Genomic DNA, 47,206 nt, shown 5'->3' with positions numbered 1-47,206 from the left:
ACGCTCGGCGGCAAGTACGACATTGAGCTTCATCGGATCGACACGCCGACCAAGGTCCTTCTGTGGATCCACCACCTTTCCGGCAAGGTCTGGCCTACGACCGCGCACTTTCGGCGGATGATTACCCTGCTCGGGCATGGTCCCGACAGCAAGGGCGGTCTGTAGCGGTTGATGCGCCACGCATGGCGAACGAACAACCACGAAGGCATGAAGGAGCGCCGTCGATGACGGACAGCACCCGGCCCGTCTCGCTCACCGGCGGCCAGCAACCCCCAGGGCGTCGTTCTGCCGCAGCCGGTGTCGTGCGGTGGTCCGAAAGTAGGCAGCACGTGACTATCAATGACGTGCTCCGGTGCCACAAATGCTTGCTTTTGCGCCGTTCTTGTGGCATTGTTCCCGGCATGTTCGGCACTCGGGTAACACAGGGGTAGCAATTGGCCGCTGAAACCGCAATTCCCGCTCCGCGACCTCGCCCAACCGGCGGCAAGGGGCTGACGCGGTGGTCGAAAAAGAAGGAAGCCTTCGTCGGCGCCATCATGGAGGGGCTGAACGGCGCCGAGGCTGCGGTGCGCGCCGGCTATGCGCCGAAGTGCGCCAAAAACACGGCATATGCGTTACTGCACCGCGATCGTTGGGTAGTCGCCGAGATCGACAGGCGCAAGGAGGCGATGCGCCGGATGAACGCCGTGACGGTGGACAGCCTGATCGGCGACTTCGAGCGCCTTGAGGGCGAGGCGATCAGGCAAAATCAGATGATCGCGGCTGTCAAAGCGCGCGAGGCCATCGGCCGCATGTGCGGACTGCTCGACCAGCGAGGCGGCGTCAACATCAACGTCAGCGGCGACGTGGTCATGTCGCACGACGAGGCGCTGGCGCAGGCGCTCAACAAGTCCCGCGAGCAGATCGCGCGCATCAGGGAAATGACGCCGGCATGACCGCCGCTCTGCAGCAGCCTGATCCGCTCGTCGCTGCGATCGCGAAGTTCTACTTCGACCCGCTCGGCTTCGTCTACTTCGCCTTCCCGTGGGGCCAGGAAGGCACGCCGTTGGCCGAGGACGTCGCGCCCGACGATTGGCAAGCGGCGATCCTGACGACGCTGGGCGAGGCTCTGAGGGCCGCTGACGGCGCTTCAGAAGCCGAAGCCGTGCAGGTGGCGGTGTCGAGCGGCCATGGTGTCGGCAAGACCGCGCTCGTCGCCTGGATCATCCTCTGGTTCATGAGCACCCGCCCGCACCCGCAAGTTGTGGCGACCGCCAACACCGCCGTTCAGCTTACATCGAAGACATGGCGCGAGCTCGCCAAGTGGCATCGGCTGTCGCGGAACCGCGAGTGGTTCGAGTGGACGGCGACGCGCTTCTACCTCAAGAGCGCGCCCGAGACTTGGGTGGCGCACGCCATCCCCTGGAACAAAGATAACGCCGAAGCCTTCGCAGGCACCCACGACGCCCACGTGCTGATGGTCTTCGACGAAGCCTCCAACGTCGCAGACGAGATCTGGGAGGTGGCATCGGGCGCGATGACCACGGCCGGCGCCGTGTGGCTGGCGCTCGGCAACCCGACCCGCACCACCGGCCGGTTCCGCGAGTGCTTCCGGGCGTTCAAGCATCGGTGGATCACCCGCACCGTCGACAGCCGCACCGCCAGAAAAGCCAATCAGCGCCAGATCGAGCAATGGATCGAGGATTACGGCGAGGATTCTGACTTTGTGCGTGTGCGCGTCCGCGGCGTCTTCCCCCGCGCCGGATCGAGCCAGTTCATCCCGGAGGATCTTGTCTACGAGGCCCGCCGCCGCGAGCCGGTGCAGCAGGACTGCGAACCTAAATTCATCGGCGTGGACGTGGCGCGCTACGGCAACGCCCAGTCCGTCATCCTGGTTCGGCAGGGCCGCAACATCGTCAAGATCCAGCGCTTCCGCGGGCTGGATACGCAGCAGCTTGCCGCGCACGTTGGCGAGGCGATCCGCGAACATTCGCCGCAGACTGTCTTCGTCGATGGCGTTGGCGTTGGCGGCGGCGTGGTCGACCGCCTGCGCGCCCTTGGTTTTCGCGTGGTGGACGTGAACGCCGGTGGTCAGGCCCGCCGGCAGGATCGCTTCCGCAACAAGCGCAGCGAAATGTGGTCGGATATGCGCGACTGGATCCGCACCGGCGGCTGCTTGCCGGCCGATGATCGCGAGCTTGCCGAGGATCTGGGCGCCCCGGCATACGGTTTCGACGCGCAAAACCGCGTGTTCCTCGAAAAGAAGCCGGACCTTGCCGCCCGCGGCGTGCCGTCGCCCGACACCGCCGATGCGCTGGCGCTTACGTTCGCCGAACCGGTAGCCCGTGATTACTCCGCCATCGAGATCCCGACGTGGGACGACGTGCTCTTTGATGCCCACAACTTCTGAGAGAGGGACCCCCATGCTTACTGACCTTACCGCCGCCGAACCGGCACCACCACCGCCGCCGATCACCGGCGACGCGGCGCTGGCTGCGATCCACGAACGCCTGCCGCAGCGGGCCAGGTTCGCGTATGCCGCGCTCCACCGCACCGTGGCCGACCGGCTCGTGTCAGATAACTCGACCGTGCCGGAATGGGCCGCAACCTACCTCGAAGCTGTCCGCGAGGTAGGGACCGAGATCAACGCTCACGCGGTGCCGTTCTTCCTGCCGCACGTCATGGCGCAGGTGGCCGGCAACATCCGCGGCGCGCATCAAGGCTTTGCCTTCCGCGCTCCGTCCGCGCTGTCGCGCATCGCCTGGTGCGACGAGTTGGCGCGCAGCATCGCCGAGCTTGAGGCGCTCGACCCCGCGGCGGCGCTGGTCGTCAACCTGTGGCGCGCCGACCATGTCCTCGCCGCCAGCGTTCATGCCGCGTTGTGGAGCCGGTTCGACCCTGCCGGCAACGAGATCCCGCGCCCTCCTGCGGCCGTGAGCGCCGAGGCCGTGGCCGCCATCGTGGCCGAAGCGGCGCCGACCCTCGACCCCGAGCGGCGCGCCGCCGTGGCAAAGGTCGTGGCCTATGAACTCGATCGCCGCGCTGTCTACGGCAAGACCCCGATCAAGGGCGTTGCCCGCGAGATTGCCGAGGCCGTGCTTGCCGGCTGGTCGATATCGGACGAACCGGCAGACGACGAACCGACGACCGAACCTGAACCCGCGCCTCAACCGCGCAAGACCCGGAGCACGAAACGATGAACACCACCGAACTGACCATCGGCGAGCGGATTGCCGACCTGAGCCGGCAGCTTGCCGAGATTGAGGCCGAGCGCAAGGAAGCCGAGGCGCTCCGCGACGCCACCGCCGCCGATATGGGGCTCGACGTGGACGGTGCCGCTGAGCACTACGAAGAACTCCGCAAGCGGCTGGATCAGCTTTCGGGCCGCACCTACGGCTTGCGCCTGGCGTTGAAGCGCCTGGAAGCCGAGCGTCGCGTGCAGGAACTGGCCGAGCGTCAGGCGCGGATCGAGGGCAAGAACACGGCGATCGCCGGGCTCGTCGCCGAGTATAACGACAAGATCGGCGATGTGTGGGCGACGGTCGCGGAACTGGCCGACGACGTGCAGGCCATCCGCGGCATCTGGCAACAGGTGCAGGGGCTGCGGCGCTCCGAGGGCGAGAACGCAACGCCGCGGGATCTGCTCGGCGGGTATGACCGCTATTACCGCCATCCCGTGTTGCAGGCGCTCCGGGTTCATCTCTGGGGCTTGGCCGTCACCGACGAGGTGCTTGGCCGTCCAGGCTCCGACAGGACGAAGGAGGCGCACGAACTGCGGCCTGCCGAAGCCAGCAAGCTGCGCATCCCGATGCCGACCGGCGACAATGAACCGCTGGAGGCCGCGTGATGCTCAGGTACAAGGATAGCGCGAGGACCGCGGCGGATGCCGATGCCGAGTTGCGGCGGGCATGGGGTGCCGACTACGAGGCCAAGATGAAGGTGGCCTCCAGCGCGATCAAGCGGCGCCCACGTGCGGCCGAGCGCTTCCTTGAGGACGGCTCGCTGGTCGCGGTCCCTGATCGACCGGGCGTTTATGAAGTGCGCAGCGTCCGGGCGGCGGAGGCTCTTTACAGGGCGGGCTCGAACCTGCCCGAGCGCGACTGATGGCGCTTCTGAGCGGGTTCAACGCCGTGCTTCCGTCGAAGGCGCCGCGCGGCGTGTCCGATATGCCTTCGACGTTGCCGGCGGTTCTCACCGGCGCACAGCGTCCGCCTGCGATCAACAAGCCGCTGATGCCGTCTCCGGTTGTCCCGCCCGCGGTTGCGGTACGGGTAACGTCTGTTGCGCCACGGGCTCCGATGCCGATGCCGTCGCCGGTCATGGACCTGATCCGCCCGAAGGTGGAGGAGGCGAAGCCTGCCGAGCAAGGCCGCCCCGGCGTCATGTCCGGCCTTGGCCAGTATGGCGCGATTTACAGCCGACGGTATGGAGGCTGATGTGTACGACCTGGTGATTACCACCGCGCCGCTGGTCGATGCGCCGGGGATCGAGCTAGTCCGCCCGCGCGATCTGCCGGCTTCGTCGTCCCGCGGACGAGGTGACTGGCCGTGTCGCCTCGGTCTTGCGGCCATGGAGGCACAGGCACCCGACGCGACGTTCGCGGTGCTGCACGATGGCGAGGTTCGCGGCTATACGGGTCTGCTGCCGGGTGCTGCAGGCTTCGCCTACGGCTCGTTGTACGTGCCCGATGGCCTGCGCCGGCAGGGTGTCGGAGCGGCGGTGACGGCCGCGTTGTTCGGCATCGCCGACGAACTCGGGCTGGAAGCCCTGGGCGGCAATCCGACGACCGAGGAGCAGTACCTGTTCACCAAGGCCATGGGCATGACCGAGAGCGGCGTCGAGTTGCCGGATCGCGGGCCGATCATGCTTCGCCGCCGTCGTTCATCGCTGAGCGATGCGCAGGTTGCCGAGGGCTGCTTCTACCGGATCGTCCAGCAAGTGCGGTATCTGGAGCGGCTGAAGAGCCTTATTCCTGCCGGAGGGATGGCGTGTCTCGAACGTGCATGACCTGCCGACAGCCGATGGCGGGCAGGAACGGCCGCTACTGCTCCGACGGCTGCGAGACGCGCTTTCATGACGCGGTGCTGCGGTGGATAAACCGCGAGAACCTGCGACCGATGGCCGGCATGAGCATCGACGACGCGGCGCTTGCCGTCGAGGATGTATGGTCGAACGTGCACGATGCGGTGACGGGGACGGGAGCATGAGCGCCCGCGAGCGCAACAAGGGCGCGGCGTTCGAGCGCGAGGTATGCCGGCTGTTGTCGGAGCACTTCGGCGAGCCGGTGTGCAGGTGTCTCGATCAATCCCGCGACGGCGGCGCCGATATCCATGTCCGCGGATGGTCTATCGAGGCGAAGCGCCGAGCGCGGGTTGCCGGCCTCTATGACTGGCTGGCTCAGGCCGGGGATGGTGCGGCTGACTTCGAGACGCCGGTCGTGGTTCTCCGCGCGGACCGGAAGCCGGCGCTGGTGGTGATGGCGCTGGACGACTGGCTTGATGCGATGGGTGGCACGCACCGATGAGCGTCGATGCGGTTCGCGCCGTCGCGGGTCGCGGAACGATGACGCCAGACGGCTACCGGCCCGAGAATGCCGACTGGGTTGACGAACTCACCATCACCGAGAATGGCGTCCGTCGCGGGAAAAACCCTCTGTCTGAGCTATCCGCGGCGCTGTTATCAATGTCGGGGCATCCGCGTGCGTCCGCCGCCGCCGTTGTGTCCAGAATGAACTCCTGCTGCGACCGTTCCGACGATCCGCGTGGGGTGTCGCTGAAGATGCTTCGAGATCGGTATTGCGTGCCGTGCGCCGATGGCCCGCGGGCTATCCGGCGATGTCCGGTCATCGACTGCCCATGCTGGGCGTACCGTATGGGTCGCAACCCGCACAACCCGAGACGCGGCGTGAACCCGTTCGATGATCCTTGAAGCTCTGCGTCCTCACGCTCTGCGCCTTGTTACCCCGATTGCTACCCTGAAGCGCTTTCGCTTCGCCGCCGCCGCCTTTGTCTGCCTCTAAGTTCCTGATTTTATTGGCGCGCCCGGCAGGACTCGAACCTGCAACCCCGAGATTAGAAGTCTCGTGCTCTGTCCGGTTGAGCTACGGGCGCACCTGATGCGGCGGTCGTGTGCAGCGGTGGGACGGCTGGTCACTCAACGCGGTCATAGGCGAAGTTGTCGGCGTAGCTCTTGGGGCGAATGCGCCGACGGTGCGGCTCGCGGATTTCGTAAGCAAGGCCGCGTCGTTCCGCAAAGGCGATGGCGGCGTCGCGGCTGCCGAACTCGAGCCGAACCTGGTTTCGCGTGTCCGCCGAGCCGATCCAGCCCATCAGGGGCTCCACGAAAATCGATCCGTCCCGCTCGAATTCCAGCACCCAGTGGTCCGTTTTGGCGCGGCCCGACTGCATCGCCGTCTTGCTTGGCCGATAGATGTACGCGCGTCTCATTCCTGGCCTCATTGGTGCCTGACCTCGAGAGTACGCCGGCGCATGACCTCATCGGCGACCGGCAGCGTCCACATTAATGGAATGTGCGGTGGATGGAAATCAATTGCTCGGACAGGTTTTCATCTAAATCAATACAGTAGAGGACGGCTCTCAACAGCGCCGAACGAGCGCCGGCGGACATCGGGGGAACCTTGCCACGCATCCCGAAAACGCGCTTCTATCGTCGGACGTGCACGATGCAAGCGGGCCTGCCGTGGATCCAGCCACCAAGCTGTTAAGCACCTTGTCGCTGTTGGGCTTGGCGGTCCTCGTCATCAGCACCAGCGGAATCGCCGCAGCTCACGCCATCCTGCACAAGACGGACGTTCGGGCCGCCATCGGCTGGGTCGGGCTGGCGTGTCTGGTCCCCCTCGTGGGGCCGCTCCTCTACGGCATCCTCGGCATCAATCGCATCCGCAGACGCGCCATCGAACTGCGGCCGCAGCGCGCCCACCCGTTGCCGCGCGGCGGCGGGCCGCCGCGGAGCGAAGGCCAACCCATCGTGCGTCCGGTTGCGGACGTTGTCGCCGGAGCCGGACAGCATCTTGCTCCGGTGATCTCCCTGGTCGACGCCGTTTCGCCGTCATCGTTGACCGAGGGCAACGCGATCACTCCATTGTGGGACGGAGAGACGGCCTATGCCGAGATGGTGGCCGCCATCAACGGCGCCCGGCGCAGCCTCGCGCTCGCGTCCTACATATTCGACAACGACCGCGGCGGGCGAATGTTCTGTGACGCTCTTGCCGCGGCGGTCGGCCGCGGCGTCCAGGTGCGGGTGCTCATCGACGGCGTCGGCGCGCGCTATTCCTATCCGCCGATCACGCCGACTCTGCGGCGGCTCGGCATCCCGGTGCGGGAGTTCCTGCCGTCGTTCCTTCCACTGCAGCTCCCCTATGCCAACCTCCGCAACCACCGCAAGATCCTCGTCGTCGACGGGCGCATCGGGTTTACCGGCGGAATGAACATTCGGTCGCTCTACCTGAGAAGCCAGGGAGGCGGTCACCAGATAAACGACGTCCACTTTCGGCTCGAAGGCCCGGTTGTCCGACAACTCGCCGAAGTCTTCGCAGACGACTGGGCTTTCACCACCAACGAAGTCCTCGCCGGCACCGACTGGTTTCCAATCCTGTCGCCCGCCGGCAATGGGGCGGCGCGGGCGATTGCGTCCGGACCCGACGAGGATGTCGAACGCATCCGCTGGACCATCATGGCGGCGCTGTCCCACGCCCGCCGGCAGGTGAGCATCGTCACCCCATATTTCCTGCCGGACAGCATGCTGATGACATCGCTGGTAATGGCGGCCATGCGCGGCGTCGCGGTAGAGATATTTCTTCCGCAGAAGAACAACCTGCGGCTCGTTCAGTGGGCGTCCAAGGCGAAGCTCGGCCTCTTGCTCGCCCAAGGCTGCCGCGTTTGGGAGACGCCGCCTCCGTTCGACCACTGTAAGATCATGACCGTGGACGGCATCTGGTGTCTGATCGGCTCCGCCAACTGGGACGAGCGTAGCCTTCGCCTGAACTTCGAGCTCAACGTCGAATGCTATGATCCGCATCTGGCGCCCAGCCTCGACGCCTTGATCGAAGCGAAACGGAGCGCAGGGCGGGAAGTCACCCACAAGGCCGTCGAGACGCGAAGCCTGCCCGTCAAGCTCCGCGACGGGGCGGCGTGGCTGCTCTCGCCGTACCTGTGAGCGGCCGCGCCGGCACTGCCGTTCAGGGACCGGAGGTGGTCGAGGCGGGATTGCCGGGGGGGTCGGTTCCGCCCCGCTTGCTGTCGGCGAGCCCAAGCGGCTGTCGTGCCAACTCTTCCGCGAACCGCTCCAACTCGCGTTCGATTACGTGCACGTAGTCTGCGCCATGGCGTTGCAAGTCGCTGCGGCTGAGGTCTTTTTGGATTTCGCAGGCATGGCGCAGAGCCTGCGCCCCGACATTGCCGGAGGTGCCGCGCAAGGCGTGAATGCCCTCCCGGAAAGCCGTCAAATCGGCTGCCGAAGCGGCGCTGGCAATCTCGTCGATCAACACCCGGGCGTCCCGCAGGTACTCCTGTAAGGTGTCGACCACGAAGGCATCGTCGCCGCCGATGGACTTGAGGTTGGCCAGTCTCGAAGTGTCGATGGGCGAGACATGCTCGCCGCGAAAACGGGGATGCCTGGCGATGGGAGTTACCGCCACTGACGCCGGTTCGGGTTCCGTCTCCGGCCGCCGGCACGTTGTCTCCACCGCCGCGAGCAGGTGCCGGGCTTCCACCGGCTTCGTCATGAAGACGTCGGCGCCGGCCTCTTCACACGCTTGGGCAGTCTCGGGCGTCGCGTCAGCGCTGAGCACGATGATCGGCAGATGCTCGCCGCCACCGGCCTCGCCCATACGACGCAGCTTGATGACGTCGATGCCGCTCATTCCCGGCATGTTTACGTCCACGATCATCATGTCGAAGACGCCGTCGTCCTGATCGAGACGATCGAGCGCTTCTTCGCCACTGGCCACGACGTCGACCTGATGTCCGCCATGTTGAAGGATGCGCGCGGTGATCTTGCGGTTGATCGGGTTGTCTTCGGCGACAAGGATCCGCAAGTCCCGGCATGCTCCTCGTGGCTCGCTGCCGCTCTCGTCTTCGCTCGTACGGTGCGTTCCCGCAGAACCGCGAATGTGCGCTGCGCGAACCGCTTTAAACAGGACAGTACCGTCGAAAGGCGCCTGCACCGTGACGAGATAGTCCGGATCGGGCGGGGGAGGCGGTCCTTCGTCCACGACGCGAACGATCGGCTGCTCCTGCCGGCCGCCGCTCGATGATCGGGACGGCGCCGCGAGAAACGGTGCGTCATCGCCGCGGCAGTCGACGACCATCACCATCGCATCATCGTCCTCCTGCAGGGCCGGAGGCGGCACAGTCAGACCGCTGCTGGTCACTTCGATACCCGCCTCGATCAAACCGTCGCGCAGCGCGGCTGAAGCCTGAGCGTTGTGGGAGATCAACTCGACGCGGAGTCGACCGGTCATGGATCTGAGGTCGCGAGACTGGTCCACGAAAAATGGCAGCTCGACCGAAAAGGTGCTGCCATGTCCCGGCTCGCTGCGAACGGCGATGGTGCCGTTCAAAAGCTCGGTGAGGTTCTTGGCAATGGCGAGCCCGAGCCCGGCGCCGTCCGGCCGCCCGCTATCAGTATCGAGCCCTTGCACGAACGGAGCGAATACAAGCTTTCGCTCATCCTCCGACAAGCCGACCCCCGTATCGGTGACGTCGAACCGAACAACGATGTCCTGCCTGCTCGGCGCCGCTGCCGGATGCACGCCGACCAGCACGTCGCCGTGTTCGGTGAACTTGACGGCATTGGCGGTCAGGTTCGCGAGAATTTGGCGTAGATGCCGCACGTCGCCCAGTAGCAACGGAGGCAGTTGGGGCGAGATGTCGGCGCCGAGCCGCAGCCCCTTCCGGTGCGCCAGAGGGCGAAGCATGGTCAGGAGGTCGGCGATTTCCTGATGCAGGTCGAACGCTTCGGTTCGGACGATGGCGCGGCCGGCTTCGATCCGGGATAGATCGAGGATGTCGTCGATGAGCGACAGCAGCGCTCCGCCCGAAGTCTTGATCGTATTGACCATGTCGCGCTGATCGCGATCCAGCGGCGTGACGCTGATCAGGTCGCTGATGCCGATGATGGCGTTGAGCGGCGTCCGCAAGTCGTGGCTGACCGTCGCAAGAAAGCGGCTCTTGGCCTTGTTGGCGCTTTCCGCATGGGCTCTCGCGACGGTCAGCGACTTGATCAGGGTCGCGGCGTACGCCGGCAGAACGACCAGCGACGCGAGCAGGCCGATGGCGAGCGGCATCTGTTCCTGCCAATAGGCCGTGGTCAGGATGACAAGCGAGAAGCCGATGACCGCCGTCGCCACGGCCTTCGCCAAGTCGCGCAGTCCGAAGCGGAACCCATAGCCGAGGGCGACCCAAAGATAGACGGGGAAGAACGGCGCCGCCACCTCGCCGCCAAGGTGCAGGAGGCAGGACAGGACGGCGAAGTCGGTCACCATCGCGCTCAGCCGGCGTGCCGGCGACGGCGCGGGTGCATAGAGGATGGCGAACAGATAAAGGCAGGAGAACGCCGCATAGGCGGTCCCCACATAGACCAGCACGCCGAAATTCGATGATGATGCGTGGCCCGTGGCGTGCCACACGACGTATGCCGTCAGAATGCTGACGATCGCCACTCGGACGATCGCCTGCTCGTGCTCGCTGTCCGGCCGCTGTCGCAGGCGCGCCCAGGCGGTGCGGGCCATTTGCAGCGGCGACGTCATCAGTCCGCGCTTTCAGGTGCTATGCCGGCCTCCGCGTAATGCAGCCGGCGTTGCGCGCCTGATCGTCGAGTTCCCGAAAAGCGACGCCTTGCGATGCGTCCACAAGAAGCAAAAGGGGCCAAGCCGGAGCGGCTCGGCCCCTTGGCATCGTTGGCTCCGGAGGAGGGATTCGAACCCCCGACCCAGCGGTTAACAGCCGCTTGCTCTACCACTGAGCTACTCCGGATCAGACGTCTGGAGGCGCGGACCGGACTCGAACCGGTGTTCACGGCTTTGCAGGCCGCTGCGTAGCCACTCCGCCACCGCGCCGGCGAAGAGCCGAACCCAAGGCCCCGGCGCATCACTGACACGGCGCAAACCTAATGCGCGGCCGAGGAAGGGTCAATGCTGCTGTAACATATCGGGAATTTTCGGGCCGGTTGAAGTGGGAGGATTGTTTTCGAAGCAGCGCGCCGCTATAAACCGACGTTCCTCTGCCATGCATCTTGCCCAGCCACGACGGTCGAACATGAACTACGCCGCAGCCCGCCGGACGATGGTCGAAAATCAACTGCGGACCAATCAGATCATCGATCCGCTGGTCATCGAAGCGATGCGAACGTTGCCGCGAGAGGCCTTCGTCCCGGACGCTCTCAAAGACGTCGCCTATGTGGATGAGGACATCCCGCTGGGGGGCGGCCGCTATATGTTGGAGCCGCTGATCCTCGCGCGCCTGGTTCAGGAGGCGGCGATCGGCCGCGACGACGTGGTCCTCGATATCGGCTGCAACAGCGGCTATGGCACCGCCGTCATGGCAACCATGGCCAACACGGTGGTGGCGCTGGAGAGTGATGAGGCGCTTGCGGCAAGGGCATCCCGAGCACTCGAGCTGTTGAGCGTCGACAATGCAGCGGTCGTGCAGTTGCCGCTGACAGAGGGTTATGCGCGAGGCGGCCCCTACGATGTCATCGTCATCGAGGGAGCGCTTGCCGAACTGCCGCCGGCGATCGCCGATCAATTGGCTGAGGGCGGCCGCCTGGTTTCCGTCATGTCGGTGCCGCAGGGGATGGGGTTTGCAACCCTGTTCACGCGGACACACGGAGCATTGGCGAGGCGCCCGCTGTTCGAAGCGTCCGCGCCTGTGTTGCCCGGATTCGAACCTCGGGAGAAATTCGTCTTTCTTTGAACGCATTGGTGGTGTACGCACGCTGCAGACGGGAACTTGGTCAGCGTGCGCTGACGAGGGCGGCGCATGCGTGTTCATGCACAGAGTTAGTGCAGGCGCAACATGCGCAGGCGTAAATTGTCAGACTGTACCCACGAGGTGGAAACATGAAGGGTTTGCCAGCGGTCGGTGTTGTGGGCCTTGTCCTCGGATCGGTGTTGTTTACGGCCACCGCGAGCGGCCAGACGCTGGAAGAGGCATTGGCCTCCGCCTACCTCAATAACCCAGAACTTCAAGCGCAGCGCGCCCAGTTGCGGCAGGTGGACGAACAGGTGCCGCAAGCGCTGTCGGGTTGGCGGCCTTCTGCCGAGGCGTTCGGGGAGCTCGGTGTTCGGCGCCGTACGTTCAGAGGCGATGTCGGAGGGTCGGACTCGCAGAACCTTACGCCCCGCGAGATTGGCGGTCGCATCGTGCAGCCGTTGTTTCGGGGCGGGCGCACCATCGCTGCGACGCGAGCCGCGGAAAACGCCGTAATGGCGGCGCGGGCGCGGCTGCTCGACGCCCAGCAACGGGTCCTGCTCGCTGCCGTCTCGGCGTACGTCAACGTGCTGGCGGCGCAGGCGGTTGTTGAGTTCGAGGTCCAGAACGAGCAGAGGCTGCAGCGGTTCTTCCAGGCAACCGGCGATCGTTTCGACGTCGGCGAGGTGACGCGGACCGATGTGTTCCAATCGGAAGCGCGCCTCGCTCGCTCGACGGCGGACCGGCTGCAGCGGGAAGGCGAGTTGCAGGTGGCGCGCGCAGAGTTCTTGCGGATCATCGGCATGCCGCCGGGCGCGCTGCAGCTTCCGACCGTTCCGCCTCAAATTCCGGACAGCCTGACAGAGGCGGTGGAGTTGGCGTCAGCCAACAACCCGGAGCTTCTGGCGGCGGAGTACGACGAGCGACGGGCGCGTGACCGGGTCGATCAAGTGCGCGGCGAACTTCTGCCTGAACTCAACCTGACCGGCGAAGCGTCCACCGGCGTCGATGCAGCCGGAGACAACATCGAAGCAGACGACCTCCGCGCGGCAGTCAATCTTACGGTGCCGCTCTACCAGTCCGGCGCGGTGTATTCGCGGCTACGGGAAGCGAAGCAGATCGTTGCCGAGGCCAGGGACACCGTCAACGCTCAGCGACGTCTCGCCATCCGCGACGCGACCCAGGCGTGGAACGAGTTCGAGGCGGCGCAGGCTCAGGACAAGGCCTTTGGCACCGAGGTGCGCGCTAACGAAATCGCGGTGGAAGGGGTCGAGCGCGAGCAGGCGGTGGGAACGCGAACCGTCCTTGATGTGCTTGATACGCAGCAGGACCTGATCGACTCGCAGCGAAGCCTGGTGTTGGCGAAACGCGATGTGATCCGCTTCGCCTACGAACTGATGTCCGCCACCGGCACGTTGACGGCCGGCGAGTTGCAGCTTCCGGTCCAACAGTACGAGCCCGGCAATCACTATCAGCAGGTTCGCGGAAAGTGGTTCGGCGGCGACAGCATCGGCGACATGAACGATCCTGCTTTCGTGCCGGCCGTGCCGACGCGCCGATAACCGCGGTGGCGAGCTTCAGCGGCGGTGTTGCGCCGGGCGGCAAACCGCGAAGTATCGTCTTTGGAGTCGTAAAGAATTGGATTTGGCCGGCTCGTGGAGTAGGGTAGTCGTCTAATACCCCTTTTGATGCAGGGCCGATGGTTGACGACAAGAAAAGCCAGGCGGATACTCAAGAGCCGTCGATGGAAGACATCCTCGCTTCCATCCGGAGGATTCTTTCGGAGGAAGATGAGGACAAGGCCGACGCCGGCCGCGGGGCGGCTCCCGCTGATGATGTCGATCCCAATCATGCCACACCGGAGCGTGACATGCCGCAACTCCGGCCCGAGGAGACGGCTGCATCGGACGGGGCCCAGAAACAGTTGGCGGCCGATCCTGAAGCAGCGGCCAGAGACGGTGACGCCGATGTCGCGTTCGATTCGCCCGAATCTCCGGTTGGCGCGATCGATTCCCATTTCGATCTCGATGGGAGAAGCGAACTCCAACGCGATGACGTGCTCGATCTGACTCCGGAGATGCGAGCCAACTCAATGATCTCCCCGGAATCGGCGCTCGCGTCCACCGATGTGCTGGCGCAGTTGGCCAAGGCCATCCTCAGTCGGCGCGACGTCGCGGTCGGGGGGTCCGACGTCACCATCGAGAGTATGGTCCGCGAGATGCTGCGTCCGATGCTGAAGGAGTGGCTGGATCGCAACTTGCCCTACCTCGTCGAGCGTTTGGTCAAGCGGGAAATCGACCTGATGGTCAACCGGGCCGAACGCCTCGAAGATTGACGAGCCCGTCGTCCGCCCGCTAACAGAGGCGTGCTGGCCAGGCGTCGCCGAACGCCCGGCGCCCGAACTGAGCCCCTTCCGATCCCGGATGATGGCGTTTCAAAAGCAGGCGAAAGATGCTCAGCACGACATATTCCCCGGCGGAGATCGAACGGCGATGGTACGCCGCGTGGGAGCAGGCCAACGCGTTCGCCTGCGGCGCCAAGCCCGGAGGCTCGTCTTACACCATCGTCATTCCGCCGCCGAACGTCACCGGCAGTCTGCATATGGGCCACGCCCTCAACAACACCCTGCAGGACGTGCTTATCCGCTTCGCGCGCATGCGCGGCAAGGACGCGTTGTGGCAGCCGGGCATGGATCATGCCGGCATCGCAACGCAGATGGTGGTTGAACGGCAGCTTGAGAAAGAAGGCCTCAGCCGCCACAGCCTCGGCCGCGAGCGCTTCATCGAGCGCATCTGGACGTGGAAGGAGGAATCCGGCGGGACGATCGGCCAACAACTACGCCGTCTCGGCGCCTCGTGCGACTGGTCCCGCGAACGCTTCACCATGGACGAGGGTCTGTCGGTGGCGGTGCGCAAGGTGTTCGTGGAGCTGTACAAGCAAGGCCTGATGTACCGCGACAAGCGGCTGGTCAACTGGGATCCGCTGTTGCAGACGGCGATTGCCGACCTCGAGGTCGAGCAGCGGGAGGTGCATGGCCACCAGTGGTACTTCCGCTACCCCGTCGAAGGCGAACCGGGCCGTTTTGTGACGGTGGCGACGACGCGACCGGAGACGATGCTGGGCGACACCGCGGTCGCCGTGCATCCCGACGACGAGCGCTACGCCGATCTCGTCGGCCGCCGCTGCCTGCTGCCGATCGTCGACCGCCCGATTCCGGTGGTCGCCGACGCCCATGCCGACCCGGAGAAGGGCACCGGCGCCGTCAAGATCACCCCGGCGCATGATTTCAACGACTTCGAGGTCGGGCGCCGCCACGGTCTCGAGATGATCAACGTGCTCGACGCCGGCGCCTGCATGAACGAGGTCGTGCCTGAGCGCTTCCGCGGCCTCGACCGATACGAGGCGCGAGACGCCATCGTGCGGGAGATGGAGAGCCTCGGCCTCCTGGAGCGCATCGAGGATCACCTGATCATGATGCCTTACGGCGACCGATCCGGCGTCGCCGTCGAGCCGTGGCTCACCGATCAGTGGTTCGTCGACGCCAAGACCCTGGCTGGCCCGGCCATCGCGGCGGTGGAGGAGGGACGCACCCGCTTCGTGCCGGAACAATGGGCCAAGACCTACTTCGAGTGGATGCGCAACATCCAGCCGTGGTGCGTGTCGCGCCAGATCTGGTGGGGGCACCAGATCCCGGCGTGGTATGGCCCTGATGGCACGGTGTTCGTCGAGGAGAGCGAGGACGCCGCCGCGGCCGCGGCCCGCGCCCACTATGGCGAGGACGTGGCCCTCGATCGCGACACCGACGTGCTGGACACGTGGTTCTCGTCGGCCCTCTGGCCGTTCTCGACCTTGGGCTGGCCGGAACGGACGCCGGAGCTTGAACGGTATCCGACTGACGTTCTGGTCACCGGCTTCGACATTATTTTCTTCTGGATCGCCCGCATGATGATGATGGGGCTGCACTTCATGGACGAGGTGCCGTTCCACACCGTCTACATCCACGCTCTGGTGCGGGACGAGAAGGGCCAGAAGATGTCCAAGTCCAAGGGGAACGTCATCGACCCGCTACGGCTGATCGACGACTTCGGGGCTGACGCGCTGCGCATGACGCTGACAGCGTTCGCTGCGCAGGGGCGGGACGTCAAGATGTCGGAGCAACGGGTTGCGGGCTACCGCAACTTCGGCACCAAGCTGTGGAACGCCGCCCGGTTCTGCGAGATGTACGAGTGCCACTACGTTGCAGGGTTCGATCCCTTCGACGGCGACGAAATCGTCAACCGCTGGATCGCGGGCAAGATGGCCGAGGCGAGCGAGCGGGTGGCGGCCGGCATCGAAGCGTATCGCTTCAACGAAGCCACCGGCGCTCTCTATCAGTTCGTGTGGGGCACATTCTGCGATTGGTACCTGGAGTTCGCCAAGCCGATCCTGCTCGGAAGCGACGCGATGCGTCAGGCGGAAACCCGAGCTACCGCGGCATGGGTGCTCGATAGGATCCTGCACGTGTTGCATCCGTTCATGCCGTTCCTCAGTGAGGAACTGTTCCAGAAGTCCGCAGACCGCGGGGGCGAACTCCTGATCCGCCGGCCGTGGCCGCGCTTCGATCCCGCCCGGATCGATGCCGACGCGGCAGCGGAAATGGATTGGGTCGTGCGGTTGATATCGCTGGTGCGCTCCGTACGTGCGGAAATGAATGTGCCACCGGCGGCCGCGATCCCCATGCTGTTGCAGGGAGCGGGCGAGGCGGCGCGCGACCGGCTTCTGCGTCACCGGCAGTTGATCCTAAGTCTGGCGCGGCTTTCGTCGGCGGACATTCTCAGTGGAGACCTCCCGCGGGGCTCGGTGCAGGCCGTGCTGGATGAGGCCACGGTGATGCTGCCCATCGCCGACGTCATTGACGTCGCGGCCGAGAAGGCGCGGCTGCAGCGGGAGATGGCGAAGCTGGACGGGGAGATCGACCGGTTCGACCGCAAGCTCGCCAACGACAAGTTTCTCGCCAAGGCGCCGCAAGATGTGGTCGAGACCGAACGGGAGCGACGGGACGAGGCAATGCAGGTGCGCGCGCGTTTGAATGACGCGGCGGAACGTCTGGCGACATTCACCTAAATCCCGCCCGCGCCGGCGATTACATTTTGTAGGTATACCCCGTGTGGGGTATAGACCGCTCCAGAAGGGAGCGACGCCATGTCCTATGCAGCGGAAAGCCTCTTCACGCGGCTGCGGTCGTCGCTAAGGCTGGCGTGGGCCGCGGCCGTCATCGTCGCGGCTCTCATCCTGATGATCACGAATGCAGAGGCCGACATCGTCGGACCGGCAAAAGTGATCGACGGCGATACTCTCGAGATGGCCGGGGAAAAGATCCGTTTGCACGGCGTCGACGCCCCCGAGAGCGACCAGTACTGCAGTGTCGCAGAATTCGAGTATCCCTGCGGGGTGATGGCGACGGCGTGGCTTGTCGAAGCGACCCTGGGGCGCGAGCTTGCGTGCAAGGTGGTTACGCGCGATCGCTGGGGCAGGATGGTGGCGATGTGCACCGTCGACGGACAAAGCCTCAACGAAATGATCGTGACTGCCGGCTGGGCGGTGGCGTTCCGGAAGTACTCGCGGCAGTTCGAAACGCAGGAAGCCGCCGCACGGCGCGATCGCCGTGGAATGTGGCAGGGCCCATTCGTTTTTCCGGTGGCTTGGCGCCGCGGAGATCGGGAGGCGCGGCTTTACGCCTTCGACGACCCTTGCCCCGTCAAAGGCAACGTGACCGGCAGCGGCGAGCGCATCTACCACATCGAGGGCGGCGCCAGCTACGAACGGCTGCAGATCAACCCGGGGCAGGGCGACCGGTGCTTTGAAACGGTGTCGGAAGCGGCCGACGCGGGTTTCCGGCCCGCGGGGCGATAACGGCGACAATTCCCCGCGTCCGGGGCACCGCTTGGCGGTTGCACGTCATCCTTACCAGTGGACACGATCAAATGGAAATCGTATAGAATTCGATCCACAAGCGGTTGTCGTGACACTTTTTATGATCTTATACTTGATTCAGTGAACACGAGGAGGAGCATGAGTATGAACCAGCTGAGCAGAATTGCCGTCGCTGGATTGGCGGTCGTAAGCGTCGCTGGGTGTGCGGGGCTGCAATACGGGAAGGCACAGAAGATGACGCCGCAGGGGTCCGCCTTCGCAACCGCGCTGTCCGCAGACTATCTGGCGTTGTCGAAAGCTGAGTACGGAGAAGGCGACTACCGCGATTCCGACACCTTCGCGGTGCGGTCGATGGCCGCCGGCAACAACAACCCCCCGGCGCCGGAAGAAACCAGCGCCCGCAACTTGCCGAGCGAGAAGGTTGGTGAGCTGTCGGCAGCTCGCAACCGCCTTGTCACGGCCCTCGACGCCAGCGCCAGGACCAAGATTCCGGACGAGGCAGCTCGAGCGCAAGCCATGTATGAGTGCTGGATGCAGGAGCAGGAAGAGAACTGGCCCTTCCAGCAAGACCACATTGCCGCTTGTCGGGACGGCTTCAAGGATGCGATGGCCAAGATCGAGGCGGCAATGGCGGGCGTGCCCGCTGCGCCCGGCAGCTATCTGGTGTTCTTTGATTGGGACAAGGCCAACGTCACTTCCGAGGCCATGGACATCCTCAAGACTGTGACGGACACCGCCAAGTCCGGTTCGTACAAAACCATCATGGCGACTGGCCATACCGACACCTCTGGTCCGGCTGACTATAACATGGGCCTGTCCGAGCGTCGGGCCAAAGCGGTTCGGGCGGCTCTCGCAAAGATGGGCATTGACCAGAACCAGATCGACACTGCTGCCAAGGGTGAGACCGAGCCGCTGGTGAAGACCGGCGACGGCGTTCGCGAGCCCCAGAACCGGCGTGTCGAGATCGCCATCGAGCAGTAAATAGAGAGATCGCCATCGAGCGATAAAGAAGAGATCGCCGTAGAGCGATGACAATAAGATCGGTATCAAGCGGTGACGCACAACCGCCGTATCAGCCTTAATGGAAACGCCGCCTTCGGGCGGCGTTTTTCCATGGCGGTGACTGCCCGCTGATCAGAGACATCATGTCCGACGCCCGGATCAAACGTCACGGGCCCGTCGCCCCGTCCGGCGGCGCTCTTGCATCATTGACCGAAGGACACCGCCGTGCCACGTAGTGGAACGGCGGACGCTGCGGGGATCCCACCAACCCCATTGCACACTGCATTGTCAAATGCCTATTCGACAGGCAGCTTCGCAACACACCGTCGGTGCCGCCACCTACCGTACGCCTCTTTCAGGGGCCGTCGCCCGGGTTTGCCGCACTTTGGCACGGGGCGTGCTTGAAGCGGGGCAAGGCAAGGCGGCACGAGGTGGAGTGCCTGCCTTCTGTCAAACGAGTCACACGATCATCGACGAGAAAGGGGCCAGAGGATGAAAAAGGTTGAGGCGATCATCAAGCCCTTCAAGCTGGACGAGGTCAAAGAGGCCCTTCACGAACTCGGCTTGCAAGGCATCACCGTGGTCGAAGCCAAGGGCTTCGGGCGCCAGAAGGGGCACACGGAGCTCTATCGCGGGGCCGAGTACGTTGTCGATTTCCTGCCGAAGGTGAAGATCGAGCTGGTGATTGACGACGGCATGGTCGAGCGGGTTATCGAGGCGATCACCGGCGCCGCCAAGACGGGCCGCATCGGCGACGGGAAAATCTTTGTCTCCACCGTCGAAGAGGCTATACGAGTGCGCACTGGCGAGCGCGGCCTTGAGGCCATCTAGCGCGCCGCAGCTCATTGTTAACTCCAGGGCATCCAAAGACAAGAGGAACGGGTTTATGGCCTTAGACTGCAAGTCGCCCGAAGACGTATTTCGGGTTATCAAGGAGCAGGAGATCAAGTACGTCGATCTGCGCTTCACCGACCCCAAGGGCAAGTGGCAGCACCTGACCATGACGTCGTCATTCGTCGACGACGATGCATTCCAGGACGGCATCATGTTCGACGGATCGTCAATCGCCGGCTGGAAGGCGATCAACGAGTCGGACATGGCGCTGATCCCGGACGCCACCAGCGCGGTTATGGACCCGTTCGCGGCCCAGCCAATGCTGATCCTGTTCTGCGACGTGCTGGAGCCGTCGACGGGGCAGCCGTACGAACGCGACCCCCGCTCGCTCGCCAAGAAGGCCCAAACGTACCTCTCTTCGACTGGCGTCGGCGACACTGCTTATTTCGGACCGGAGGCAGAGTTCTTCGTGTTCGACGACGTCCGCTTCGCCGTCGAGATGCACAACTGCTTCTATGAATTCTCGTCGAACGAAGGCCCCTACGTCACCGGCCGCTTGCTTGCCGAGGGCAACGCCGGCCATCGGCCGCCCGTCAAGGGCGGCTATTTCCCGGTGCCGCCGGTCGACTCGGCCCACGATCTCCGCGCCGAGATGGTGTCGGTGATGCAGGAGATGGGCCTTGTGATGGACAAGCACCACCACGAGGTGGCGCCGAGCCAGCACGAGCTTGGCCTGACCTACCAGGAGCTGGTCAAGGCCGCCGACCAGGTGCAGATCTACAAGTACTGCGTCCATATGGTGGCGCAGACCTACGGCAAGACGGCGACCTTTATGCCGAAGCCGGTGGCCGGCGACAACGGCTCGGGCATGCACACGCATCAGTCGATCTGGAAGGACGGCAAGCCGACCTTTGCCGGCTCTGGCTACGCCGACCTGTCGGAAACGGCGCTCTACTACATCGGCGGCATCATCAAGCACGCCAAGTCCATCAACGCCTTCACCAACCCCTCGACCAACAGCTACAAGCGGCTGATCCCGGGCTTCGAGGCGCCGGTGCTGCTGGCATATTCCGCCCGCAACCGTTCGGCCTCGTGCCGCATCCCCTTCGCCACCAGCCCCAAGGCCAAGCGCGTCGAGGTGCGTTTCCCGGACCCGACCGCCAATCCCTACCTCGGCTTCGCCGCGATGCTGATGGCGGGTCTGGACGGCATCCAGAACAAGATCCATCCGGGCGATCCGATGGACAAGAACCTCTACGACCTGCCGCCGGAGGAACTGGAAGGCGTGCCGACCGTGTGCGGGTCCCTGCGGGAAGCCCTCGATGCCCTCAGTGCCGACCGCGACTTCCTCAAGAAGGGCGATGTGTTCTCCGATGACCTCATCGACGGCTACATCCAGCTCAAGTGGGAAGAGGTCTACAACTTCGAGCACACCCCGCACCCGGTCGAGTGGCAGATGTACTACTCTTCCTGACGACCCGGCTTTTGTCGTCGATAGGGCTCCGCCGCCGCGCGGGGCCCTTTCTGCGCCCACGTTGTGGAAGAGGCTTCGGAGACGACGCTCCGCAGCAATTCGTTGTCAGCGGCACGCGGTTCGACGACATTAAGTCATGGAAACCGTACATCGCCCCGCCGGCAACGGGCATCGTCAGGCGCTGGTGGTCATTAACCGCAAAGGCACGCGCGGTACCGGCACGTTCGAATTTGGCCTGAAGATCCTCGAGGACGCCGACATCGAGGTCTCCGCGAACTTCGTCCGCGACCCGACCCGCATTCCGGACATCATCCGCCGCCACGGCGCCGACTACGACATGGTGGTGATCGGCGGCGGCGACGGAACCCTCTCTCACGCCATCGAAGCCGTTCTCGCTTGCGACCGGCCGCTCGGCATCATTCCCATGGGCAACGCCAACGACCTGGCGCGGACGCTGGCCATTCCGGTCAACGTCCGTCAGGCGTGCACCATCATCGCTGCCGGCAAGACGCGGCGCATAGACCTCGGATGGGTCAACGGCAAGCACTTCTTCAACGTCGCCAGCATGGGCATCAGCGTCTCGATTGCCGCTCGCCTGTCCGGGGAGGCCAAGCGCCGATGGGGCGTGCTCGGCTACCTCGGCCACGCGTGGGAGGCACTACAGAAATCGACCCGGTTCACAGCGGAGATCGAGTGCGACGGCGAGCACCACACGTTTCGCTCGATCCAGATCGCCGTCGGTAACGGCGTCCACTACGGCGGCGGCCTGACCATCGTCGACGATGCCCGCATCGACGACGGCTGCCTCGATCTCTACTCCTTGTCGCCGAACTCGATCTGGCGGCTGATGACGCTGTTCCCGGTCATAAAGTGGGGCAAGCACCGCATGGTCGACGCGATCAAGCTTCTCCGCGGCTCCCACATCCGCATCGAGACCGACCGGCCGATGCGCATTAACGTGGACGGGGAAGTGGTTTCCGAAACTCCCGCCGACTTCCGGGTCGTGCCGGCCGCGATGACGGTGTTCGCCCCGCCGGGGTAAAGATGACGCGCCGACCTGCTTCGCCGAGCTCATTGGAACCGTGGAGGGAAGGAGGGGTTCCCCGCTCCCGCCCGGATTCAAATCCCGCTGTCGAAGGGTTTCCAGCGGCCGAGGGGGAGGTGGATGCCGCATTCCGTCTTGTCGCGGCCGCGCCAGCGGCCGGCGCGCACGTCTTCCCCGGGTTGGACCCGGTCGGTGCAAGGCATGCAGCCAATCGACAGGAAACCGTCGGCGACCAGCGGATGAAGGGGGAGGTCGTGCGCCGTGAAATAGCGCTTCACGTCGTTCGCAGTCCAGCGGGCCAGCGGGTTGATCTTGATGCGGCCGCCGTCGTCGGTTTCAACCAGCGGCAGGCCAGCGCGGGCGCCGCCGTGAAAGCTTTTGCGACCGGTGATGCGGGCGTCGAAACCGGCAAGAGCCCGCTGCAGCGGCTCCACCTTGCGGATGTAGCAGCACATGTCCGGGTTGCCGTACCACAGCACGCCGTCGCCATCGAGGTCGGAGACGCGGCCGGGATCGGGCGTTACGCTGCGGACGCCGGTGAGGCCGAGGCGCGCAATCAGAGCATTCCGATAGCGACGGGTTTCGCCGAACAGCTTGCCGGTATCGAGAAAGATCACCGGCGTTGCCGGTTCGACCGCGGCGACCATGTGCAGGAGGACCGCCGACTCCGCGCCGAACGACGAGACCAGGGCGATGCGGCCGGGAAACTCGTCGCGCACCATGGCGGAGACGAGCGCAGCGGTATCAACGCTTTCATAGCGTCGGGCGAGGGACTCGACGCGCTGCGCCAACTGGAGCGGCGCCTCGTCCTCTCCCCAGGCCCGTGCGGCGGCGGTGCCGCAGGTCATTCCGCGGCCTCGCGCAGGTGGCGGCGGCGCACCGCGGGAACGCGGTGGTCGGCGGCCGGTTGATACCATACCGACATCTCCTCGATCGCCGCCCGCCAGGCGGCCACGTCCGCGTCCTTGGCGACATCGTAGGCGTCGAAGCCGCACCGCTGCAGGAACAGGAACTGATCGCGCAACACGTTGCCGACGGCGCGAAGCTCGCCCTGGAATCGGTGCCTTTGGCGCAGGAGCCGCGCCGTGGTGTAGCCGCGGCCGTCGCGGTAGGTTGGGAAGGTGATGGCGACCAGCGCCAAATGCGGAAGGTCTGCGGCGATCTCGGGTGCCGTTTCGTGGCTGGCCAGCCGTACGCCGAGCGGCTCGCCCCGGCCGATCAGCGCGTCCCGGTCACTTCGCCAGCGGGCCAGCGACACCAGCACCGGTCCAGCGGCCGGCAGCGGCCCGTCGTCGGCGACCGGGATCCACGGATCGTCGACGACCCGGCTGTGTTTAATGAGAGGCATAGAGCGTGTCCTTGAAGGGCTGCAGGCCGACGCGGCGGTAGGTGTCGAGAAATCGCTCGCCGGCGGCGCGATGGGCGACGTAGGTCTCGACCAGGGTCTCGACGGCGTCCACCACATCGTGCGCGCTGAACGCCGGTCCGACGAGGTCGCCGAGGGCAGCGGTCTCGGTGGCGTCGCCGCCGAGGGTGATCTGGTAGTATTCCTCGCCCTTCTTGTCGACGCCGAGAATGCCGATGTGGCCGACGTGGTGGTGGCCGCAGGCGTTGATGCAGCCGGAGATCTTGAGCTTGAGTTCGCCGATGTCGTGGATGCGGGCGAGATTGGCAAACCGCTCCGTGATCCGCTGTGCGACCGGGATCGAGCGGGCGTTGGCGAGGGCGCAGTAGTCGAGGCCGGGGCAGGCGATGATGTCGGTGACGAGGCCGACGTTGGCCGTGGCAAGGCCGAGCGGCCGAAGCGCCTGCCACAGCGCATGGAGGTCCGCCTGGCGGACATGGGGCAGGATCAGGTTCTGCTCGTGGGAGACACGGATTTCGCCGAAGCTGTAGCGATCGGCGAGGTCGGCAACGGCGTCCATCTGCTCGGCGGTAGCGTCCCCCGGCACGCCGCCGACCGGCTTGAGGGACAGGGTAACGATGGAGTAGCCGGACTGGCGGTGCGGGAACAGGTTGGCGCGCGCCCAAATGTCGAACGCCGGATCCTCGAACTTGCGCACTTCGAAGCCGCGATCCACGGACGGCAGATCGGCGAACGGCGGCGGCCGGAAGTACGCTTCGATGCGCTCCATCTCGCCCGTCGGCAAATCGACGCCCTCCCAGCGGAGCTGCGACCACTCCTCTTCCACCAAGTCTGAAAACCGTTCCGCACCAATCTCGTGGACGAGAATCTTGATGCGGGCTTTGAACATGTTGTCGCGCCGACCGAACTGATTGTAGACCCTGAGGATGGCCTCCAGGTAGGACAGCAGGTAGGGCTTGGGAAGGAAGCTGCGGATGGTCTTGGCGATCATCGGGGTGCGCCCCTGGCCGCCGCCAACCATCACCTCGAAGCCGACTTCGCCCTCGTCGTCGCGGACGATGCGAAGCCCGATGTCGTGCACGGCGATTGCGGCGCGGTCGGCGGGGGCGCCGGTGACCGCGATCTTGAACTTGCGCGGCAGGAACGAGAATTCCGGGTGCAGGCTCGACCACTGGCGGATGATCTCGGACCAGATGCGCGGGTCCTCGATCTCGTCGGCGGCGGCGCCGGCGAAATGGTCGGCGGTGACGTTGCGGATGCAGTTGCCGCTGGTCTGGATGGCGTGCATCTCGACCTCGGCCAGTTCGGCGAGCAGGTCGGGGATGTCTTTCAGCGCGGGCCAGTTGTATTGGATGTTCTGGCGCGTGGTGAAGTGGCCGTAGCCGCGGTCATAGCGTCGCGCCACCTCGGCCAGCCGTCGCATCTGCCGCGATGACAAGGTGCCGTAGGGGATGGCGACGCGCAGCATGTAGGCGTGCAGCTGCAGGTAGACGCCGTTCATCAGCCGGAGCGGCTTAAACTCGTCTTCCGTTAGGGCGCCGTCGAGGCGGCGGGCGACCTGGTCGCGGAACTGGGCGACACGCTCGGCGACCAGCGTCTGGTCGAATTCGTCATATCGATACACGGTGGCCTCCAGGTGCGGCATCTTTCGCCTGCGCTGAAGAAGCGGGCTGGACGGACGGGCCGCCGGCGCGAATGCGCTCGCGATAGCGGATCGGGCGCACCAAGCCGTTCTCCGTGACCACCGGAATGAGGTATGGCTCGACGACGATCTGCTGCGCCGCGGCCGCGTCGGCCGTCGCCATAATCTGAGCGGCGGTGTCCGGGTCGGCGGCAACCTGGCTGTCGCCGATACGAGACGACCAGTCGCCACTTCCCGCCAGATACACAACCCGTCCGTCAGCCAGCCGGTTTGCCGTCACGACCTGTTCCTTCATCGCCACCAGACCTTCATGTGCACAAAGCGCTACCCTGACCGTCTAATATTGTACACTTTTTATGCGTTGTCAAACCTAAAAATGCATGTTGTCCATGTTGTTTTATTAAAATAACATATATAAAGTGTGCAATCCGCGTCGTGGCCTGTCGTGGATAAGCAGATTTTTTCTTGCTTGACTTCTTAACTATTCGAATCCAGCCTTATTTTGGAAAGGCTTGGTCGAAACCTATCAGCGATTACCAATGCTGGTTGACAGGGGCTGAGAGGATGACGCGTCATGGTGCGACGACATACCGCGGTAGGCGTTTTTGCGTTGGCCGGCCTGTTCGTATCCGCCGTTGACACTGCGAACGCCGCAACGCAATGGAGTTGGGGATTCGACAATCCGAACTCATTCTGTTGCTCAGGCCGACAGGTCGGCACCCTGGTCACCGACGGAACGCTCGAACAGGCGAAAACAGGTCCGTTGCCTACAAGGTTTGCCATTACGGACTTCAGCGTCAACACCCCGGGCGGCTTGCTGAACGGAGACAAGTTCATTGTCCCGTCAGGTGCGGGCTTCACGTGGAACGGCTCAGAGGCGACGAAATTCGACAAAGGGGCCAGCCTGGCTTTTTCGATTGGGAATTCGGCCATCCCCTTCGACGGGAACAGCGTAATCGCTTTCGATACTGTGGAACGCCTTCCCGATAATGCCACAGGCGAACCAACGTCTCTCCCTGCGTTCTCCGTATTGTTCGGGAGCATTGGCGGCAGCCCGGTCGGTGCCGTAGATGTGCAGGATGCGTTCAGCGCCACCGGTGGGAAGCTCGATTTGGCGCCCGTCTTGGCTTTGGACTCGGGCCCGTCGACGCCGCCAGGCGCCACTCCACCGCCGACTGCCGGCCTGCCCGACCCGCCGGGCACCCCCGGTTTGGATCCCGGCAGCGGACCGGGGCCGGTGGCGCCTATTCCGGTTCCGGCTGCGCTGCCTTTGTTCGCCTCGGCTTTGCTCGGTCTCGGCATCGTCCGCCGCCGACGGAAATAGCGGGCCCGAGTCAGTTGGTTGATTTCGAGACGGCTCCCCGGTCAAGAGGGGCCGTCTCCTATTTCGCCACCACCACGCCCCAGACAGCTGATTGATCTTCGGCTGTGGTGACAGTTCGCAGTGCGCGCCGCTGGAATACGTGCATTCGGTTGTCGGGGATGCGCCGGCAGGACTATATGATGGCGAGAGATCTCGCGAGCCCGCCGGAGCTGTCATGGACACCATCGTCGTTCGCGGCGCCCGCGAGCACAACCTGAAGAACGTCGACGTGGAGATCCCGCGGGACCGCCTCACCGTCATCACCGGCCTGTCCGGCTCCGGCAAGTCGTCGCTGGCGTTCGACACCATCTACGCCGAAGGGCAGCGCCGCTACGTCGAATCGCTGTCGGCCTACGCGCGGCAATTCCTGGAGCTGATGCAGAAGCCGGACGTCGACTCCATCGAGGGCCTGTCGCCGGCGATCTCCATCGAGCAGAAGACCACGTCGCGCAATCCGCGCTCCACGGTCGGCACGGTCACCGAGATCTACGACTACATGCGCCTCCTGTGGGCGCGGGTCGGCGTTCCGCATTCGCCGGCGACCGGCCTCCCCATCGAGAGCCAGACCGTCAGCCAGATGGTCGACCGGGTCATCGCCATGCCCGAAGGGACGCGATTGTTGCTTCTTGCGCCGATCGTCCGCGGCCGCAAGGGCGAGTATCGGAAGGAGTTGCAGGACCTACTGAAGCGCGGCTTCCAGCGGGTCAAGGTGGACGGCGACATTCACCCCATCGACGCAGTGCCGGCGCTCGACAAGAAGCGCAAGCACGACATCGAGGTGGTGGTGGACCGCATCGTCGTCCGCGACGCATTGGCCCCGCGCCTCGCGGAGGGCTTCGAGACGGCGCTTGGGCTCGCCGACGGCCTGGCCTTCGTCGAAGACGTGGAGAGCGGCGAGCGCATCGCCTTTTCCGCCAAATTCGCCTGCCCAGTGTCCGGCTTTACCATCGACGAGATCGAACCGCGGCTGTTCTCGTTCAACAATCCGTTCGGCGCTTGCCCGGCCTGCGACGGCCTCGGCACCGAGATGTTCTTCGATCCCGAGTTGGTGGTGCCGGACGACCGCCTGTCGTTGGCCGACGGCGCCATAGCTCCGTGGGCCAACTCCACCTCCCAGTACTACCGCCAGACCCTGACCAGCCTGTCGGCGCACTACGCCTTCGACCTGCGCATGCCCTACCGGGAGCTTCCCGAAGACATTCGCCGGATCGTGCTGTTCGGCTCCGGCGATCCGGTGACCATCAGCTACAACGACGGCATCCGCTCCTACGAGATCCGCAAGCCGTTCGAGGGGGTGATCCCCAACATGGAGCGCCGCTGGAAGGAGACCGACTCGGCGTGGATCCGCGACGAGCTTGGCCGCTACCAGACGGTCAGCACCTGCGAAACCTGCGCCGGAAAGCGCCTGAAGCCTGAGGCGCTGGCGGTGAAGATCGCCGGCCTCGACATCAGCGCCGTCACCGACCTGCCGATCGACACCGCGGCCCGGTGGTTCCACGAGGCCGAAGCCAGCCTCACGGAGCAGCGCCGGGAGATCGCGCGGCGCATCCTCCGCGAGATCAACGAACGCCTTGGGTTTCTTGGCAACGTCGGGCTCGAGTATCTTACCCTGGCGCGGGCGTCGGGCACGCTGTCCGGCGGTGAAAGCCAGCGCATCCGCCTCGCGTCGCAGATCGGCTCGGGGCTGACCGGGGTGCTTTATGTTCTCGACGAACCGTCCATCGGCCTTCACCAGCGCGACAACGGGCGTCTGCTCGAGGCGCTGAAGCGGCTCCGCGACCTCGGCAACACCGTCATCGTGGTCGAGCACGACGAGGAAGCGATCAGCGCCGCCGATCATGTCATCGACATGGGCCCCGGCGCCGGCATCCACGGCGGCGAAGTGGTGTCGTGCGGAACGCCGGGGGCCATCATGGCCGACCCCCACAGCCTGACCGGGCTATATCTCACCGGCAAACGCGCCATTCCCCTGCCGGCGCAGCGGCGGCGTCTCCTTAAGGATCGCGCCCTGGCCGTCATTGGCGCCCGCGCCAACAACCTGCAGGACGTCAGCGTTTCGATCCCCCTCGGCACGTTCACCGCCGTCACCGGCGTCTCCGGCAGCGGAAAATCGAGCCTGGTGATCAACACCCTCTATCCGGCCCTGGCCCGCCGACTGCACGGCGCCCGCGTGCATCCGGGGCCGCACGAGCGCATCGACGGCATCGAGCGAATCGACAAGGTGATCGATATCGACCAGTCGCCGATCGGCCGCACCCCGCGCTCCAACCCGGCCACGTACACCGGTGCGTTCACGCCGATCCGCGACTGGTTCAGCGCGCTGCCGGAGGCCAAGGTCCGCGGCTACAAGCCGGGGCGCTTCTCGTTCAACGTCAAGGGCGGGCGCTGCGAGGCCTGTCAGGGCGACGGCGTCATCAAGATCGAAATGCATTTCCTGCCGGACGTCTACGTCCAATGCAGCGAATGCCACGGCCGACGCTACAACAGGGAAACGCTGGAAATCTCATTCCGCAACAAGTCGATCGCCGACGTCCTCGACATGACGGTGGAGGAGGGGCGGAACTTCTTCAAGGCGGTGCCGGCGATCCGCGACAAGCTTGCCACCCTAGAGCGGGTCGGCCTCGGCTACATTCACCTCGGCCAACAGGCGACGACGCTTTCCGGCGGCGAAGCGCAGCGGGTCAAGCTCGCCAAGGAATTGTCGAAGCGCGCTACCGGCCGCACCCTCTATATCCTGGACGAGCCGACCACGGGGCTGCATTTCGACGACGTCCGCAAGCTGTTGGAGGTGCTGCACGCGCTGGTCGATACCGGCAACACGGTCGTCGTCATCGAGCACAATCTCGAAGTCATCAAGACCGCCGACTGGGTCGTCGACCTCGGACCCGAGGGAGGCTCCGGTGGCGGCCACATCGTCGCCGCAGGCACCCCGGAGGAGGTTGCCGCCGTCGCCGCCAGCCACACCGGCCGCTACCTGCGCCCGCACCTTACATCCGTCGGCGAACGGCGCCGCGCGTGAGGCGCGACGGACCGTCGTATGTTTTCTGACCCTTGGCATCTGATCCCTGGCGTGCGGCATGACGACCGGTAACAGCATCCTCGGTGAGTACGGGACGACGGTGTTCACGCTGATGAGCGCGCGCTCGCGGCGGAGCATGGCGCCATCAATCTGGGGCAGGGTTTCCCGGATACGGAAGGGCCGGAGGACATCCGCCGGATCGCGGCAGAGGCGCTGATGGCCGGGCCAAACCAGTATCCGCCGATGTTCGGGACGCCGGACCTGCGCCAGGCGGTGGCCGAAGCCAATCGCCGCTTCTACGGCATCGACGTGGATTGGCGGACGGAGGTGATCGTGACCTCCGGCGCAACCGAGGCTCTCGCCGATTGCTTCCTGGGACTGATCGAGCCGGGCGACGAGGTGGTGCTGATAGAGCCCCTCTACGACAGCTACCTGCCGATGGTCCGCCGCGCCGGCGGAATCCCGAAGCTGGTGCGCATGGAGCCGCCCGACTGGCGCCTGCCGCGACAGGCGCTGGAAGCGGCCGTCTCCGCGCGGACCCGGGTCGTCGTCCTCAATTCGCCTCACAACCCGTCTGGCAAGGTGTTCGACGAGGACGAGCGGCGCTTTCTGGCGCTGCTCATCGAGACTCACGGTGTCGTTGCGGTGTGCGACGAGGTCTATGAACATCTGGTGTTCGACGGCCGCCGCCACGTGCCGCTGATGGCGGAGGACGGCATGCGCGAGCGCACGCTTCGCATCGGTTCCGCCGGCAAGACCTTTTCCGCCACCGGTTGGAAGGTTGGCTACGTCACCGCAGCCCCGGCGCTGCTCGCCGCCGTCGCCAAGGCCCACCAGTTCGTGACCTTCACCACGCCGCCCAACCTGCAGACGGCGGCGGCGTACGGCTTGCGTCAGGCCGACGGATATTTCACCGCGCTGGCCGCCGACATGCAGGTCAAGCGCGACCGCCTGGCAGCGGGACTGGCCGCCGCCGGCTTTGCCGTGCTGCCTTCGGCCGGCACCTATTTTCTCACCGTCGATATCCGATCGGTCGGGTTCGAGGGGTCCGACGAGGAGTTCTGCCGACACATCACCACGGAAGCCGGAGTCACCGCCGTGCCAATGAGCGCGTTCTACCGGGACGCGGCGATCAACACCTTCGTCCGCTTCTGCTTCTGCAAGCAGGACTCGCTGCTCGACGAAGCCTGCGCCCGCCTCCGCCGCCACTTCAAAGGCGCATGAAGGGGCGGGGATCGCCACTTCGGCGGCGCTTGACGGGACAGGGGGGCGGGTCTATGTCACAAGGCCGGTGGCGGGAGTAGCTCAGTTGGTTAGAGCACCTGGTTGTGGTCCAGGGGGTCGTGGGTTCAAGTCCCATCTCTCGCCCCAGACTTCCATTGAATCTGCGAAGATCAACGTCTCAAACCGGGCTCTCGGGTAACACCTCTGGTACACCGGCCTTAGACGCTCAGCGCTTGCTGGAGCCATTCCTGCTCCGAGCGTTGGCTCCACGCCAATCTCCCGCTGAGATCCGGAAGCACAGGATCAGACCGGCGTCGCCGTTGTCCTCCCTGGCCCGTCCTGGCCCGTGACTGCCGTGGATCTCGCGCCGGCCGCGCCATTTGACCGGTCGTCGAACAAAGGGGACTTTCAAGTCAGCTTTGGGTGCCGGTGTAGTTGAACGGCGAAGTGTCGAAAAGGTGGACGATCGCGCCGTTGACGCCGACCGGTGCGTTGTGCAGGTGGCCGCCGGTGCCCGCCACCGGCGCGATCGGCGTCGAAAGCCCCGAGTATGCCACCGCGTACTGTAGAACGAAGTTGTTCGCCCCGAAATCGCCGGTCAACAGGGCGCTCGCAGTTCCGAGCGCCGAAGTCGCGACCGGAGGCACTTCCTGGTCGCCTCTGAGGCTGGCCGCGAAAGGGACGCTCGCGGCGTCCGCCGCAGAAGCGCCGACCAACATCAATCCGATCGCCAAGGTGATCCCGCGTAGCAACGTCATGCCCTACCCTCCTCGAAGAGGCGAGGACGTATTGATTTTGCGAACCATTAGCACAGCGGAACGACTTGTTCAAACGATGTAAGGCATCCCGGTCTCCGCCCTGGTTTCGGCCGCCGTAGCGCGACGCGGCGGTAGGGCATGGGGAATGATTCTGCTGACGCTGAAAAATCGCTTGATGCGGGAATACGAGCTGATCTACTGGCCTCACGCGCAGAATCGCCGGCTCTGCCGTTGCTCTACTGATGTGAAAACAGGACGTTGTAGCTCGGCTCCTGGATCGCCGTCGGCAGAGAGGCTGCAATGGTTTGGATGGTACGCTGGCTTCTGGTCGCGCTTGGCGTAGCGGCGATCGCGGTCACCGTCTTGGCGCTGGTCCCGAGCAACGAGCGCTGGATCAGAATTTGGGATTTTCCGCGAGTTCAGATAGGGGCCTGCCTCACGGGTGTGCTGCTTCTGGTTCCGTTCATTGCGTTCCCGCGGCGACGCCTGAAGCGCGCCTTCGCGGCCCTGCTCGCGGCGGCGCTCGCTTGGCAAGTCTTCAACATCTGGAACTACACGCCGCTCGCGGCTCCCCAGGCAGAAGCCGCAGCGGATTGTCCCGCCAACTCGCGAATCGACATCCTGATTGCAAACGTCCTCGTCGACAACCGGGAGTCGGCCCCTCTCCTTGCGCTGGTCGATGACGTCGATCCCGACCTCATCCTGCTCGTCGAGACGGACTCGTGGTGGGATACCCAGATGAAGCCGCTGGGCGACGCCTATCCGCATGCCATCCTGCATCCCCGGGAAAACAGCTACGGCATGCACCTCTTCTCTCGCTTTGAGTTGATCGATCCGCTGGTGCGCTATCTGATCGAAGAGAGCGTGCCGTCGATAAAGACCGGCTTGCTGCTCCCCTCCGGCGCACGCATCAACCTCTACGGCCTCCATCCGAAGCCCCCGCCCTTGTCGGATACCGAGGAGCGCGATGCGGAGTTGCTCGTCGTCGGCAAGGAGGTCAGTGACGAGACCGTACCCTCGATTGTCGCCGGCGATTTGAACGACGTGGCGTGGTCACAGACCAACAGCCTTTTTCAGGAAATCAGCGGCCTCTTGGATCCACGCATCGGCCGCGGTCTCTACCCAACGTTCGTCGCCATGTCGCCGCTACTGCGCTGGCCACTCGACCATGTCTTCTTCGAGGAATCGTTCGTCCTGCTCGAACTCGCCGTGCTCGACGACATCCAATCCGACCATTTTCCGCTCTTCGTAGCCCTTTGCCATGACCCGGGCGCTGCCGCCACGCAGCGGAAGCCAAAGGCCGGGCCGGCCGACCGCAAGGCCGCGGAAGAGGCAATCGAGGAAGGCCGCGAGGCCGCGAGCGACTGAGCGCGTCGTCGACGACCCCTCCGGGCGGTGTCGGAAGAACCCGTCTCGAGCGGGCGAGCAATCGCCGTCCTTACCGCGACGTTTGGGCGCATCGTCAATCGCGCTCTGCCAGGGGGTGAACCCGTTTCAGCAGATCGTCGGCGGTTTGAACACCGTCGAAATCGACCGCTACGCCGGCTGCCGCCAGTGCGCGCGCCGTCCAGGTGTTGCAGTTGTTGAAGAGGTGAAACTTGCCCGTCGCTGGGTAGAACCGGCTGAAACTGTACAAGCCGGGCGCATTGGGTTTAGCCCGTTCGTCGCCGGCGCGATCGAAACTGGCAGCGATGTGAGCGATGAGCCGCCGCAGCCCGCTGTCCGGCAGCGACACGGCGAGCACGGAGGCGGTAGGGAATACCTTCGCCGGATGATCGGAAAGCCCGCTCAGATGAATGACCGCAGGCCCGGGCAAGGCAGCACGCAGCGCGAGGCCGAAACTCGGGCGCGGCGACGGGTAGTATTCGGCATCGCCCCAGCCGAATTCGAGATAAACCGCATTCGGGAAGTCCGCCGCTTCGGGAATTGCGGCGAAAGGCACATCGGATCGTGCAATGACGATGCCACTATGCCAGCCGTTGCTGGTGACAAAGATCAGCCGGTCGCCGGAACTGCCAGTAGCCGCCGGTGCCCACAACACGGAGGCGAGGAAGCCAAGAACTACGGAAACAGCGTGCTTAGGCCACACCACGCTTTCTCCCTAACTGAACGTGAACAGTGTCGGGCGAGTTCTGCGGCGGAGGTCACTGGTTGCGTTGGCCACTTTAGATCGTCGAGAACGAGCGGGTCGACGGCCATGTCCGGCAGCGGGTGGTCGTCCCCGTTGGGCGGATGGACGCGCTTGCCGCCATGGGTGCGCTCGACCAGACAGGTTGGGCGCCCGTAGAGTCCGGCATCATCTTCGATTGCGGTCGGGGAGAAACTGGGCGCGGAAGTAGGCGATGTTCACGATCAAGCCCGGCAGCAGCCATTGGAACAGCCGTGCCATGTCGCGGATTTCTTCCAATGGCGCGTCCGCTGCCGCCGCGCCGCGAAGGGCGTCCGCCGTCAAGCCCCCTGGATTGGGCAGCGTTGCCGCCACCTGTTCGACACAGCGATCGTGGATTGCCTGGCACAGCGTCTCGTGCGCCGGCGTGCCTGCGGCTTCGCGGAGATCGCTCCAGGCCGTCGCCCAGTAGCTCGGCCAGCGGGCCAGCGCCCGGTAATCGGTGTTGACGAACGGCAGATTGAGAACCCGCTTCACGTCCTCATAGACGTCGCGCGTCGCTTGGTCGGCGTGATGCGCCTCCATCAGAACGAACGGGACCGCTAGGTTTGGCGCGTGACGGCCGGCAAAGGGCGGCGCTGCTTCACCTGCCCGGGCCATGTCACCGGCCTCAAGGAGGTATCGCGTGAGCGTGGCCAGCACCACGTATGGCTGGTTGCCGTGGCTGAACACCTCGATCATCTGGCGGATGCCGTCAATCTCGCGGGGCGCGTAGCCGATCCCGCTCAGTCGATCGCCGATTGGCGGCGGGTTCAACGCCAACACCTCTTTCTCGACGAAGTCCCGGTTGGCGAGACACGCGTCAACGAACTGCTGACTGGCGCAAAGATTGCCAACCCCCTGCCACCACGTTTCGAAGAAGGACGGGTAGTGGGCGTATGCCATGGTGATCACTCCCATCCATGGCACCTGGAGGACCTGCTTGACCTCCTCGTACCACATCTTCCGTCGGCCTTGGGCGAGGTACTCGGGCAACGGATGGATGGCCGGAATCGGTTCCGGCCTTAGCCGCGGCAGGATCGTCATGATGTGTCTCCAACGTTGACGGAAGCGGTGCCGACAGATCACCGAATTCCATAATTGGAGCAGCATCGTCCGTTGTCGATGCCGGCCATTGCTTTGTCCAATCGGCAGGCCCGATCCGGCTCAAACACTGCGCCCGCTTCTGCGTCCTTGGCGGCGCGTCCTGCAGTCCTCACAGCGGACAACAGGGAACCTGAAGGAGATGACAACGGGCTGGACGGTGCGCGCGGGGATGATTGCAACGATGCTGGCGCTGGCGCTGGCGCTGACGATGCCGGCCGGCGCCAGTTGGCCCAATCCGTTTGCATCGCAGGCACACATGGTCGCGCTGCGCTCCGGCGCGCCGGCCGCTCCGGGGCAGTGGGTCACCGAACGGCGCAACATCCGCGAGGATTTCCGCCGCTTTCACGGCCAGGACGTCGAGCGAATCGACGCCGTCGCGGTCATGAGCGATTGCGACAACCGCAATGCCAGCGCCGAAGCCTGGTATGGGCGAATCCGCTTTCTCTCGGATTGAAGGTCCAGAAAACAGACTCGGAATGAAGGTCCATCGCGGCTGGGTGCGCGGGTGAGCCTCTCTCGATTTCGGCCTGATGCTGTCCAAGGACGATCCCGAACTGGTACCAGTGGTCCGCGACCCTCGTGGGAGTGATGCGGAAAGGGGCGGTGGGTCCGCCCCTTTCCGGTCCGTGACGCTAGTGCAGCGGTGCATTCAAAAGAACGCACCGCTGCTGCACGTAACTTCTTGAATCTCCTGAACTTGACCCATTCGACCGATTCGTTGAATGGGTCTGTGCACTAGCCCACGACTAGGTCGGCATCGATGCGCACCGGACGCGCAATATTGAAGTAGTTTGGCGAGGTCTTCATCACGGTTTCATGGATCTCGCGGAACTGTTCTGGCGTGCCGTCGCCCTTGATGCGGACGGTGTAGTGGATGCTCTCGTAGCCGGGCTTCACCGTCTCATCGATACCGAGGAAGCCGCGAAGGTCGAGGTGTCCATCCGTCTCGATCTCGACGCTGTCGAGGCGGATGCCGTGAACGGCGGCTCCGGCCACGTAGCCGACCATGACGCAGGCGTTGAGGGCCGCCATCAGCATCTCCTGCGGGTTCGGGGCCGTGTTGGTCCCGAGCAGTTCCAGAGGCTCGTCGACGGTCATGGTGAAGCGCCGCGGCACCCGCTCTCCCCCGATGGTGCAGGATTCAACGGTCGCTTCGCTGACCGTCTGGCCTTTCCACGCGGACGTTACGCGGAACTCGACAATGCCCTTGCTCGGATCGCGCTCGACCTCCTGAATGATGCCGGCCAGCGCCTCGACGTCGATACCGTTCACCCGCGACACTTTCGTGGTCGGATCCGTCATATCTTTGGTCATGTCTTTGGTCATCGTTTGCATGGTCATCGTTCCTTCTCCCGGGTCTGGTGTGGTGGATATCTGCGCGGTCGTCAGCAGAACGCCGGGGCGATCTGCTCGATCCGGCTCCGCACCTCCGGACCGATGTCTTCGAGGCTCGCCAGGAACTTGGAGTGGGTCATCGCCGAGCCGATGTAGGTCCAGCGATTGGCCTGATGCTGCACCTCGAGAAAGCTCTCCCGCTCCTCAGCCGACAGCGTGCGGCCGGTTGCGCGGGCGAAGGCGTCCATGTCGAGCGTCACCTGCTGCCGCAGGCCTTCGTCCAGGAACATGCCAATTTCCAGGTACTCGTTCACCGCATCGGCGACTTCGCGCGGCCGGCATGTTTCCACCAGCGCCTCGACCATCAAGGTGTCGAGCTTTGCATGCTGCGCTTCTTCCATCCAGTGGTGACGCAACAAGCTCTTAAACTGCGGGTCGAGATCCTGGTTATCGCGGACGCTTTCCAAGTAGTGGCGCTGGGTCATCCACTCGATGTGCAGGATGGTCAGAGCCACTGCCAGCGGATGGTGCGAAAGCACGGCGTGGGCGATCTCCTGGGGCGGGCCGATAACGTCGCACCGCGTGCCGAAACCAGCTTCGAAGTCCATCCGGAATTGTTTGAAGAGGTGGATATGCTTGGCTTCCTCGGCGGCGAACGCCAGGAAGGCGCGCGTGCGCACATCGTCGCCGTGCAGGCGCGGCCGAGCGTGATCGAGCACGAACGGCAGGATGAATTCCTCGACCAGCCCGAAGATCGTCAGATACGCATTGCCGCGAATCTGGTTGAGGGTTCGCTGCTCTTCCGGCGAGAGGAACGTCAGCGGCTGCACCCGCGCGAGGGATTCCGGCAGGAAGGGCTTGCCGAAGTCGAGGTGCTTGCCCTCACCGATGATATCTTCGATGCGCCAACTGGCGCGATGGGATGCCGCAAGGGCCGATTCGTAAGTGTAATCGTGGTACATTGTCTAAGTCCTCGTGTCCGAAGCGTGTTGACCTGATGGTTTCTGTGATACCGGGGCGGCGTGTGAAAACGCGTGGTAACCGGCGTGGAATCTCGTGCCGGCAGCGTGTAAAATCGGCCGAAACAAAAAGAATTCAGTGAAAGCAGCGGCCGGCGGCGTCACCTTGGTCGAACGGCGCGTGCCTTCGTAGGGAGGTGGAAGCGTCTTGGAGCGCAAGCTTGCAGCGGTGCTGTGCGCCGACGCGGTCGGCTACAGCCGATTGACCGATGCCGACGAGGTGGGCACCCACAGACTCTTGCGCGCCCGCTTGCAGGACCTGATGGCCACCATCGAGCGATTTGGCGGTCGCATCGTCCATACAGCCGGCGACGCCGTGCTCGCAGAGTTCGCCAGCGTCGTTGCCGCCACTGAGGCCGCCGTCGACGCGCAGCGTCGGCTCGGCGAAACGAACAGCGGGCTCTCAGCAGAACACCGACTCGACTTTCGGATCGGGCTCAATCTCGGTGACGTTATGGTCGACGGCGTGGAGATCTACGGCACCGGCGTCAACGTCGCTGCGCGACTGGAAACGCTTGCCGATCCCGGCGGCATCTGCGTCTCGCAGTCCGTTCTCGATCTGGTTGGCGGCCAACTTCCGCTCTCGTTCGAGGACATGGGCGAGCAGAAGGTCAAGAACATCGCAAAGCCGGTACGGGCGTTTCGCATTTGCCTGGAGGAACGGCGACGGGCGCCGCTTGTCCTGAAACTGCTTGGGGAGTTGGAGGTGAGCCACGAAGGTCGGCGCATCGAGCTGCCGCACTCCCGAAAGACGCGGGCACTCCTCGCGTACCTCGTGGTTACCGGCAAAAGCCATCGGCGCGAGCGCCTCATCTCCCTGCTTTGGGACATTCCTGACGATCCCAAGGGCGCACTGCGCTGGAGCCTCAGTAAGCTGCGCAAGGTCGTCGACGGCTCGGCAGCCACCCGTATTATCGCCGACAGGGAGAGCGTGTCTTTCGCAGCCGTCGACGCGGATATTGACGTCCTTGAGATCCGGCAGCGCCTGGCGGTACCGCCCGAAACGTTTTCGACAGGGGAATTGACCGAACTGGCGGCTGCATTTCGCGGCGAGTTTCTGGAGGGTCTCGAGCTTCCGGAGTGCAACGACTTCCAGGCATGGCTCGTGGCGCAGCGCGAGGAAATGCGCCGTCACCACGCGGAGGTGCTCACGACACTCGCCGCTCGCTTGCGCACCGAGCCGGATCGGGCCCTGCCTTACGCGCGAAGCCTGGTGCAAATCGATCCCTACGACGAGGCCACCCACGTCCGCCTGATCAACCTGCTCGCCGAGGCGGGACGCGACCGGGAAGGCAAGGAGGCGTACCGGGCGGGGCGTCGGCTGCTTGCCGAAGCAGGAGCGCCGTCGGCAGCCCTCGAGCGCGCGCAGGCTGTGTTCGACCGCGGCGGCCATCCGCCGCATGTCGAGACGGTCATTGAAGCGGAAGCAGTCCCGCAGGAAGGCACGATCGATAAGACGTCCGGGGTCGAAACCACTGATACGCAGCCAGCGCTTACGGGAAGGTCCGAGGAATGCGCGCGCCTCATAGCCGCCGTGGAAGCGGTGTCCGCGCAACACCGGCAGCGCATCGTGCTGCTGACCGGCGAGCCCGGCGTCGGCAAGAGCCGCCTCCTTTTTGAGCTCAAGGCGCTGATTCGGCGCGGCGGCGGTACGATCCTCGACGGCTGCGCGTACGAGGCCGAGAGCGGCCAGCCGTTCGGGCCGTGGATCGACGCGTTGCGGCGGGTATCCGCCTCGTCAATCGGTCGGGAGCTCGGCGCCAGTCTGGCGCCGCTGCTGCCGGAATTCTCGCGCGGCGCCGAGGCGGAGGTTTCCCGCACCCGCCTGTTCGGAGCCGTCGTCGAACTGATTGCTGCCCGCGCCCACAGCGCGCCACCCGTGCTCATCGTCATCGACGACCTGCACTGGTGCGACGAGGCCACGGCGTCGCTGATCCATTACGTGGCGCGGATGAGCCGGCATCGCCCCGTGCTGATCGCGCTGGCGGCCAGGGATAGCGAGCTTCCGGACAATCAGCCCGTGCAGGGTCTCGTCCGCGGCCTCCGCCACGATGTCGGGCTCGAGGAAATCGGCTTGGCGCGGTTGAGCCGAGAGGACACGGTGGCGCTCGCTCGCCAGCTCCGCGGCGACATCGATCCCGAACGCGTCTTCGAGGCAAGCGGCGGAAACCCGTTGTTCACGATCGAGTTGGCCCGTACGCCGTCGAGCCGCGCCGAGGATCTTCCGTCGTCTTTGACCACGCTCGTCAGCGACCGGGTCTCCCGTTTGCCGCCGCTTGCCGTGGAGGTGCTGCGCTGGGCTTCCGTGCTCGGCCAATCTTGTCGCGTCGACATGCTCGCAAATCTCGCCTCGCTCGACGGTAGCGAGTTCATGTCCGCGCTGGAAACGCTCGAGAGATACGCCTTGCTCGCGGCCGATCGCTCCGGCCGATCCGGTGTTCCCGTGTACGAATTCACACATGCGATGGTGCGTCGCGTGATCTACGGCGACATCTCGGAGCCTCGCCGGCGCTTGATGCACCACCGGGCGGCGGAGGCGCTCGAACAACTCAAGGCATCCGACGAAGCCGTCGTCACGGCGATCGCTTTTCACGCGTCGTTGGCGGGCGAACCGAGCATGGCGGCGCGCGCGTGCCTGGCCGCGGGCCGGAGGTGCGTCCGGTTCTTCGCCAGCGGCGAGGCCGAGGCCTTCGCGAGACGAGGCCTGCGTCATGCCGAACAACTGAGCGATCCGGAGCGCGTTCGATTGCAGATCGAACTGCACGAGGTGAGCATCGCAGCGCGGCGTCCCGGAGATGTCGAGGAGGTCGCCCGGTTGCTGGAAGGACTGGCCGAACACGCGCTCGACTGCGGTGCGGTCGAGCACGCACGCCGCGGATTCAACCTGGTTGGATTCCTGCGTTGGGAGTCCGGTGACTGGAACGCCGCCGAGCGGTTGAACACGCGCGCGGAGCAGCTTGGCAAGGTGGCCGACGAGATAGAGCGCGTGGTCGCAAATGCCGACGTGGCCCACTGTCTGACGTTGCTGGAGCGCGATCTCGGCCGCGCCGAGGCGCTGCTCCTGGAAGCGCGGGCCATGTCGGAGAGGACGGGAACGGAGCCCTACACCATTCCCGACGGCATGGGTCTGCTGAGACTCTACCAGGGTAGGTCCAAGGAGGCCGGCGAGGCGTTCGACCGCGCCCGCACGCTGGCGCGCCGCGACGGTGATCGACTCGGCGAATTCCAGGCGCTCGAACATCGGATCATGCTGGAGGTGCTGAACGGCCGATACGCGGAGGCCGAGCCCCTGTGCGACGCGCTGGTAGTGATCGGGAACAAGCTCCGTGAGGGCAGCGAGATACCGGTAGCTCGAGTCCTTTCGTGCCTCTGCGCCTACAGCCGCGATTCCGAGACCGTGCATGCGGACCTCGAAACAGCGCTGCAGGGCCTGCGCGTCGCTGACGCCAAGCACCGCCTCGCCTTCGCCCTCACTCGCGCCGCCGAAATCGATCTTCAGGGCGGGCGCTCCGATATGGCCCGGCGGCGCGCCGAGGAAGCTCTCGTCGCGGCGACTACGGTCGGCCGGCGCAGCGAAATCGTTTTCGCCCGCGTCGCCCTCGCCCGCGTCGCCGCCGCGCTCGAGGATGCAGCGGCGCTCGAAGCTCATCTTGCGGCCCTCAACGAGATTGCGGGGTCGGGGACTCCGGCGCACGCTGTCGGAGCTGCGGAGCGGGCAGCCAGTGAACTCGCAGGCGGCATACCAGATGTCGCCGCCTTAGTGGGAGAATGACATGGTGTACGTCGTCGCGGAGCAGGATCTCGATCCGCCAATCTCTGCGGAAGAATGGCGGACTCTCAGGCGCGATTCGGGCTGGTGCCGTGATCTCTACGGCGTGCGCCACCTTGACAGCTACCTGTCGGGGGACGGCCGCCGGCTGCTCTGCGTATGGGACGCACCCGACGCCGAAGCGGTCCGTCAGTTTTATCGGACCATGGCGCTCCCGACCCGGGTCGTGTGGACTGCGGAGGCCCACGGTCCGCAGGAACCGCTCGCAGTTCCGCCCCCGGATGAGAAGGGGCGGTAGTCAATGGCCGTGATCCTCGTCGAACGCTCCTTCGAGGAACCCGTGTGCTTTGAAGAGCTGCAGGCTCGCGAAGACCAAGCGTCGGGATGCCTGGAAGCCTACGGCGTGACGTTCATTCGCACGTTCCTCTCAACAGATGCCCGGCGCATGGTCTGCCTCTACGACGCTCCCGACGCCGAGGCGGTGCGCAGCGCCGAGCGCGAGGCCGGCATGCCGTTCGACCGCGTGTGGTCGGCCGAGCACCTGACCGCCCCACCGGACGATGCGAACTCCTGAAGCCTCCTCGAGCGCTGCTCTTCATCCGGGCGGAAGGACGTCCTCCAGGCCGCCGGCCGCGATCACGAACGCTGCCACCCGATCGAGACCGTCGCCGGCCCGCAGGTTGGTGAACACGAAGGGCCGGTCGCCGCGCATCCGCCGGGCGTCGCGGTCCATGACGTCGAGCGAGGCGCCGACGTGCGGCGCGAGGTCGGTCTTGTTGATCACAAGCAGGTCCGAGCGCGTGATGCCCGGCCCGCCCTTGCGTGGGATTTTGTCGCCGGCCGCGACGTCGATGACGTAGACGGTGATGTCGGCGAGCTCCGGCGAGAAGGTAGCGGCGAGATTGTCGCCGCCGGATTCGATGAATACGATCTCCAGATCGGGAAATCGGGCTGTCATCTCGTCGACCGCGGCGAGGTTGATCGAGGCGTCCTCGCGGATCGCCGTGTGCGGACAGCCGCCGGTCTCCACCCCGAGGATGCGGTCCGCGGCCAGCGCGCCGGAGCGGGTCAGGAACTCGGCGTCCTCGCGGGTGTAGATGTCGTTGGTGACGGCGGCGATGCGATAGCGGTCGCGCAGCCGCTTGCAGAGGGCGTCGACCAGGGCCGTCTTGCCGGACCCGACCGGCCCGCCGATGCCGACGCGCAGCGGGGATGTCATGAGCGGAACAACCTCGTGTACTGGGTTTCGTGACGGATCGAGGTCCAGTCGACCATGAAGGTGGCGGTGCCGAGCTCGGCGAGGTCGGCGCCAAGCGCAGCGTCGCCGGCCTCCAGCACTGCCGCTTCCAGCCCCGCCAGAACCGCGAGCCCGTCGCTCTGGCCGAGCGGCACCAGGCGCACGCCGGCGGAAACCAGGCCGGCGGCGAACGCGTGCAGGTACGCGGCGACCGCGGCCGGACGCGGAACGGCGGCGAGCGCCGCGGCGACGCCGACCGCGACCGGGTAGCTCGGGGCGCGTTCCGACGTTCGCAGCCGGGCCGCCCATGCATCCAGTCGCGGGTGCGGCCAGCCGCCCCGCACCGCCGCCAGGAACGCTCGTCCCTGGGCGAGGGTCTCCACCGCCGTCTCGGCAGTGCCGCGATGCACCTTGGCGATCTCGCTCACCCGCGCCAGCGCGTCGGCGTCGTCCGCCGCCGTCGCCGACCACGCGGCGGCCAGCACCGCCCCGTCGATGCGGGCGGTGCCGTGGGCCAGGATGGCCGCGATCCAGCGGCCGAGGGTGTCGCGGTCGCGGACGAGACCGATCTCGACCGCATGCTCTATGCCGTGGGAATAGCTGTAGCCGCCGACGGGGAACCCCGGCGACAGCCAGGTCAGCAGCCGGTAGAGGGCCGGACCCGGGAGCGCCGCATCGTCAGTGGTCATGGCGGCGTCCGTTTCCGGCGTAGGCGCCGGGTTCGGGGGTGAACGGCGCGAGCCCTCGGGTGACGCCGGCGCCGAGGTGCTCCAGCATCGCCACCAGCACGGGGTCGTCGAGGATCCGCAGCGTGCCGTCGGCCAGCACCTGCAGGGGCGTGTGCCGGTTACCGATGTGCCAGGCGAGGCGGGCGGCGGCGGCGGCGGTTGCGGCGCGCACCTCGCACACCGCCTCGGCAGCGGCGCACACCCGGATGAAACCGCCGCCCTCGACGGCGAGGCCGTCGCCGTCGGCCATCCGCGTCGCGTGGTCGAGATCAAGCAGGAACGGCCGGCCGGCGTCGTCGGTCATCCGCAGGCGGCGGCGGTGGCGCTGATCAAAGGCGAGCGTCACCTCGCCGACCGCGGTCTCGGCCGGCCAACCCCCGGCGGCAACGACGGCGATGACGCGGCGCACGGTCAGAACAGGAAGTAGCGTTGGGCCATGGCGAGCTCCTTCGCCGGCTCGCAGGTGAGCAGTTCGCCGTCGGCGCGCACCTGGTAGGTCTCGGGATCGACCTCCATGGTCGGCGTCCAGCCGTTGTGGACCATGTCCCGCTTGCCGATCTTCCGGGTGCCTTCGACGGCGACCAACGGTTTGGCGAGGCCGAGGGCGCGGTCGATGCCGGAATCCAGCGCCGCCTTGGATACGAAGGTGACCGCGCTCATCGTCAGCGACCTGCCGAAGGCGGCGAACATCGGCCGGTAGTGCACCGGCTGCGGCGTCGGGATCGAGGCGTTGGGGTCGCCCATCGCCGCCGTCGCGATCGTCCCGCACTTCAGCACCAAGTCCGGCTTGACCCCGAAAAACATCGGCTTCCACAAAACCAGATCGGCGAGCTTGCCGACCTCCACCGAGCCGACCGCGCCGGCGATGCCGTGGGCCAGCGCAGGGTTGATGGTGTACTTGGCGACGTAGCGCCTGATCCTGAGGTTGTCGTTGCCTGGCGTCTCGCCGGCGAGCGGCCCGCGTTGCTTCTTCATCTTGTCGGCGGTCTGCCAGGTGCGGATGATGACCTCGCCGACCCGGCCCATCGCCTGGCTGTCGGACGCGATCATGCTGAAGGCGCCCAGGTCGTGCAGGATGTCTTCGGCGGCGATGGTCTCGCGCCGGATGCGGCTCTCGGCGAAGGCGACGTCCTCGGGAATCCGCGCATCGAGGTGATGGCAGACCATCAGCATGTCGAGGTGCTCGTCTAGGGTGTTGACCGTGTAGGGGCGGGTAGGGTTGGTCGACGACGGCAGCACGTTAATCTCGCCGCAGAGCTTGATGATGTCCGGCGCGTGGCCGCCGCCGGCGCCCTCGGTGTGGAAGGCGTGGATGGTGCGGCCCCGGAACGCGGCGATGGTGTCCTCGACGAAGCCGGACTCGTTCAGGGTGTCGGTGTGGATGGCGACCTGGACGTCGGTGCGGTCCGCGACTGCGAGGCAGGTGTCGATCGCGGAGGGCGTCGTTCCCCAGTCCTCGTGCAGCTTGAGGCCGCAGGCGCCGGCGGCTACCTGTTCGACCAACGCGCCGGGGCGCGAGGCGTTGCCCTTGCCGAAGAACCCGAGATTAACCGGCAGACCCTCGGCCGCCTGCAGCATGCGGCCGATGTGCCAGGGGCCGGGAGTGCAGGTGGTGGCGTTGGTGCCGTCGGCCGGTCCGGTGCCGCCGCCCAGCATGGTGGTGATCCCCGAACAGAGGGCTTCCTCCACCAGCTGCGGACAGATCCAGTGGATGTGGGCGTCGATGCCGCCGGCGGTGAGGATCCTTCCTTCGCCGGCGATCGCCTCGGTGCCCGGGCCGACGACGATGTCGACGCCCGGCTGGATGTCCGGGTTGCCGGCCTTGCCGATGGCGGCGATACGGCCGTCCCGGATCCCGACGTCGGCCTTGACGATGCCCCAGTGGTCGACGATCAGCGCGTTGGTGATGACGGTGTCGACGGCGCCGCCGGCGCGACCGACCTGGGACTGGCCCATGCCGTCGCGGATCACCTTGCCGCCGCCGAACTTGACCTCCTCGCCGTAGACGGTGCGATCCGCCTCGACCTCGAGGATCAGGTCGGTGTCGGCGAGCCGCACCCGGTCGCCGGTGGTCGGTCCGAACATCTGCGCGTAGGCCGCGCGGTCGATGGTGTAGGCCATCACTCGTCCTCCAGGGCGCCGCCGATCCGGGCGTTGAAGCCGTGCACCACCCGCAAGCCGGCATAGGCGACCAGCGCGACCTCGCGGCGCTGCCCCGGCTCGAAGCGGACCGCGGTGCCGGCGGGGATGTCGAGCCGGAACCCTCGCGCCTTGGCGCGATCGAACGCGAGCGCCGCGTTGGTTTCGAAGAAATGGTAGTGGGAGCCGACCTGGATCGGCCGGTCGCCGGTGTTGGCGACGGTCAGGGTAACGGTTTCGCGGCCGGCGTTGAGGGTGATCGTTCCCGCTGCCGGCAGGATATCTCCGGGTATCATGGCGCCCCTCGGATCAGCGGACCGGGTTGTGGACGGTGACCAGCTTGGTCCCGTCGGGAAAGGTGGCCTCGACCTGGATCTCGTGGATCATCTCGGCGATCCCGTCCATCACCTGGTCGCGACCGACGACGGTGGCGCCGTCGCGCATCAGCTCGGCGACCGAGCGGCCGTCGCGGGCGCCCTCGACGACGAAATCGCTGATTATCGCCACCGTTTCCGGATAATTGAGCTTCACCCCGCGAGCGAGGCGCCTGCGCGCCACTTCGGCGGCCATCGCGACCAGCAATTTGTCCTTTTCCCTAGGCGAAAGATGCACTGTGCTGCCTCCCTGGCATTCTACACCCACCAGATACGGGGAGCGCCGCGCTCAGTCCCCCGACGTGGTTGCGGAAGGCTGCCCAAACGCCGCCATAGCCCTTGCGCAGGCTGGCGCCGTCGCGCCCCAGCCAACGGACCACCAGCACGCCGTTGACCACGGTGGCCGCCGCTCTCACCTCCTCGCACTCGTGCGCGCGGATCAGGTCGCGGACCTCGTCGAGCCGCGCGCGGCCGTCGTCCCCGGCATAGAGCATTGTCGCGGTCGCCGCAAACCCGTCGAAGCAGGCGGGAGAGGCCAGCGGCGTGGCGAGATCGCCGGCCATGTGCAGGGCATCCATCCACACCGGTTGGCCGCCGCGGCGCACCTCCCAGGCGTCGCGAACCAGGCCGCGGCGCACCATCTCGCCGCTGGCGGTCCGCCCGAACACCAGCATTTCGCCGGCCAGCACCCGGCCGGTCGGCGCGACGTCGAGCACGGTCCTCCGCCGCAGGCGGGCGCCCTCGAACAGGATCGTTTCCTGGGGCAGCCACTCGAACCAGCCGCCGGCAGCCACCGTCAGCCGCACCTCGATGCGGCAATCGGCACCGAGCGACCGGTACACCTTCTCCGCCGCCTGCGCGGTGACCAGCACCCGGGCGCCCTGGTCGGCGACGACGTCGAGATCGAGGCGGTCGCCCCCGACCAGGCCGCCGCTGATCGTGACGACCACCGCCGTCGGCACACCGTCGTCCGGCCGCGGAAACAGCACCCTGAGCGGCGCCCGCTGATAGAGATCGGCGAGGCGGGTGCCGCCGTCGTCGCCAGACGTAAACCTAAGCGCGGCGACGCCGTGAACCTCGGCGGCCGCCGCGACTTCAGACCGCGATGCGGCCACGCACATCGGCCCCTTCCATGTCCGCGCCGCGCCCGGCGGCGACGATCTCGCCCCGGTCCATCACTGCGTAAGTGTCGGCCAACCGCTGCGCGAATTCGAAATACTGCTCGACCAGCAGTATCGCCATGTCGCCGCGCTCGACCAGCCGGCCGATGACGTGCTCGATATCCTTGATGATCGAAGGCTGGATGCCTTCGGTCGGCTCGTCGAGAACGAGCAGCCGCGGCCGGGTGACCAGCGCCCGGGCGATCGCCAACTGCTGCTGCTGGCCGCCGGAGAGATCGCCGCCGCGCCGCCCGAGCATGTCGCGCAGCACCGGAAACAGATCGAAAATTTCATCCGGGACGTGGCGGAGGCTCCTCGGCACCGCTGCGAACCCGGTGCGGAGGTTCTCCTCGACGGTCAAGAGCGGAAAGATCTCGCGCCCCTGCGGCACGTAGGCAATGCCGCGCCGGGCGCGCTCGTGCGGCGGAGTGCGCGTGATGTCGTCGTCCTCCCAAACGATGCGGCCCGCAGCAATCGGAGTGTGACCGACGATGGCGCGGAGCAGCGAGGTCTTGCCGACGCCGTTGCGCCCGAGCACGCAGGTCACCTTGCCCTTGAAGGCTCCGAGGCTGACGCGCCTGAGCGCCTGGCTGGTGCCGTAGAAGAGGTCGATGGCGTCGACGGTGAGCATGGCGAATCAGCG

At 65.6% G+C, this 47,206-nt stretch carries 45 protein-coding genes, 4 tRNA genes and 2 pseudogenes; 29 read left to right on the top strand and 22 right to left on the bottom strand.

Translation table 11 applies throughout. The features are described from left to right. The 10 genes from IPM60_14720 to IPM60_14675 form a co-directional block, all read left to right on the top strand. A partial coding sequence (locus IPM60_14720) for a hypothetical protein (protein MBK8909091.1) occupies nucleotides 1–165 on the top strand: 165 nt, incomplete at its 5' end. Between the two features lie 269 nt (nucleotides 166–434). After that, a complete protein-coding gene (locus tag IPM60_14715; protein ID MBK8909090.1) occupies nucleotides 435–935 on the top strand; it encodes a terminase small subunit in 501 nt (166 codons plus the stop codon). Continuing rightward, entirely contained in the window at nucleotides 932–2,389 is a 1,458-nt protein-coding gene (locus IPM60_14710; protein MBK8909089.1) for a terminase, read from the top strand. Before IPM60_14715 ends, IPM60_14710 begins: the two co-directional genes overlap by 4 nt. A gap of 13 nt (nucleotides 2,390–2,402) precedes the next feature. After that, nucleotides 2,403–3,179, top strand: a complete 777-nt coding sequence (locus IPM60_14705) for a hypothetical protein (GenBank protein ID MBK8909088.1) — start codon at nucleotides 2,403–2,405, stop codon at nucleotides 3,177–3,179. After that, entirely contained in the window at nucleotides 3,176–3,826 is a 651-nt protein-coding gene (locus IPM60_14700; protein ID MBK8909087.1) for a hypothetical protein, read from the top strand. Before IPM60_14705 ends, IPM60_14700 begins: the two co-directional genes overlap by 4 nt. Beyond that, nucleotides 3,826–4,083, top strand: a complete 258-nt coding sequence (locus IPM60_14695; GenBank protein ID MBK8909086.1) for a hypothetical protein — start codon at nucleotides 3,826–3,828, stop codon at nucleotides 4,081–4,083. The genes IPM60_14700 and IPM60_14695 overlap by 1 nt, the downstream gene beginning before the upstream one ends. Further along, nucleotides 4,083–4,415: a hypothetical protein gene (locus IPM60_14690; protein MBK8909085.1), complete on the top strand. Its 333-nt coding sequence runs from the start codon at nucleotides 4,083–4,085 to the stop codon at nucleotides 4,413–4,415. The genes IPM60_14695 and IPM60_14690 overlap by 1 nt, the downstream gene beginning before the upstream one ends. A 1-nt stretch (nucleotide 4,416) precedes the next feature. Continuing rightward, on the top strand, nucleotides 4,417–4,986 hold the full coding sequence (locus IPM60_14685; protein MBK8909084.1) for a hypothetical protein: 570 nt from the start codon (nucleotides 4,417–4,419) through the stop codon (nucleotides 4,984–4,986). Nucleotides 4,987–5,000: 14 nt separating this feature from the next. Continuing rightward, complete coding sequence (locus tag IPM60_14680; protein MBK8909083.1) at nucleotides 5,001–5,186, top strand: hypothetical protein; 186 nt, start codon at nucleotides 5,001–5,003, stop codon at nucleotides 5,184–5,186. Next, nucleotides 5,183–5,503, top strand: a complete 321-nt coding sequence (locus tag IPM60_14675) for a hypothetical protein (GenBank protein MBK8909082.1) — start codon at nucleotides 5,183–5,185, stop codon at nucleotides 5,501–5,503. The genes IPM60_14680 and IPM60_14675 overlap by 4 nt, the downstream gene beginning before the upstream one ends. Nucleotides 5,504–6,012: 509 nt before the next feature. Here the strand turns inward: IPM60_14675 and IPM60_14670 are convergent. Together IPM60_14670 and IPM60_14665 are read right to left on the bottom strand one after the other, a co-directional pair. Further along, nucleotides 6,013–6,089: transfer RNA gene (locus IPM60_14670), tRNA-Arg, on the bottom strand. A gap of 39 nt (nucleotides 6,090–6,128) precedes the next feature. Then, entirely contained in the window at nucleotides 6,129–6,437 is a 309-nt protein-coding gene (locus tag IPM60_14665; GenBank protein MBK8909081.1) for an ETC complex I subunit, read from the bottom strand. A gap of 241 nt (nucleotides 6,438–6,678) precedes the next feature. Between IPM60_14665 and IPM60_14660 the strand changes: the two genes are divergently transcribed. Then, the gene (locus IPM60_14660; GenBank protein MBK8909080.1) at nucleotides 6,679–8,154 is read left to right on the top strand and encodes a cardiolipin synthase; all 1,476 of its coding nucleotides are present in this window, start codon (nucleotides 6,679–6,681) and stop codon (nucleotides 8,152–8,154) included. Nucleotides 8,155–8,176: 22 nt separating this feature from the next. Here the strand turns inward: IPM60_14660 and IPM60_14655 are convergent, their stop codons facing one another. The 3 genes from IPM60_14655 to IPM60_14645 form a co-directional block, all read right to left on the bottom strand. Then, complete coding sequence (locus tag IPM60_14655) at nucleotides 8,177–10,747, bottom strand: response regulator (GenBank protein MBK8909079.1); 2,571 nt, start codon at nucleotides 10,745–10,747, stop codon at nucleotides 8,177–8,179. A 151-nt stretch (nucleotides 10,748–10,898) separates the two neighbouring features. Then, a tRNA-Asn gene (locus IPM60_14650) sits at nucleotides 10,899–10,973 on the bottom strand. A gap of 9 nt (nucleotides 10,974–10,982) precedes the next feature. Further along, nucleotides 10,983–11,056: transfer RNA gene (locus IPM60_14645), tRNA-Cys, on the bottom strand. A 199-nt stretch (nucleotides 11,057–11,255) separates the two neighbouring features. Between IPM60_14645 and IPM60_14640 the strand changes: the two genes are divergently transcribed. The 9 genes from IPM60_14640 (at nucleotide 11,256) to IPM60_14600 (ending at nucleotide 22,174) form a co-directional block, all read left to right on the top strand. Next, a complete protein-coding gene (locus IPM60_14640; protein ID MBK8909078.1) occupies nucleotides 11,256–11,912 on the top strand; it encodes a protein-L-isoaspartate O-methyltransferase in 657 nt (218 codons plus the stop codon). 146 nt (nucleotides 11,913–12,058) lie between these two features. After that, nucleotides 12,059–13,471, top strand: coding sequence for a TolC family outer membrane protein (locus IPM60_14635; GenBank protein ID MBK8909077.1), 1,413 nt, complete (start codon nucleotides 12,059–12,061; stop codon nucleotides 13,469–13,471). Nucleotides 13,472–13,608: 137 nt separating this feature from the next. Further along, nucleotides 13,609–14,244: a DUF2497 domain-containing protein gene (locus IPM60_14630; GenBank protein ID MBK8909076.1), complete on the top strand. Its 636-nt coding sequence runs from the start codon at nucleotides 13,609–13,611 to the stop codon at nucleotides 14,242–14,244. Nucleotides 14,245–14,360: 116 nt separating this feature from the next. After that, entirely contained in the window at nucleotides 14,361–17,012 is a 2,652-nt protein-coding gene (locus tag IPM60_14625; GenBank protein ID MBK8909075.1) for a valine--tRNA ligase, read from the top strand. 78 nt (nucleotides 17,013–17,090) lie between these two features. Continuing rightward, nucleotides 17,091–17,801: a thermonuclease family protein gene (locus tag IPM60_14620; protein MBK8909074.1), complete on the top strand. Its 711-nt coding sequence runs from the start codon at nucleotides 17,091–17,093 to the stop codon at nucleotides 17,799–17,801. A gap of 255 nt (nucleotides 17,802–18,056) precedes the next feature. Beyond that, nucleotides 18,057–18,803 (top strand): OmpA family protein, encoded by a 747-nt coding sequence (locus IPM60_14615; protein MBK8909073.1) that lies wholly within the window; start codon nucleotides 18,057–18,059, stop codon nucleotides 18,801–18,803. A gap of 513 nt (nucleotides 18,804–19,316) precedes the next feature. After that, on the top strand, nucleotides 19,317–19,655 hold the full coding sequence (locus IPM60_14610) for a P-II family nitrogen regulator (GenBank protein ID MBK8909072.1): 339 nt from the start codon (nucleotides 19,317–19,319) through the stop codon (nucleotides 19,653–19,655). A 55-nt stretch (nucleotides 19,656–19,710) separates the two neighbouring features. After that, nucleotides 19,711–21,132 (top strand): type I glutamate--ammonia ligase, encoded by a 1,422-nt coding sequence (gene glnA, locus IPM60_14605; protein ID MBK8909071.1) that lies wholly within the window; start codon nucleotides 19,711–19,713, stop codon nucleotides 21,130–21,132. Nucleotides 21,133–21,268: 136 nt separating this feature from the next. After that, nucleotides 21,269–22,174, top strand: coding sequence for a lipid kinase (locus tag IPM60_14600; protein ID MBK8909070.1), 906 nt, complete (start codon nucleotides 21,269–21,271; stop codon nucleotides 22,172–22,174). A gap of 77 nt (nucleotides 22,175–22,251) precedes the next feature. Here the strand turns inward: IPM60_14600 and IPM60_14595 are convergent, their stop codons facing one another. Genes IPM60_14595 through IPM60_14580 form a run of 4 tightly spaced genes read right to left on the bottom strand, consistent with a single transcriptional unit; the run spans nucleotide 22,252 to nucleotide 25,480 of the window. Then, nucleotides 22,252–23,025 (bottom strand): phosphoadenylyl-sulfate reductase, encoded by a 774-nt coding sequence (locus IPM60_14595; GenBank protein ID MBK8909069.1) that lies wholly within the window; start codon nucleotides 23,023–23,025, stop codon nucleotides 22,252–22,254. Next, on the bottom strand, nucleotides 23,022–23,525 hold the full coding sequence (locus IPM60_14590) for a DUF934 domain-containing protein (GenBank protein ID MBK8909068.1): 504 nt from the start codon (nucleotides 23,523–23,525) through the stop codon (nucleotides 23,022–23,024). Before IPM60_14590 ends, IPM60_14595 begins: the two co-directional genes overlap by 4 nt. Beyond that, nucleotides 23,512–25,167 (bottom strand): nitrite/sulfite reductase, encoded by a 1,656-nt coding sequence (locus IPM60_14585; GenBank protein ID MBK8909067.1) that lies wholly within the window; start codon nucleotides 25,165–25,167, stop codon nucleotides 23,512–23,514. Before IPM60_14585 ends, IPM60_14590 begins: the two co-directional genes overlap by 14 nt. Then, nucleotides 25,154–25,480, bottom strand: coding sequence for a DUF2849 domain-containing protein (locus tag IPM60_14580; GenBank protein MBK8909066.1), 327 nt, complete (start codon nucleotides 25,478–25,480; stop codon nucleotides 25,154–25,156). Before IPM60_14580 ends, IPM60_14585 begins: the two co-directional genes overlap by 14 nt. Before the next feature lie 279 nt (nucleotides 25,481–25,759). Between IPM60_14580 and IPM60_14575 the strand changes: the two genes are divergently transcribed. From IPM60_14575 to IPM60_14560, 4 genes and pseudogenes are all read left to right on the top strand, one after another. Continuing rightward, the gene (locus tag IPM60_14575) at nucleotides 25,760–26,509 is read left to right on the top strand and encodes a VPLPA-CTERM sorting domain-containing protein (GenBank protein MBK8909065.1); all 750 of its coding nucleotides are present in this window, start codon (nucleotides 25,760–25,762) and stop codon (nucleotides 26,507–26,509) included. 214 nt (nucleotides 26,510–26,723) lie between these two features. Then, entirely contained in the window at nucleotides 26,724–29,567 is a 2,844-nt protein-coding gene (gene uvrA, locus IPM60_14570; protein ID MBK8909064.1) for an excinuclease ABC subunit UvrA, read from the top strand. A gap of 58 nt (nucleotides 29,568–29,625) precedes the next feature. After that, nucleotides 29,626–30,791, top strand: a pseudogene (locus IPM60_14565) (aminotransferase). A 70-nt stretch (nucleotides 30,792–30,861) separates the two neighbouring features. After that, a tRNA-His gene (locus IPM60_14560) sits at nucleotides 30,862–30,938 on the top strand. A 266-nt stretch (nucleotides 30,939–31,204) separates the two neighbouring features. On the opposite strand, the gene IPM60_14555 is transcribed toward IPM60_14560, so the two are convergent. Then, nucleotides 31,205–31,549 (bottom strand): CHRD domain-containing protein, encoded by a 345-nt coding sequence (locus IPM60_14555; protein ID MBK8909063.1) that lies wholly within the window; start codon nucleotides 31,547–31,549, stop codon nucleotides 31,205–31,207. A gap of 300 nt (nucleotides 31,550–31,849) precedes the next feature. Between IPM60_14555 and IPM60_14550 the strand changes: the two genes are divergently transcribed. Beyond that, on the top strand, nucleotides 31,850–32,917 hold the full coding sequence (locus tag IPM60_14550) for an endonuclease/exonuclease/phosphatase family protein (protein MBK8909062.1): 1,068 nt from the start codon (nucleotides 31,850–31,852) through the stop codon (nucleotides 32,915–32,917). A gap of 94 nt (nucleotides 32,918–33,011) precedes the next feature. Here the strand turns inward: IPM60_14550 and IPM60_14545 are convergent, their stop codons facing one another. Together IPM60_14545 and IPM60_14540 are read right to left on the bottom strand one after the other, a co-directional pair. Then, on the bottom strand, nucleotides 33,012–33,638 hold the full coding sequence (locus IPM60_14545) for a DUF2459 domain-containing protein (protein ID MBK8909061.1): 627 nt from the start codon (nucleotides 33,636–33,638) through the stop codon (nucleotides 33,012–33,014). A gap of 207 nt (nucleotides 33,639–33,845) precedes the next feature. Beyond that, nucleotides 33,846–34,742, bottom strand: coding sequence for a hypothetical protein (locus tag IPM60_14540; GenBank protein ID MBK8909060.1), 897 nt, complete (start codon nucleotides 34,740–34,742; stop codon nucleotides 33,846–33,848). A gap of 199 nt (nucleotides 34,743–34,941) precedes the next feature. Between IPM60_14540 and IPM60_14535 the strand changes: the two genes are divergently transcribed. Beyond that, complete coding sequence (locus IPM60_14535; protein MBK8909059.1) at nucleotides 34,942–35,256, top strand: DUF3047 domain-containing protein; 315 nt, start codon at nucleotides 34,942–34,944, stop codon at nucleotides 35,254–35,256. Nucleotides 35,257–35,537: 281 nt separating this feature from the next. Here the strand turns inward: IPM60_14535 and IPM60_14530 are convergent, their stop codons facing one another. Next, complete coding sequence (locus IPM60_14530; GenBank protein ID MBK8909058.1) at nucleotides 35,538–36,104, bottom strand: OsmC family protein; 567 nt, start codon at nucleotides 36,102–36,104, stop codon at nucleotides 35,538–35,540. Between the two features lie 83 nt (nucleotides 36,105–36,187). Beyond that, on the bottom strand, nucleotides 36,188–37,099 hold the full coding sequence (locus tag IPM60_14525; protein MBK8909057.1) for a hypothetical protein: 912 nt from the start codon (nucleotides 37,097–37,099) through the stop codon (nucleotides 36,188–36,190). A 205-nt stretch (nucleotides 37,100–37,304) separates the two neighbouring features. On the opposite strand from IPM60_14525, the gene IPM60_14520 reads away from it, so the two are divergent. The 3 genes from IPM60_14520 to IPM60_14510 are packed head-to-tail and all read left to right on the top strand — an operon-like array spanning nucleotide 37,305 to nucleotide 41,499. Next, nucleotides 37,305–40,928: an AAA family ATPase gene (locus IPM60_14520; protein ID MBK8909056.1), complete on the top strand. Its 3,624-nt coding sequence runs from the start codon at nucleotides 37,305–37,307 to the stop codon at nucleotides 40,926–40,928. Between the two features lies 1 nt (nucleotide 40,929). After that, entirely contained in the window at nucleotides 40,930–41,223 is a 294-nt protein-coding gene (locus tag IPM60_14515; GenBank protein ID MBK8909055.1) for a DUF4242 domain-containing protein, read from the top strand. 3 nt (nucleotides 41,224–41,226) lie between these two features. Further along, nucleotides 41,227–41,499 (top strand): DUF4242 domain-containing protein, encoded by a 273-nt coding sequence (locus tag IPM60_14510; GenBank protein MBK8909054.1) that lies wholly within the window; start codon nucleotides 41,227–41,229, stop codon nucleotides 41,497–41,499. A 21-nt stretch (nucleotides 41,500–41,520) separates the two neighbouring features. Here the strand turns inward: IPM60_14510 and ureG are convergent, their stop codons facing one another. The 8 genes and pseudogenes from ureG to urtE form a co-directional block, all read right to left on the bottom strand. Then, a complete protein-coding gene (ureG, locus tag IPM60_14505; GenBank protein MBK8909053.1) occupies nucleotides 41,521–42,144 on the bottom strand; it encodes an urease accessory protein UreG in 624 nt (207 codons plus the stop codon). After that, nucleotides 42,141–42,851, bottom strand: coding sequence for an urease accessory protein UreF (locus IPM60_14500; GenBank protein MBK8909052.1), 711 nt, complete (start codon nucleotides 42,849–42,851; stop codon nucleotides 42,141–42,143). The genes ureG and IPM60_14500 overlap by 4 nt, the downstream gene beginning before the upstream one ends. After that, a pseudogene (locus tag IPM60_14495) lies at nucleotides 42,841–43,272 on the bottom strand (urease accessory protein UreE). Before IPM60_14495 ends, IPM60_14500 begins: the two are co-directional and overlap by 11 nt. 29 nt (nucleotides 43,273–43,301) lie before the next feature. Beyond that, a complete protein-coding gene (ureC, locus tag IPM60_14490; GenBank protein MBK8909051.1) occupies nucleotides 43,302–45,011 on the bottom strand; it encodes an urease subunit alpha in 1,710 nt (569 codons plus the stop codon). Then, a complete protein-coding gene (locus IPM60_14485) occupies nucleotides 45,011–45,325 on the bottom strand; it encodes an urease subunit beta (protein ID MBK8909050.1) in 315 nt (104 codons plus the stop codon). The genes ureC and IPM60_14485 overlap by 1 nt, the downstream gene beginning before the upstream one ends. A 13-nt stretch (nucleotides 45,326–45,338) precedes the next feature. Continuing rightward, complete coding sequence (locus IPM60_14480; GenBank protein ID MBK8909049.1) at nucleotides 45,339–45,641, bottom strand: urease subunit gamma; 303 nt, start codon at nucleotides 45,639–45,641, stop codon at nucleotides 45,339–45,341. Next, a complete protein-coding gene (locus tag IPM60_14475; GenBank protein MBK8909048.1) occupies nucleotides 45,625–46,524 on the bottom strand; it encodes an urease accessory protein UreD in 900 nt (299 codons plus the stop codon). Before IPM60_14475 ends, IPM60_14480 begins: the two co-directional genes overlap by 17 nt. Beyond that, nucleotides 46,499–47,194, bottom strand: coding sequence for an urea ABC transporter ATP-binding subunit UrtE (gene urtE / locus IPM60_14470; protein ID MBK8909047.1), 696 nt, complete (start codon nucleotides 47,192–47,194; stop codon nucleotides 46,499–46,501). Before urtE ends, IPM60_14475 begins: the two co-directional genes overlap by 26 nt. Nucleotides 47,195–47,206: the final 12 nt, after the last annotated feature.

It is taken from the genome of Rhodospirillales bacterium, assembly GCA_016710335.1.
Classification (GTDB): domain Bacteria; phylum Pseudomonadota; class Alphaproteobacteria; order Rhodospirillales; family Defluviicoccaceae; genus JADJXQ01.
This window is presented reverse-complemented; position numbering and strand designations above follow the sequence as displayed.

What these genes read in the sequence shown, in the direction of transcription:
- glnA (MBK8909071.1), top strand. Translation starts at nt 19,711, where the DNA reads ATGGCCTTAGACTGCAAGTCGCCCGAAGACGTATTTCGGGTTATCAAG.
- IPM60_14500 (MBK8909052.1), bottom strand. Translation starts at nt 42,851, where the DNA reads ATGACCACTGACGATGCGGCGCTCCCGGGTCCGGCCCTCTACCGGCTG.
- urtE (MBK8909047.1), bottom strand. Translation starts at nt 47,194, where the DNA reads ATGCTCACCGTCGACGCCATCGACCTCTTCTACGGCACCAGCCAGGCG.
- IPM60_14625 (MBK8909075.1), top strand. Translation starts at nt 14,361, where the DNA reads ATGCTCAGCACGACATATTCCCCGGCGGAGATCGAACGGCGATGGTAC.
- IPM60_14550 (MBK8909062.1), top strand. Translation starts at nt 31,850, where the DNA reads ATGGTTTGGATGGTACGCTGGCTTCTGGTCGCGCTTGGCGTAGCGGCG.
- IPM60_14655 (MBK8909079.1), bottom strand. Translation starts at nt 10,747, where the DNA reads ATGACGTCGCCGCTGCAAATGGCCCGCACCGCCTGGGCGCGCCTGCGA.
- IPM60_14530 (MBK8909058.1), bottom strand. Translation starts at nt 36,104, where the DNA reads ATGACGGATCCGACCACGAAAGTGTCGCGGGTGAACGGTATCGACGTC.
- IPM60_14640 (MBK8909078.1), top strand. Translation starts at nt 11,256, where the DNA reads ATGAACTACGCCGCAGCCCGCCGGACGATGGTCGAAAATCAACTGCGG.
- IPM60_14525 (MBK8909057.1), bottom strand. Translation starts at nt 37,099, where the DNA reads ATGTACCACGATTACACTTACGAATCGGCCCTTGCGGCATCCCATCGC.
- IPM60_14485 (MBK8909050.1), bottom strand. Translation starts at nt 45,325, where the DNA reads ATGATACCCGGAGATATCCTGCCGGCAGCGGGAACGATCACCCTCAAC.
- IPM60_14680 (MBK8909083.1), top strand. Translation starts at nt 5,001, where the DNA reads ATGGCGGGCAGGAACGGCCGCTACTGCTCCGACGGCTGCGAGACGCGC.
- IPM60_14635 (MBK8909077.1), top strand. Translation starts at nt 12,059, where the DNA reads ATGAAGGGTTTGCCAGCGGTCGGTGTTGTGGGCCTTGTCCTCGGATCG.
- IPM60_14510 (MBK8909054.1), top strand. Translation starts at nt 41,227, where the DNA reads ATGGCCGTGATCCTCGTCGAACGCTCCTTCGAGGAACCCGTGTGCTTT.
- IPM60_14555 (MBK8909063.1), bottom strand. Translation starts at nt 31,549, where the DNA reads ATGACGTTGCTACGCGGGATCACCTTGGCGATCGGATTGATGTTGGTC.
- IPM60_14665 (MBK8909081.1), bottom strand. Translation starts at nt 6,437, where the DNA reads ATGAGGCCAGGAATGAGACGCGCGTACATCTATCGGCCAAGCAAGACG.
- ureC (MBK8909051.1), bottom strand. Translation starts at nt 45,011, where the DNA reads ATGGCCTACACCATCGACCGCGCGGCCTACGCGCAGATGTTCGGACCG.
- uvrA (MBK8909064.1), top strand. Translation starts at nt 26,724, where the DNA reads ATGGACACCATCGTCGTTCGCGGCGCCCGCGAGCACAACCTGAAGAAC.
- IPM60_14630 (MBK8909076.1), top strand. Translation starts at nt 13,609, where the DNA reads ATGGTTGACGACAAGAAAAGCCAGGCGGATACTCAAGAGCCGTCGATG.
- IPM60_14690 (MBK8909085.1), top strand. Translation starts at nt 4,083, where the DNA reads ATGGCGCTTCTGAGCGGGTTCAACGCCGTGCTTCCGTCGAAGGCGCCG.
- IPM60_14620 (MBK8909074.1), top strand. Translation starts at nt 17,091, where the DNA reads ATGTCCTATGCAGCGGAAAGCCTCTTCACGCGGCTGCGGTCGTCGCTA.
- IPM60_14700 (MBK8909087.1), top strand. Translation starts at nt 3,176, where the DNA reads ATGAACACCACCGAACTGACCATCGGCGAGCGGATTGCCGACCTGAGC.
- IPM60_14595 (MBK8909069.1), bottom strand. Translation starts at nt 23,025, where the DNA reads ATGACCTGCGGCACCGCCGCCGCACGGGCCTGGGGAGAGGACGAGGCG.
- IPM60_14705 (MBK8909088.1), top strand. Translation starts at nt 2,403, where the DNA reads ATGCTTACTGACCTTACCGCCGCCGAACCGGCACCACCACCGCCGCCG.
- IPM60_14535 (MBK8909059.1), top strand. Translation starts at nt 34,942, where the DNA reads ATGACAACGGGCTGGACGGTGCGCGCGGGGATGATTGCAACGATGCTG.
- IPM60_14575 (MBK8909065.1), top strand. Translation starts at nt 25,760, where the DNA reads ATGGTGCGACGACATACCGCGGTAGGCGTTTTTGCGTTGGCCGGCCTG.
- IPM60_14710 (MBK8909089.1), top strand. Translation starts at nt 932, where the DNA reads ATGACCGCCGCTCTGCAGCAGCCTGATCCGCTCGTCGCTGCGATCGCG.
- IPM60_14580 (MBK8909066.1), bottom strand. Translation starts at nt 25,480, where the DNA reads ATGAAGGAACAGGTCGTGACGGCAAACCGGCTGGCTGACGGACGGGTT.
- IPM60_14540 (MBK8909060.1), bottom strand. Translation starts at nt 34,742, where the DNA reads ATGACGATCCTGCCGCGGCTAAGGCCGGAACCGATTCCGGCCATCCAT.
- IPM60_14675 (MBK8909082.1), top strand. Translation starts at nt 5,183, where the DNA reads ATGAGCGCCCGCGAGCGCAACAAGGGCGCGGCGTTCGAGCGCGAGGTA.
- IPM60_14590 (MBK8909068.1), bottom strand. Translation starts at nt 23,525, where the DNA reads ATGCCTCTCATTAAACACAGCCGGGTCGTCGACGATCCGTGGATCCCG.
- IPM60_14610 (MBK8909072.1), top strand. Translation starts at nt 19,317, where the DNA reads ATGAAAAAGGTTGAGGCGATCATCAAGCCCTTCAAGCTGGACGAGGTC.
- IPM60_14515 (MBK8909055.1), top strand. Translation starts at nt 40,930, where the DNA reads ATGGTGTACGTCGTCGCGGAGCAGGATCTCGATCCGCCAATCTCTGCG.
- ureG (MBK8909053.1), bottom strand. Translation starts at nt 42,144, where the DNA reads ATGACATCCCCGCTGCGCGTCGGCATCGGCGGGCCGGTCGGGTCCGGC.
- IPM60_14600 (MBK8909070.1), top strand. Translation starts at nt 21,269, where the DNA reads ATGGAAACCGTACATCGCCCCGCCGGCAACGGGCATCGTCAGGCGCTG.
- IPM60_14615 (MBK8909073.1), top strand. Translation starts at nt 18,057, where the DNA reads ATGACGCCGCAGGGGTCCGCCTTCGCAACCGCGCTGTCCGCAGACTAT.
- IPM60_14475 (MBK8909048.1), bottom strand. Translation starts at nt 46,524, where the DNA reads ATGTGCGTGGCCGCATCGCGGTCTGAAGTCGCGGCGGCCGCCGAGGTT.
- IPM60_14695 (MBK8909086.1), top strand. Translation starts at nt 3,826, where the DNA reads ATGCTCAGGTACAAGGATAGCGCGAGGACCGCGGCGGATGCCGATGCC.